This window comes from Phytohabitans kaempferiae (genome assembly GCF_042433955.1).
GTDB lineage: Bacteria > Actinomycetota > Actinomycetes > Mycobacteriales > Micromonosporaceae > Phytohabitans > Phytohabitans kaempferiae.
The window spans coordinates 57,516-114,334 of record NZ_JBHLUH010000068.1; the positions used below are offsets into that span (position 1 = coordinate 57,516).

The following is a 56,819-nucleotide window of genomic DNA, read 5'->3' on the forward strand; positions in this document are numbered from 1 at the left end:
GACGATCGGGCAGAATTCGTGCAAGGCTCCATGGCGGAGCGTCACGACGAACTCGCCTTTCCGTCTAGATGGCGTTCCCCGGCGGAGTCATCACAAGTGACTGCCGGACGGGACGATGGAGGCTCCCGGTGTCCGACGAGGCACGCGCCGCCGAACGGCAGGCCACCTTCCGTGAGGTGTTCAGCCAGCCCGAGTACCGAGCGGTCTTCGTGGCGAGCGCGCTGTCCTGGTTCGGTGACTACATCGCCAAGGCCGCCGTCACCGTGCTCGTCTACGAGCAGACACAGTCCGTGGCGATGTCGGCTGCCGCGTTCGCGGTCAGCTATCTGCCGTGGCTGCTGGGCGGGCCGGTCCTGGCCACGATCGCCGAGCGCTACCCCTACCGCACGGTCATGGTCAGCGCCGATCTGGTCCGGATGGTGCTGGTCGGCGCGATCGCACTGATCGAGATGCCGGCGCCGGTCGTGCTCGTCGTGATCTTCCTGTGCACGCTCGCCAACCCGCCGTCGCAGGCCTCCCGCTCGGCACTGCTGCCGCTGATCCTCGCCGGCGACCGACTCGTGGTGGGCCTCTCGGTCAACCTCACCACCGGCCAGGCCGCCCAGGTCGCCGGCTACCTCGCCGGTGCCGCCATCGCCGCGGTCAACCCGCGGCTCGCGCTCGCCATCGACGCCTGCACCTACGCCTTGTCCGCAGTGATCATCCGCCTCGGCGTGCGCCCCCGGCCGTCCGCGATGACTCCGGCCCACCGCAGCCACCTCTTCCGCGAGACCGCCGACGGCTTCCGGATCGTCTTCGGCACGCCGGTGCTGCGCGCGATCGCGGTGCTGGTCTTCGCCGCCATGCTCTTCGCGATCGTGCCAGAGGGCCTCGCCGCCGCCTGGGCCGCCACGCTCGGTGCCACCGAGGCGGAGCGCGGCGTCTCCCAGGGCCTGATCATGGCGGCCAGCCCCGCCGGCTTCATCATCGGCGGACTGGTCACCGCACGGCTGCTCCGCCCCGACCTACGGCGCGCGCTGATCCGGCCGTTCGCGGTGATGGCGCCGCTCTCGCTCGTACCCGCGCTGTTGGGTCCCGACGCGGTGGGCATCGCGGTGATGGCCGCGGTCTGCGGCTTCGCCGTCGCCGGCATGATGCCGGCGGTCAACGGCCTGTTCGTCCAGGCGCTGCCGCACGGTTTCCGGGCTCGCGCATTCGGCGTGATGCAGAGCGGCACGCAGGTCATGCAGGGCGCGGCGGTGCTGGTCACCGGCGTGCTCGCCGAGCACAACCCGATCTCCCACGTGGTCGGGCTCTGGAGCCTCGCCGGCGTGGTGCTCATCCTGATCGCGTCGACCCAGTGGCCCAGCGCCGACCGGTTCAACGCGATGGTGGCCGCCGCCGCGCGCACGCAGGCCGGCACCGCGCCCCCGCAGGAGACCATCGACGAGCCGGCCCGGCAAAACGGCGCCCACCAGGGTGACGCTCGTGACGTGGTCGAGCAGGTAAGGCTCCCTGGCAAGATAGAGCGGTGAACTTCTTCGACGCGGTCGGCGGCGAGCCGACCTTCCGAAAGCTGGTCGACGAGTTCTACGCGGGGGTGGCCACCGATCCACTGCTCCGCCCGATGTACCCGGAGGAGGATCTCGGGCCGGCGGCTGATCGGCTGACCCTCTTCCTGATCCAGTACTGGGGCGGCCCCAACACGTACTCGGCGCAGCGGGGCCACCCGCGGCTGCGGATGCGCCACGCGCCGTTCCGCGTGGGTCCGGCCGAGCGTGACGCCTGGCTGCACCACATGCGCCGGGCGGTGGACAGCCTCGACCTCTCCGCCGACCTGCACACGACGCTCTGGGACTACCTGGAGCGGGCGGCGTACTTCATGGTCAACACCATGGACGACGGGCCGGCGGGTCCAGCCGGTCCGACAAATGGGCTGAAGACCGCATAACAGCGCACCTGCCTCGGTCGTTGGTCAACTCGTACCCCAACGCCGACCGCCGAGGGAGATCATGCGCCGCCGCCTGTTCGCCGCCGTCACCATAGCCGTCGCGACCCTGGCCGGGGTCGTACCGGCCGTCGCCCAGGTCGCCCAGCCGACCGTCGTGTCCGCCGATCCGGTCGACTGGACGCCGCACGTGCTCGACGGCACCGTGCACGCGATCGCCGTGGTCGGAGACACCGTCGTCGTCGGCGGCACGTTCTCCGCCGTGGCCAGCGTGGACGGCCTCCGGTACCGGCGCGACTACCTCTTGGCGTTCAGCGCGGTCGACGGCAGGCTGCACCGCTTCGCGCCCCGGCTGGACGGCCCGGTGTACGCCCTCGCGGCCGGCCCGGACGGCACGGTCTACGTGGGCGGCGCCTTCCGTACGGTCAACGGCGTCGCCCAGCGCGGCCTCGCCCGCCTCTCCGTCGAGAGCGGCGCGCGTGTGACCGGCTTCACCGCGAGCATCAACTGGGGCGACGTACGGACGCTCGCCACGCACGGGCAGTGGCTCTACGCGGGCGGCACGTTCTCCGCGGTCAACCGCGTACCCCGGATCGCGCTCGCCCGCCTCAACGCCGGCTCGGGCGCGGTCGACAGCGGCTTCGACGCGGCGATCACCACGACCGGCGACCACCGGGTCAAGGTCGAGGACTTCGCGCTCGCGCCGGACGGGCGGCGGCTGGTGATCGCCGGCGCGTTCACGCACGTGGCCGGCGCGCCCCGGACCCAGCTCGCGCTGCTGGACACCGGCGGCCCGCGCGCGGTCGTGGCCAACTGGTACACCGACGCGTACCGGGGCAGCTGCGACGCCGCCTACGACACGTACCTGCGCGGGGTCGACTTCGCGCCGGACGGCTCGTACTTCGCGGTGGTGACCACCGGCAACGGCGCCGGCCCGACCCGCATGTGCGACACGGCGGCCCGCTTCGACGTGGCCGGGGCCGGCGCGCACAGGCCGGTGTGGGTCAACCACACCGGCGGCAACACGCTGCTGGCGGTGGCGGTGACGGGCAGCGCGGTCTACGTCGGCGGGCACCAGCAGTGGCTGGACAACCCGCACGGCAACAAGACCGCCGGCCCGGGAGCGGTGCCCCGCCCGGGCATCGGGGCGATCGACCCGCGCAGCGGCAAGGCACTCTCGTGGAACCCGACCCGCAGCCGGGGCGTGGGCGTGCGCGCCTTCCTGGCGACGGGGAGCGGCCTGTGGGTCGGCTCGGACACCGACCGGCTGGGCAACGAATACCACGGCCGGATCGGGATGTTCCCGCTGCCGTAGGGCCGTGCGCATTTGCCCGCGGCCACCTCGGACGCCACAGGCGTCACGACCTGCGGGCGTCACGACCTGCGGGCGTCACGACCTGCGGGCGTCATGAGCCGGCAGGCGGACCAGGACGCGGGATCGCGAGGCTGGGCCGCCTCAGAGCAGGGCGCCCTCGTCGTGCAGCCAGTCGACGAACGAGGTCGCCACCGCCGCGCCGCAGTCGAGCAACTCCACCACAAGCGCGTCGTGGGCGCCGGCGCTCAACGGCACCTGGAGCTCGGCGTAGATGGGAAGCTGGCCGCGCTCGGTGGGGTCGCCGACATACGCCTTGCAGAAGCGGCGCGTGTGATTCCACTCGTTGACCACGCGGTAGGCACGATCGGCCCAGTCGGGCGGCACTGTCGAGTGTGGACGGGCGCGCATCACGAGGATCTCGTCGTCGGGGCCCTCGAGCGTGAAGAGCACCGCGTGCCGCTCCCACATCGCCAGCAGGCTGCCGTCGCCGTCGGCGAGGTAGCGCACGTCGAGCAGGTCGAGGGCCTCACCGATGCGGCGGAGTGTGACGGGCGCTACCTTGACCGGCATCTCATCGTCCATGCTGGACAGATCGGAGGGCACCGTGATGTGCTGCCCCGCCTCGCGCTGAGCCGGGACGCCGACGCGGACCTTGCCCGGCAGGGTCGTGCGCTTGCCGCTGCCGCCGGACGGCCGCGGCGCACCGCCTTGCCGTGGAGCGCTCCCCGAACTCGCCGCCTCCGGCTCCTCCCCGATGGCTCCCTGGGTCACGCTCGGCCTCTCCAGCCTTCCGCCACCGGTGTGACCGGGGCGCCATTGCCACCACGGCATCGCTCGTGCACCTCACTCCCCAGCGGATCCAGCCGCCTACGTTGCGTTGGACCCGACGCACGACGGTACCCGGACAGCCGGCTTCAGGCATCCCCCCAACGACCGCCCCAGGCCAGAAAGATGATGCGGCATCAGCCGTTCGTATGAGCTGCGGCTGGTCGTACCGCGAATTGACTCACGGGAAGTAGCCAGGCCACACCGTATGGTGCCACCAACCCAACCCACCGGCCGACCGTCTGTACGCGCACTTCGCCTACCGGTACGGTGACCACTTCACCGGCAGCCGGGGCCGAACGGCCGAGAAAGCCCATCCGTACGACAGCCTGGATCAGCCTTTGCGGCACCTCGACCCGGGACTCCCCGTCGGTGACCAGGATCGCCACATGATCGAGCAAAGCATCCCGCAACGCCCGCTGTCCGACCGCGCGACCGCCGACCCCCTCGGTGCTGGCTGTACGGAGCGTGCCCGCCGCCGCGGCCGCGATGCGGTGCACCTCGGCCCCCGGCACGCTCTCCACGACGCGCGCGCCGGCGGGCGGGAGCGGCCACCGCCACTGCTGGTCGCGCCGCTGCGGGAGCGCGTCACCGCCCCGCCCGATCTCGGCCAACAGGTCGGCGGCGGAGACGGTGGCGTCCTCCGGCCCGGACCCCTCGACCGTGCGGCTGACGAGCACCGCCCACGGCAGCCTGGCCCAGAGCGTCACGCGGTCGCCGGTGCTCTTGAGGCGCACCACCGCCCCGGGGTCCAGCCGGGTCAGCCGGGCGAGGAAGGCGCCCGCGTCCTGCGCGCCGATCCTCATCGGTAGCCGCTCAGGAAGGCCCGCTCGGCCTCCGTGAGCCGGCGGGGGCGCTGTTTCTTCAGGTCGTACGGGGCGCACACGGTGCGGGCGCGACTGGCCAGGACCTCGCCGTCGAAGAGCTCGTACGCGACGGTGAAGCGCGCCGCCCGGATGTCCTCGATCCACGACTCGATGCGCACCGGGTCGCCGTAGTCGACCGGCCGCAGGTAGTCGATCTCGTGGCGGGCGATGATCACGCCCTCCTCCAGCGAGGTCACGCCGGCCTCCCGGGCGCCGACGAACATCATCGCCACCCGGGCCTCCTCGTACAGAGTGAGGAACCGCGCGTTGTTGACGTGCCCGTACGCGTCCATGTCGGACCACCGCACGGGACAGTGGTAGATGAACCGGTCAGTCACGAGTGAGCTTGCGGTAGGTCACTCGGTGCGGCCGCGCCGCCTCCGCGCCCAGCCGGTCGATCTTGTTCTTCTCGTACGCCTCGAAGTTGCCCTCGAACCAGAACCACTTCGCCGGGTCCTCGTCGTCGCCTTCCCAGGCCAGGATGTGCGTGGCCACACGGTCCAGGAACATCCGGTCGTGGGAGATGACCACGGCGCAGCCGGGAAACTCCAGCAGTGCGTTTTCCAGGCTGGAGAGCGTCTCGACGTCGAGGTCGTTGGTCGGCTCGTCGAGCAGGATCACGTTGCCGCCGATCTTCAGCGTCAGCGCGAGGTTGAGGCGGTTGCGCTCGCCACCGGAGAGCACCTTGGTCGGCTTCTGCTGGTCGGGACCCTTGAAGCCGAAGGCCGCCACGTACGCCCGGGAGGGCATCTCGACCTTGCCCACCATGAGGTGGTCGAGCCCGTCGGAGACGACCTCCCACACGGTCTTGTCGCCGGCCAGGCCCTGCCGGTTCTGGTCGACGTACGACAGCTGCACCGTCTCGCCGACCTTCACCGCGCCCTTGTCGGGCTGCTCCATGCCCACGATCGTCTTGAAGAGCGTGGTCTTGCCGACGCCGTTGGGGCCGATGATGCCGACGATGCCGTTACGCGGCAGCGAGAAGGAGAGGCCGTCGATCAGCACGCGGTCGCCGAAGCCCTTGACCAGCCCCTGCGCCTCGATCACCGTGTTGCCCAGGCGCGGGCCCGGTGGGATCTGGATCTCCTCGAAGTCGAGCTTGCGGGTCTTCTCCGCCTCGGTGGCCATCTCCTCGTAGCGATCGAGGCGGGCCCGCGACTTGGTCTGCCGGGCCTTGGCGTTGGAGCGGACCCACTCCAGCTCCTCGGAGAGGCGCTTCTTGAGCTTGGCGTCCCGGCGCCCCTCGACCGCCAGCCGGGCGGCCTTCTTCTCCAGGTAGGTGGAGTAGTTGCCCTCGTAGCCGATCGCGCGGCCACGGTCGAGCTCAAGGATCCAGCCGGCGACGTTGTCGAGGAAGTAACGGTCGTGCGTGATCGCCAGCACCGTGCCCGCGTACTTGGCCAGGTGCTGCTCCAGCCACTGCACGCTCTCCGCGTCGAGGTGGTTGGTGGGCTCGTCGAGCAGCAGGAGGTCGGGCGCCTCGAGCAGCAGCTTGCAGAGCGCCACGCGGCGCCGCTCACCACCGGAGAGGGTGGTCACGTCGGCATCCGGCGGGGGGCAGCGGAGGGCGTCCATCGCCAACTCCAGCTTGGAGTCGATGTCCCACGCGTCGGCGTGGTCGAGCTCCTCCTGGAGGCGCCCCATCTCCTCCATCAGCTCGTCGGAGTAGTCGGTGGCCATCTGCTCGGCGATCTTGTTGAACCGCTCCAGCCTGGCCTTCGTCTCCGCGACCGCCTCCTCGATGTTGCCGAGCACGGTCTTCGCGTCGTTGAGCGGCGGCTCCTGCGACAGCAGCCCCACGGTGAAGCCGGGCATCAGCCGGGCCTCGCCGTTGCTGGGCCGGTCGAGCCCCGCCATGATCTTGAGAAGGCTCGACTTACCTGCGCCATTCGGCCCGACCACACCGATTTTGGCGCCCGGCAGGAAGCTCAGCGTCACGTTGTCGAGCACGACCTTGTCGCCGTGCGCCTTGCGCGCCTTTTCCAGGACGTAGATGTACTGGGCCACGGTGCGGCCTACCTCCAATGGATCGTGCGGTCTGCTCGGGCGAACGCCACCGTCAATCCTGACAGGTGCGTGAGACTCCCCACGCATCACCCCGGCGTGGGCCCGACCACAGGTGAACATACGCACGCCCATCTCTATTCCGACGTCGCCGACCTCTCCGGACGGCTCGGTCGGGCTCCGATTGGTCCTCCCACGACGCGGGGACGAAATCCCAGACCAGTAGTCTCTGCTGGGGACCCGTCGACACCGGAGGTGTACGGAGCGTGACGGTTCGTAGCTCGTTCGTCGTAGTCGCCAACCGCCTGCCCGTCGATGAGGTGACGACACCGGAGGGGCGCGGCTGGCGACGCAGCCCCGGTGGCCTGGTCACGGCCCTGCATCCGGTGCTCGCGCAGCACAAGGGCACATGGGTCGGCTGGGCAGGCGGTGTGGGCAGCGCCCCCGAGCCGTTCGACCTGGAGGGCATCCGGTTGCACCCGGTGTCGTTGAGCGCCGAGGAGCTGGAGCGCTACTACGAGGGCCAGTCCAACGCGACGATCTGGCCGCTCTACCACGACGCGGTCGAGACACCGGTCTTCAAGCGCCGCTGGCGTGAGGCGTATCGCGTGGTCAACGCCCGTTTCGCCGAGGCGGCCGCGGAGGTGGCGGCCGAGGGCGCGACGGTGTGGGTGCAGGATTACCAGCTCCAGCTCGTGCCGGCGATGCTCCGCGAGCTTCGCCCCGACCTGCGGATCGGTTTCTTCCTGCACATCCCGTTTCCGCCGATCGAGCTGTTCATGCAGATGCCGCTTCGCGCCGAGGTGCTGCGCGGGCTGCTCGGCGCCGATCTGGTCGGGTTCCAGCAGCGGCTCGCCGCGCAAAACTTCGTCCGGCTCGCCCGTCACCTGCTCGGCCTCCGCTACGAGGGGCAGACGATCGAGGTCGACGGGCGTCGGGTCAAGGCCGGCGCGTTCCCGATCTCGATCGACGTGGCCGAGATGGAGCGGATGGCGGCCGACCCGATGGTGCAGGCCCGCGCCAAGCAGATCCGGGCCGAGCTGGGCGACCCCAAGACGGTCGTGCTCGGCGTCGACCGGCTCGACTACACCAAGGGCATCGAGCGGCGGCTCAAGGCGTTTCGCGAGCTGCTCGCCGACGGCAAGCTGAGCGTCCCCGACGCGGTGATGGTGCAGGTGGCCACGCCGAGCCGCGAGCGCGTCGAGCACTACCAGGCGCTGCGGGTGAAGGTAGAGCGTGAGGTGGGCCGGATCAACGGCGAGTTCGGGCGGGTCGGCGTGCCGGCGGTGCACTACCTCCACCAGTCGTACAGCCGGAGCGAGTTGGCCGCCCTCTACTGCGCCGCCGACGTGATGATGGTCACTCCGCTGCGCGACGGCATGAACCTGGTCGCCAAGGAGTACGTCGCCTGCCGCGCCGACACCGGCGGTGCGCTGGTGCTGAGCGAGTTCGCCGGGGCGGCGAGCGAGCTGCGGCAGGCGTTCCTGTGCAACCCGCACGACCCGGAAGGAGTCAAGGACGCCCTGCTCAGGGCCGTGCACGTCGACACCGTGGAGGCCCGGCGGCGGATGCGGATCATGCAACGCCACCTCCGCACGCACGATGTGGGGCAATGGGCACGGTCGTTCCTCAACGAACTGGGAGTGCCCGAGGCGGCCTGACGCGCTTCCCCGGGCACGAACGGGGCGAACGGGGCAGCATGGAGTCATGGTCCTCGACCTTGACCAGCGCACCGTCGGCGAGATCGACCCCGACCTGCGGGCCGCGGTCGGCCGGATCGCACGCGTGCCCAACCTCCTGGTCGCCTGCGACTACGACGGCACACTGGCGCCGATCGTGCTCGATCCGACCAAGGCGGCGCCGCTGCCCGAGTCGGTCGCGGCGATCCGCGCGTTGGCCGCGCTGCCGCAGACCACCGTCGCGGTGATCTCCAGCCGCGCCCTGCGCGACCTCGCCGCGCTCTCCCGGCTCCCCTCCGAGGTACACCTGGTCGGCAGCCACGGCTCGGAGTTCGACATCGGGTTCGTCGAGCGCCTGGCGCCCGAGCTGGTCGAGGTCCGCACGCGGCTCCAGACCGCAGTCCGCAAAATCACCCAAAACCAACAAGGGGTACGACTCGAGGCGAAACCCGCGAGCGTCGCCGTGCACGTCCGAGCGGCCGAGCCCGAGGTCGCCGCCGGGGTCATCGACGCGCTCCGCGCGGGTCCCGCCACCTGGCCGGAGGTGACGGTCACCGACGGCAAGCAGGTGATGGAACTCTCCGTACTCCCCACCAACAAGGGCGCCGCGGTCGACCAGTTGCGTACCCAGATGTCGGCGAGCGCGGCGCTGGTCATCGGCGACAGCGTGACCGACGAGGCAGCGTTCGAGCGGCTGCACGGCCCCGACGTGGGCATCAAGATCGGGCCGGGCGAGACCAGGGCGACGTACCGGGTCGGCGAGCCGATCGAGGCGGCCCGCGTACTCGGTCTGCTGCTCCAGATCCGCCGCACCTGGCTCTTCGGCGAGCGGGCCGTACCGATCGAACGCCACTCGATGCTCGCCAACGGCCGTACCGTCGCGCTGCTCACGCCCGAGGCGAGGCTCACCTGGCTCTGCCATCCCCGGGCCGACTCCGCCGCGCTCTTCGCCGACCTGCTCGGTGGACCGCCGGCCGGCCACTTCTCGATCGCGCCAGACCGGGGCGGCATGCCGCTGGGGCAGCGCTACCGCTCCGGCACGATGACCGTGGAAACCCGCTGGTCCGGGCTCACCGTCACGGACTGGCTCGCCTGGCCCTCGGACGGCGGCGACTCCTCGCTCGTACGCCTCTTGGAGGGGCGGGGGCAGGCCCGGCTGGAGTTCGCCCCGCGGCCGGAGTTCGGGCAGGTGGGCATGCGGCTCCAGCACCTCGGCGACGGGCTGCTGGTGCTCGGGTCGAGCGAGCCGGTCGCGCTCTACTCCCCCGGTGTCGAGTGGGACGTGACCACCGACGGCGGCTTCGACACCGCGCGGGCGGTGGTCGACCTCGCCGCGGCCGGCGGGCAGACGGCGCTGGAGCTGCGGTTCGGGTCGCACGGCCTGGACCACAGCGGCGTACCCCTCTCCGACCGCCAGGCGGCGGCCGAGCTGCCGTGGCGGGAGTGGGCGGCCACGCTGCGGCTGCCCGGCGTCGCCCGCGACCTGGTACTCCGCTCGGCGCTGACGCTGCGCGGCATGTGCAACGACGTGAGCGGCGGCATCCTCGCGGCGGCGACCACCTCGCTGCCGGAGGAGATCGGCGGCGTGCGCAACTGGGACTACCGCTACTGCTGGATCCGGGACGCCGCGATGACCGCCCGCGCGCTGGTCGACCTCGGTTCGCTGCCGGAGGCCGAGCGCTTCCTGCGCTGGGTCGACGGATGCGTCGAGCGCACCGGCGGCCATCCTGAGCGGCTGCACCCCCTCTACACCATCGAGGGCTTCGAGCTGGGCGCCGAGGCGGTCATCGACACGCTCCCCGGCTGGGCCGGCTCCCGCCCGGTACGCGTCGGCAACCTCGCCAACCACCAGCTCCAGCTCGACGTCTTCGGGCCGGTGGTGGACCTGATCGCGGCGGTGGCGGACAGCCGCGGCGGCGTACGCGAGGAGGAGTGGCGGGTCATCGAGGCGATGGTGCAGGGGGTCGAGCGGCGCTGGCACGAGCCGGACCACGGGCTGTGGGAGGCGCGGCTGCCGCCCCGGCACCACGTGTACTCGAAGGTCATGTGCTGGCTGACGGTGGACCGCGCGCTGCATGTGCTGCGCCAGCACGGCGGCGGCCGCGCGGAGCCGGCGGAGTGGCTCGACCTGCGCGAGCGGATCGGCCACAACGTGCTGGAGTACGGCTGGCACGAGGGCGCCGGCGCCTACACGGTGGCGTACGGCTACGAGGAGATGGACGCCTCCAGCCTCTGGATCGGCCTCTCCGGGCTGCTGCCCGACGACGACCCGCGCTTCCTGGCCACCGTGCTCAAGGTCGAGGCCGACCTGCGCAGCGGCCCGGTCGTCTACCGCTACCGGTGGGACGACGGCCTGCCCGGGCGGGAGGGCGGCTTCCACGTGTGCACCGCGTGGCTGATCGAGGCGTACCTGCGCACCGGCCGCCGCGGCGACGCCGAGGAGCTGTTCGCGCAGATGCTGGACACGGCCGGCCCGACCGGGCTGATGCCGGAGCAGTACGACCCGATCGCCGAGCGCGGGCTGGGCAACCATCCGCAGGCGTACAGCCACCTCGGCCTCATCCGCTGCGCGCTGCTCCTCGACGGCTGAGGCCCCGGCTCAGGAAACCGGCCCCAGCACGCCGACGACCTCGCCGACCACCACGATGGCCGGCGGGCGGAAGCCGGCTTCGGCCGTGTCCGCGGCGACCTCGGCGAGCGTGCTGCGCAGCGAGCGCTGGGAGCCGGTCGTCCCCTCCTGGACCACGGCCGCCGGCGTCTCGGCGGCGCGGCCGTGCGCGAGCAGCGTGGCGGCGATCTTCGGCAGGTTCTTCAGCCCCATCAGCACCACCAGCGTGCCCCGCATCCTGGCCAGCGCTGGCCAGTCCACGAGCGACGAGGGGTGATCTGGCGCGACGTGCCCGCTCACCACCGTGAACTCGTGCGCCACTCCGCGGTGCGTCACCGGGATCCCGGCCACCGCGGGCGCGGCCACCGAGCTGGTCACGCCCGGCACCACCGTCACCGGTACGCCCGCCTCGGCGCAGGCGATGGCCTCCTCGCCGCCGCGGCCGAAGACGTACGGGTCGCCGCCCTTGAGCCGCACCACCATCAGCCCGGCAACGGCCCGCTCGACGAGGATGCGGTTGATCTCCTCCTGCGCCTTCGCCGGCCCGTACGGGATCTTCGAGGCGTCGACCAGCTCGACCTCGGGGCGCAGCTCGTCGAGGAGCAGCCCGGGCACCAGCCGGTCGGCGACCACCACGTCGGCCTCGGCGAGCAGCCGCCGCCCCTTGACCGTGATCAGCTCGGGGTCGCCCGGCCCGGCGCCGACGAGCACGACCCGCCCGCCGCCGAGCACCTCCCGGGCCGGCGCCTCCAGCGAGGCCGCCGGCGCCGCGCAGCCGGGCAGCGTGCCGTCCAGCAGCCCTTCGCGGATCGCGTCCCGGATCACCACCGCGCGGGGCGGGTCGCCGCCGGCGGTCACCGCGACCGTGACCGGGCCGTGGCGAGTGGTCGCGGGGGTCCAGGCGGTGGCCGCGTGCCGGTCGTCGGCGCGTACGCAGAAGACCCGCCGCTCCAGCGCCGCCGCGCTCACCGCCGCCGCCGCGGCCGGGTCGTCCACCGCCACCTGCACCAGCCAGGCGCCGTCCACATCGGAGGCTTGGAAGCGCCGCTCGCTCCAGCGCACCTTGCCGGCGTCGACCAGCGCGCGCAGGGCCGGGGTCAGGTGCGGGCTGACCACCTCGACCAGGGCGCCCGCGTCGAGCAGCGCGGGCACGCGGCGGGTCGCCACCGCGCCGCCGCCCACGACGAGCACGCGGCGGCCGCGCAGCAGCAGGGCCAGGGGGTACGGGCTCGTCACTTCTCCGACACTCCCGCGGAGTCGAACGTCGCCACCTCGTGCAGGACCCGCACCGCGCTCGCCACGATCGGCACCGCGAGCACCGCGCCGGTGCCCTCGCCGAGCCGCAGCCCGAGGTCGATCAGCGGGGTCAGCCCGAGGTGGGCGAGGGCCAGCGTGGCGCCCGGCTCGGCCGAGCGGTGCCCAGCCACCATCGCGCCGACCGCGTCGGGGGCGAGCGCCGCCGCGGCGAGCGCGGCCGACACGGCGATCACGCCGTCCAGGATCACGGGTACGCGCCGGGAGGCACCGCCGAGGATGAAGCCGGCGAGCGCCGCGTGCTCCAGCCCGCCGACCGCCGCCAGCACGCCGACCGGGTCGGCCGGGTCGGGGGCGTGCGCCTCCAGTGCGGCGCGCACCACGGCGACCTTGCGCGCGTACCGGTCGTCGTCGATGCCCGTGCCGCGCCCGGTGGCCGCCTCCGCGCCCCCGCCGGTGAAGGCCGCGATCAGCGCCGCCGCTGGGGTCGTGTTGGCGATGCCCATGTCACCGGTGACCAGCGCCCGCGCGCCCTCGTCCACCAGCCGGAACGCCACTCGCGCACCCGCCTCCAGCGCCGCGGACACCTCGTCGCGGGTCAGCGCCGGCTCGACGGTCAGGTCTCGCGTGCCGGCGCGCACCTTGGCCGCCACCAGCCCGGGGCCCTCGCCCAGGTCGTCCAGCACGCCGACGTCGACCACGGTGACCGAGGCGCCGATCTGCCGGGCGAACGCGTTGACCACCGCGCCGCCGGCCAGGAAGTTGGCCACCATCTGCCCGGTGACCTCCTGCGGCCAGGGCGTGACCCCCTGGGCGTGTACGCCGTGGTCGCCCGCGAAGACGGCCACCGCGGCCGGCTCGGGCAGCGGGGGCGGGCACTGGCCGGCGAGCCCCGCGAGGCGTACGGACAGCTCTTCGAGCGCCCCGAGCGAGCCGGCCGGCTTGGTCAGCCGCGCGTGCAGGGCGCGAGCCGCCGCCATCGCCTCCTCGTCGAGCGGGGAGATGCCCTCGATCATCACGCCTCCAGTACTTTGCGCAGGGCCGAGACGAACCCATCCGTGGTCGCAGTGTCCCGTACCGCGATCCGCAGCCAGTCTCCGCCCAGTCCGGGGAAGGTGTCACCGCGGCGCACGGCGTACCCCAGGTCGCGCAACGCCAGCCGGACGCGGCCGCCGTCAGGCACAGTGCCCCACTCGCCGGAGATTCTGACGAGGACGAACGACGACGCCGGCCGCCCCTCGACCGTGACGCCGGGCAGCCCGCGGAGGGATGCCACCAGGTGGTCGCGGTCGGCGGCGAGCGCGGCGGCGATCTCCCGCTCCGCCGCGACGGCGGCCGGGCTCGCGCAGGCGGCCGCGGCGGCCAGCGCGGGCGTCGAGACGGCCCACAGCGGCTGGGCGGCGGCGAGGCGGGCGAGCAGGTCCGCCGCGCCGAGCAGGTAGCCGATCCGCAGCCCGGCCAGCCCCCAGGTCTTGGTGAGGCTGCGGACGACGACGAGCCCGGGCAGGTCTCGCCGGCTCGCCAGCGAGGCCGCCTCCCCGGTCGTGTCGGCGAACGCCTCGTCCACCACCAGTACGCGTCCCGGACGGGCGAGCGCGGCCACCGCCTCGGCGGGGTGGAGCGTCGAGGTGGGATTGGTGGGGTTGCCGACGAACACGAGGTCGGCGTCATCGGGTACGAGCGCCGGGTCGAGCGCGAAGCCGGACGCCGCGGGCAGGATCACGCGGGTCACCTCGTGGCCGGCGTTGCGCAGCGCCGCCTCCGGCTCGGTGAACTGTGGATGCACCACCACCGGCCGGCGCGCCCCACGCAGCGCCTGTGCCAGCAGGACGAAGCCCTGTGCGGCGCCGGCTGTGAGCAGCACCTCCTCCGCGGGGCGCGAGTGGCGGGCAGCCACGGCGGCGCGGGCCGGCTCCGGATCGGGGTACGCGGCGAGGTCGGCGAGCGTGGCGGCGATCGGCTCGGCCAGCCACGGCGGCATCGGCGCGCGGCGCACGTTGACCGCGAGGTCGACCAGGCCGGAGCCGACCTCCGCATCGCCGTGAAACGCGAGATCCATACCGTCCAGCATGAACGAATAACACGCCGTCCCAACGCTCGGCATGTTTTGCCTCTTTAGAGCATGTCTTAAGATGCTTTGTCCTACCTTTGAGTAGTGATGAAGCGCGTACTCTCCGCAACCAACCGGATGGCACCCCTCGTCCGCGCCGGACTGATCACAGGGGTGCTCGTTGCCGCCGTCGTCTACCCCGTCGCCGCGGTCGGGGGCATAGGCGCCAAGGCTGCCGCCGACTTCGTCGACAACATGCCCTCCGTGCTGGAAGCGACCCCGCCGGCGCAGACCACCTACGTGTACGCGGCCGACGGCAAGACGCTCATCACGATGTTCTACGAGGAGCATCGCAAGTACACGCCGATCAGTGAGATGTCGGTGAACATCCAGCGGGCGATCGTGGCCTCCGAGGACTCCCGCTTCTACCAGCACAACGGCGTGGACGCGAAGGGCATCGCGCGCGCCTTCGTCGCCAACCACCAGGGCGGCGAGGTGCAGCAGGGCGCGTCGACGCTCACGATGCAGTACGTGCGCATGGCCCTGCGGGACAGCGCGAAGACGCCGATGGAGGTGCGGCTGGCCACCGAGCAGACCAGCGCCCGCAAAATCCGGGAGATGAAGCTGGCGATCGAGCTGGAGAAGCAGATCACCAAGGAGCAGATCCTGGAGCGCTACCTCAACTCCGCCTACTTCGGGCACCGGGCGTACGGCATCTACGCCGCGTCCGAGGTCTTCTTCTCCAAACGCCCCAAGGACCTCACGCTGGTCGAGGCGGCCACGCTCGCCGGCCTGGTCAAGGCGCCCAGCGCGTACGACCCGGCCAGCAAGGACAAGCGGGCGGCCACCGAGCGGCGCAACTACGTCATCGACCGCATGCTCGCGCTTGGCTACGCGACCCCCGAGGATGGCGAGAAGGCCAAGGCGACCCCGATCAAGCTGCGCCTCACCACACCGGCCAACGACTGCATCTCGGTCGCCAGCAAGCACAACGACTGGGGCTTCTTCTGCGACTACCTGAAGGCGTGGTGGATCGGGCAGAAGGCGTTCGGCGACAGCCCGCAGGAGCGGGAGGACCGGCTGCGCCGCGGCGGGTACAAGATCGTCACCACGCTCGACCCGAAGATCCAGCGCGCCGCCCAGGCGAACGTGCTGGAGAAGGAGAGCAAGAACAGCCGCTTCGCGCTCGGGGTCGTCGCCGTCGAGCCCGGCAGCGGCGAGGTCAAGGCGATGGCGGTCAACCGCCAGTACTCGCTGGACCAGAAGAAGAACGGTGTGCACTCCGATCCGGCCAAGCGCGGCAAGATCGCGAGCAACTACCCCAACACCGTCAACCCGCTGCTCGGCGGCGGTGACATGCCCGGCTACCAGGCGGGGTCGACGTTCAAGATGTTCGTCATGCTGGCCGCGCTCGACGCCGGCATGCCACTGTCCACGTCGTTCTACGCGCCCCACCGGTACCGCTCGCAGTACCTGGCCGGCGACGGCGAGCCGAGCAGCTGTGGCGGCCGGTGGTGCCCGTCCAACGCCTCCGGCTCGATGACCGGCCGGCACGCCATGTGGTCCGGCTTCGGCAAGTCGGTGAACACGTACTTCGTCCAGCTCGAACAGAAGGTGGGCGCGGACAAGGCGGTGCGGATGGCCGAGCGGCTGGGGCTGCGGTGGCGTACCGACATCGACCGGCTCCAGGCCTCGCCGCAGAAGGCGCGCGGCTGGGGCGCATTCACGCTCGGCGTCTCCGACGCGACGCCGCTGGAGATGGCGAACGCGTACGCGACCGTGGCGGCGGACGGCAAGTACTGCGAGACGCTGCCGGTCAAGGCGATCACACTGCCGGACGGCTCGCCGGCGATGCACGACGGCGTCGAGGTGGCCAAGCCGCGCTGCATGCAGGCGGTCAGCCCGGCGGCCGCACGGGCGGCGGCGGACGCGGCCCGCTGCGTGACCGGCTACGGCGCGGCCCGCGGCTCGTGCGGCGGCTGGTCCACCGCCCCCGGCGTGTACGGCACCGTGGGCCGCCCGGTCGCCGGCAAGACCGGTACGACCGACAGCACGCGAGCCGCGTGGTTCGTCGGCATGACGCCGGACCTGGCGGCGGCCTCGTTCATCGCCGACCCGGACTACCCGTTCAACGCGGTGGGCGACGGCCAGTCGATGAAGCCGATCGACGCGGTGGCCGAGACGCTGCGCGACGGCCTACAGGGCAAGCCGAAGCGCAGCTTCGCCCCGCCGCCAGCGTCCATCCTGCGCTAGGGCGTGTTTCATAAGGGTCGGTCGAGCCGAGGCGGAGTCCAGGCGGCGTCCGGTGCCGCCGGTCGTCGTCTGGGCCCGCCGCAGGCCGGGCATGCTCTTATGAAACACGCCCTAGCTCAGATCGGCCTTGACCAGCGACCAGACCTCGAGATCGACCCGGCCGCTGTGTACGTGACCGGCGTTGCGGAGCAGGCCCTCGTACGTGAAACCGGCCTTCTCCGCGACCCGGCGCGAGGCGGTGTTGCCCGGCGCGACCCGCAGCTCGACCCGCTGGAACCCGTGCTCCAGCAGCAGGGCGATGGCGAGCGCGTCGACCGCCTCGGCGGCCACGCCGAAGCCACGCGCGTCCGCCGCGATCGCGTACGACACCTCGGTGACCCTGGCGACCCAGTCGGTGCGCTTGGTCCACAGGCAGCCGACCAGCCGGTCGTCCTCGCGGCGGACCACCGCGTAGTGGTCGCCGCTGCCGCTGTCCCGCCGCTCCTGGGCGCTCTCGGTGCACCAGGCACCGCCCTCGATCTGCCCGAACTCGCGCGGGAACGGCAGCCACCGCTGGGTCTGCTTGTCCATGAACACCTCGGCGACCGCCTTGGCGTCGGCGGGCTCGACCGGGCGTACGTGGACGCGCGGCGTCGACACGGTCAACGACGGAAACCGGCGGACCGCGACGTGACCACTCACGTTTGCACCTCACCAGTAGGGCTGACCGGCGGCTGAGCGTCGGGCACCAGCGGCGGGCCGGGTTGGGCGGGAACGGAGGCGGTCGTGGCGTCGCCGGCGAGGACCGGGACCGGTGTTACCGGGGTCGCCGCGTCGGCGGGAGCGGCCGAGGCCACGAGGCGGTGGGCGATCTCCGGGGAGCCGGCCCAGTGGACCATGAGCTGGGAGGCGTGGACCCGCCGCCACACGAAGCCCTCCGGCGTGCTGCCGCCCCAGGTCCACGCCGGTGTCTGGCCGGCGCGCGGGTTGAGCACACCGCGGTGCTGCTTGTAGCCCACCATCCGGGCGCCGAGCTGGGCCACGGGCGTGGAGGCACGCGCGGTGGCCTCGCGGTAGCCGACCACGATCTGGTCGGTGGTCATGCCGGTGGCCTCGACGACCCCGCACATCTGGCGGCCGTCGAACTCCCGGGCCAGCCACAGCACGCCCGCGCCCTCGGCGATCACCGGGCGGCCGGCCTGGGCGAGCGCGGCCACCTCGGTGCACAGCCTGCGGTTGGCGGACAGCTCCTCCGCGTACGACTCGGGCAGCCCGCCCCCGACCACCAGCGCGTCGGTCCCCTCCGGCAGGCGCTCGTCGCGCAGCGGGTCGACCGGTACGACGTGGGCGCGGGCGGCGGTGAGCAGCTCGGCCGTCTCCGCGTACGAGTAGGACATCGTCGGACCGCCGGCGAGCGCGACGACCGGGCGGCGGCCGACCGCGACGGCGGGGCTCTCCCCGCGCGCGGTCCACGGCTCGACGGCGAGCTGGGGCGCGGAGCGGGCGAGCCCGACCAGCCGTTCGAGGTCGACGGCGCCGGCGATGCCCTCGCCGAGCCGCCGCACGCCCCGCGCCGCCTCGACGCTGCGGTGCACCACCGGCACCACACCGTCGTGCCGCGAGGGCAGGGCGGCGGGCAGGTCGCGGCGGCGCAGCGCGCCGAAGACGGGCACGCCGATGTCGTCGAGCGCCTCGCGCAGCAACTGCTCGTGCCGGTCGGAGGCGACCCGGTTGAGGATCACGCCACCGAGCCACAGCACCTCGTCGTACGCCCGGAAGCCGTGCACCAGCGCCGCGACCGACTGGCCCATCGCGCCGACGTCGACGACCAGGATCACCGGGGCGCGGAGCGTGGCCGCCACACCGGCGGTGGAGTGCGAGTCGGCGCGGCCGGTGAGGCTGTCGAAGAGCCCCATCGTGCCCTCGACGACGGCGATCTCGGCACCGGCCGCCCCGTGGGCGAAGAGTGGCGCGACCCGCGCCGGGCCGACCAGCCGGGGGTCGAGGTTGCGTCCGGGCCGACCGGCGGCGAGGCCCAGGTAGGCGGCGTCGGTGTGGTCCGGCCCGATCTTGAATCCGGCGGCGCGCAGCCCCCGGGCGGAGAGCGCGGCGAGAAGGCCCACCGCCACGGCGGTCTTGCCATGGCCGGACGACGGCGCGCTCACCACGACGCGCGGTACGGCGGTCATCGACGGCTCCTCCCCACACTTGGCCGGCACCAGCGTAGTGCCTGAGATCACACGGGTAGCCTCGTGCTGTGTACCGGTTCCTGTTGACCCCCCGCTGGCTGGGCTTTGCCGCCCTCGTCGGCGTGGCGGCGATCGTCATGGTGCTGCTCGGCAACTGGCAGATGCACCGGTACCAGGAGCGTAGTTCGACCAACGAACGCATCGACGAGTCGTCGCGGATCGCGCCCGTCCCACTCCCGGAGCGCGTGCCCGAGCCGTGGACCCGGGTGACCGTCACCGGCCGCTTCGACCCGGCGAACGAGATCCTGGTCCGTGGCCGCACGGTCGAGGGCGCGGTCGGGTTCGAGGTGGTCACGCCCCTGGTCCGGCCGGACGGCTCGGCGGTGCTGGTCGACCGGGGCTGGATCCCGCCCGCGCCGGGCGGTGCCATCGCCGTACCGACCGTGCCGCCCGCGCCCACCGGCGAGGTGACCGTGGTCGGCCGGGTACACCTGAGCGAGAGCCGCCCCGACTCGGTGAGCCGGCGCGAGGGGCGGATCGAGGTGCGCCGCATCGGCATCCCGCGGCTCGCCGAGGAGCTTCCCTATCCGGTGTACGGCGCGTACGTGCTCGCCGAGGAGCCGGCCGACGGGTTCACCGAGGTCTCGGTCCAGCACGAAAACTCGTGGCAGAACGCCGGGTACGTGATCCAGTGGTGGCTCTTCGCCGGGCTGGCGGTGGTCGGCTTCGGCTGGATCGCGTACCGCGAGGCGAATCCGAAGGAGGCACCGGTCGACCGCGCGGAACTGGCCGACACACTACGGTGAGCGCATGACGGATCCGGCGCCGGTGGTAGCGGTCATCGGCGAGATCGCGGTGACGCCCACGACCGTGCGCACGCCCGCCGGCGAGATCCCGCTGGCGCAGTCCTCCTGGCAGGTCTCCGACTACTGGCAGACCGAGCAGAAGACGCCGAAGTGGGCCATCGTGACGGCGGTGCTGGGCTTCTGCGTGCTGACCGTGTTCAGCCTGCTCTTCCTGCTGGTCAAGCAGACCGTCTACCGGGGCACGGTGCAGGTGACGGTGACCAACGGCCCCCGGCAGTACGTGGCCCGCATCCCCGTGGCCACGCAGGAGCAGGTGCAGCAGATCCACAACCAGGTCAACTACGTGCGCTCACTGGCCGCCCTGTAGCGGCATCAGCTCGGGGCGGCACCGCGTGGCCGAAGTGCCAGCCCTGCGCGGTGTCGCAGCAGGACCGGCCGTCCGCACGCCCAGCTCCGGATGGCGCCACCGCACCAGGGCCTCGGTGCCGATCACCGCAGCGTCGTCGAGGCGCACCAACGGTTGGTACTCCACAAAACTCGCGCCGGGCCAGCGCCTCGGGCAGTTGGCCGGAGAGCCGGTAGCGGCTGACGTCGGAGGCGTGCCGGTCGGACACCCACCTTATGGACAGGCCGGCACATTAGGCATCAGCATAGGCGGGAACGGGACTCGCGTGGAACTTTCACGTTCCGTTATGGATAGCGCGCACCGTGTCGATGGTGTCGGCCTCCGCCGCTGTCTTGTCGTCGCGGTAGCGCAGCACCCTGGCGAAGCGGAGCGCCACGCCGCCGGGGTAGCGCGGGCTCGCCTGCACCCCGTCGAACGCGACCTCGACCACCTGCTCCGGCCGCACGGTCACCACCCAGTCGCCCTTTTCGACCGCCAGCTCCAGAAAGCGCTGTGTCTGCCACCGGAGCAGCTCGTCGGTGAGGCCCTTGAACGTCTTGCCCAGCATGACGAAGCCGCCGGTCTCCGAGTCGCGGGCGCCGAGGTGCAGGTTGGAGAGCCAGCCCCTGCGCCGCCCGTGTCCCCACTCGACGGCGAGCACCACCAGGTCGAGCGTGTACCGCGGCTTGACCTTGACCCACGCCGCACCCCGCCGCCCCACGTCGTACGCGGCATCCGGCGACTTCACGACCACGCCCTCCTGGCCGGCGGCGAGCGCGGTGGCGAAGGCGTCGGCCGCCTCCGCGGGCGTGGTGACCGCGGTGCGGCCGACCAGGAGCGGCGCCGGCACCGCCTCGGCGAGCGCGGCCCATCGCTCCCGCCCGGGCGCGTCGAGCAGGTCGGTGCCGTCGAGGTGGAGCAGATCGAAGAAGTACGGCGTGAGCGCGGTGACCGGCACGCCCCGGGTGGCCGCCCGGCTCGCCGTCTCCTGAAACGGGCGAGGCCGTCCCGTCGCGTCCAGCGCCATCGCCTCGCCGTCGAGCACGATCTCGCGGGCCGGCAGCGCGCGCACGGCCGCCACCACCTCGGGCAGCCGGGCGGTGATGTCGTCGAGGCTGCGCGTGAAGACCCCGACCTCGTCGCCCGAGCGGTGCACCTGGATGCGGATCCCGTCGAGCTTGACGTCGACCACGGCCGGTACGCCAGTGGCGGCGAGCGCTTCGTCGACCGACGGCGCGCTCTGCGCCAGCATCGGGGCGAGCGGCCGCCCGACCCGCAGCGCGAACTCGCCGAGCGCCGCCGCTCCCCCGCTCAGCGCCGCGGCGGCCACCTCCTTGAGGTCACCGGCGAGCAGCAGCGCCCGCCGCACCGCCGTCACCGGCACCTCGCCGGCTCGGGCGATCGCGTCGACCAGCAGCCCGGCCTGGGCGCCCTGGCGCAGCTCGCCGCTGAAGAGCCCGACCAGGTGGCGCTGCTCGTCGGCGGTGGCCGCACCGAAGAGCGCGCCGACAAGCTCCCGCCGGCGCGCCTGCGACCCCGCCCCTCCGACGCGGGAGATCTCCTCGATCGCCCGGTCGACGGCCGCCACGGTCAGGGTGGGCTCGACGGCCGGTGGTGCCGCGTCCCGCAGCGTCGCCCAGCCGACGCCGGTCTGCCGCTGGCGCAGCTCACCCGCGAGGTAGGCCGAGCCGGCGGCGATCTCCTCCGGCTCCAGCCGCCGCAGCGCGCCGGCGAGCAGCTCGACCTTCGCCTTCCGGCTGGATGTCGCCGAGACCCCCGCCGACGTCGCCACGAGATCCACGAACCGCACGTCTTCACGGTAGTGGCCCGACCGACAATTCCGCGGCGGTCGGCTCCGGTGCCCGCTTTTCGCCGCCCGCCGAGGCTTTCTCGCCCGACCGGTAAAGCAGGGTGACGAACGCCCCGGCGACCGTCACCACCGCGGCGACCCAGCCGGCCGTACGAAGCCCGGCCACCAGGTCCGCCGCCGGCACCGGGCCGGCGTGCACGTCGAGGCCGGCGTTGGCGACCGCCACCAGCGCCGCCAGCCCCACCGCGCCGCCGATCTGCTGCGCGGTGGAGACCAGCGCCGACGCCACGCCCTGCTCGCCGGGGGCGACGTCGGCGCCGCCGGCGAGGAAGAGCATCGGGTACACCATGCCGGCGAACAGCCCGAGGAACACGATGCCGGGCAGCAGCCGCCAGTACGACCCGTCAACCGACATGCCGGCCGCGACCACCGCCATCGACAGGCCGGCGCCCAGCACGCCGGTGAAGAGGGCGCCGCGCATGCCGAGGCGGCTCAGCAGGACCGGCAGCAGCTTGGCCGCGCCCACGATCGACATCACGCTCATCGGCAGGAAGGCCAGCCCGGCGCCGAGCGCGCTGTAGCCGAGCACCTCCTGCACGTCCAGGTAGAACAGGTAGTGCAGCGTGTTGATCGCGCCCATCAGTACGAAGATCAGCGCCACCGCGGTGACCAGGCTCCGTACGCCGAACAGCCGCGGCGGAGCGAGCGGGTCGCGGCTTCGCCGTTCGATCAGTACGAACGCGCCAAGCAGCACCGCTCCGGCCACGATCGCGCCCGCCCCCCGCGCCGATCCCCAGCCCGCGTCGGGTCCGCTGGCCAGCCCGAAGACGAGCAGCGTCGAGCCGGCCGTGGCGACCGTCGCGCCGGGCAGGTCGAAGCCGCGCCAGGTGCGGCTGACCGAGTCGGGGCTCAGTACGCGGAGCGCCGCGAACCCGGCCGCGAGCGTGAGCGGGACGTTGACGAAGAAGATCCACTCCCAGCCGAGGTAGTTGGTGACCACGCCGCCGGCCATCGGACCGACGACCGCGCCCGTACTCCCGGCGACGCCCCACAGGCTGAGCGCGCGGTTGCGGGCCGGGCCGGCGGGGAAGGTGTTGTTGATCAGGGCGAGCGTGGCGGGGAAGAGCAGCGCGCCGCCCATGCCCTGCACGACCCGGGCCGCGACAAGTACGCCGGGCGCGGCCGCCAGCCCGCCGGCGAGCGAGGCCAGCCCGAAGATCGCCAACCCGAGCACGAACATCCGCCGCGCGCCGAGCCGGTCCACCGCCCGGCCGCCGAGCAGCAGGAGCCCGCCCAGGCCGACCGCGTACGCGCTGACGACCCACTGCAACGACTGCGCGGTGAAGCCCAGCTCGCCACCGATGTCGGGCAACGCCACGTACACGATGTTGAAGTCGATCGAAATGATGAAGGAAGCGAAGATCAATAACGCCAGCCGGAGCCGGTTCACGGTAACCACCCATCATCTAAGTGCACGACTTGTAACAGCACCCATGATGTGTGACTCTGAAATCCAGCGTAAGGAGGCACTTTTATGTCCCAGGGAAACAGCGATGTGCCCGTGCCGGTCGAAGACCAGGCCTGCACCGTCCGCCAGGTGCTCGACCGGGTCGGCGGCAAGTGGAGCATCGGCATCCTGGTGGCGGCCTCGAAGGGGCCGGTCCGCTTCACCGAGCTGGAGCGCTCGGTCGAGGGCATCAGCCGCCGCATGCTGACGCTGACGCTGCGCCAGCTCGAGCGCGACGGGCTGCTGGTGCGCACGGTCTACCCGACCGTCCCGCCCAAGGTCGAGTACCGGGCGACCGAGATCGCGCTGGAGCTGTACGACTCGCTCGTCACGCTGACGACCTGGGCCGAGCGGCATCGCGCCACGATCGCCGCCGCCCGCGAGTCGTACGACCGGGAGCACGGGCTCACGCCAGTGAGTTGACGGCGGCGGCACGTTCGGCGTGGCGGTGGTGCGGCGGGAGCCGGCGCGCCCGGCCGGGCCGCGTCGAGCATGGCCCGGCCGCGGCCGCGTTACGCCAGCGCCACGTGATCAGTCTCCGGCGGGAGCCGGCGCGCCGGGCCGGGCCGCGTCGAGGATTGGCCCGGCCGCGGGCGCGTCACGCCAGCGTCGCGCGATCAGTCTCCGGAGCGCGCTGCGGCGGCGACGTTGGCGAACAACAGTGCCTCGGCCAGGCAGACCCGGGCAAACTCCCCGAGGTGGAGGCTCTCGTTGGGCCCATGCGCCTGGGCGTGCGGGTCTTCGACACCGGTGACCAGGATCGCGGCCCTCGGAAACATCTCCTGGAACGTTGCGATGAACGGGATCGACCCGCCCACCCCGATGTCCACCGGGTCGACGCCGTCCCACGCGGTGCGGAAGGCCGCCCGCGCCGCGTCGAACATCGGCCCGCTCGCGTCGATCACGCAGGGCTCGCCGTCGTGCTCGAACGTCACCTCGACCCGCGCGCCCCACGGCACGTACTTCTCCAGGTGCGCCTTCATCGCCGCGTACGCGCTCTTCGGCTCGTCACCGGGGGCGAGGCGGATGCTGATCTTCGCCTTGGCCGAGGGGACGAGCGCGTTGGGCGCCTCGCTCGTACGCGGCGCGTCGATGCCGAGCACCGCCACTGCCGGCTTGTGCCAGATCCGCTCGGTGAGCCGCCCGGTGCCCACAAAGGACACTCCGTCGAGCAGGCCGGCCTCGACGCGCAGCCGCTCCTCCGGGTAGTCGACCGGCGTGGGGCCGGCCGACGTGAGCCCGTCGACCGCCACGTCGCCCGCGTCGTCGTGGAGCGTGGCGAGCAGCTTGGCGAGTACGGTCAGCGAGTCCGGCACCGCCCCGCCGAACATTCCACTGTGGATGGCGTGGTCGGCGGTGCGCACCTCCACGAACATGTTGACGATGCCGCGCAGCGAGGTGGTCAGCGCCGGTACGCCGATGTCCCAGTTGGCCGAGTCGGCGATCACGATCACGTCGGCGGCGAGGTCGTCGCGGTGCTCGGCGAGCAGCCGCTCCAGCGACGCCGAGCCGAACTCCTCCTCGCCCTCCACGAAGATCACAACGCCCACTGGCAGGTCGTCGCCGTACGCCCGCAGCGCCGCCACGTGGGCCATCACGCCGGCCTTGTCGTCGGCGGCGCCCCGCCCGTACAGGCGGCCGTCGCGCTCCACCGGCTCGAACGGGTCGCTCTCCCAGAGCGACGGGTCGCCCACCGGCTGGACGTCGTGGTGCGCGTAGAGCAGCACGGTCGGCGCGCCCGCCGGGGCCGGCTTGCGCCCGATGACCGCGGGCAGCCCGCCGCCGGAGCGCACGATCCGCGTGTCGAGCTCGCAGCCGCGGAGAAGCTCCGCCACCGCCTCGGCCGAACGCTCCACGTGCGAGTGGTCGAAACCGTCGAACGCGATGCCGGGGATGCGGACAAGACGTTCGAGATCGGCACGGACTCCGGGCAGCTCGCGCGTGATCGCCGCGCGCAGCTCAGGCTCGCTCAAGGTCATGAGCGAATCCTACGTCCGGGAGCCGATGCCGCCCGGCGTGCCGCTACGAGCTGGAGCCGTTGGTGTCGGTGCCGTTGGCCGGCGGGGTGCGCGACTCGCCGCGGGCCGCCCGGGCCGCCGCCTCGCCCGCGGCGCCGAACCAGGCCCGCGCCCGCCCGGCCGCCCCGCCGGCCCACTCGCCCATGTCGCTCGCGCCGTCGCCGAGCCGCCGGAGCAGCCCGACCAGCGGGTCCTGCGTGCGGCTGAACTCCTCCCGGTATGCCTCCGCCGCCGCCTTGATCTCGGTCGTGACCGACGCGGTGGCGTCATCGTCCCGCCGCGGGTAGTCACCGTCGAGAATCCGCTGGTAATCCCCCGCGTCGATCCACTGCCGCAGCGCCGCCGCCCGGGCCACCGGCACTGGGTGGGTGCTCCACGCGGTCATGCGAATCTTGTGGAGGCTGTCACGGATGTCGCCGCCCCCGTCGTACTCCGCCGCCTGCTCCAGGAACGCCGCCGTGTCGACCTGCGACAGGTCGCCGCCGCCGGCCATCTTCATCAGCAGCCGCAGCGAGGCCGCCGGGTCCTGGCCGGCCAGCAGCCCCGCCCGGTCGGCGGAGAGCTCGGCCTTGCGCCACCACTCCAGCATCGCCGCGATGATGCCGCGCAGCGCGATGGCGCCGACTGGCAGCCAGCTCAGGTTGGCCGCCCAGCGCGTCAGGATCATCAGGATCGTCTTGTAGACCGCGTGGCCGCTGCGCACGTGGCCCAGCTCGTGCCCCAGCAGCGCGCGCAGCTCGTCTTGGTCGAGCTGCTGCAAGGCCGCCGTGTTGACCACCACGAACGGCTTGTCGAGCCCGATCGCCTCCGCGTTGAGGAAGGGCGACTGCCGCACGAACAGCTCGGGCAGCTCGGGGATGTCGAGCGACTGCGCCGCCTCTGTGTACCGCTGGTAGACGGACGGGTACTGCCGGTGATCGACCCGGATCGCCGAGGCGAGGTGGGCGAGGCGGAAGCCCCGCTCATTCCACATCCCGAAGAAGGCCTTGACCACGTCGTCGAAGCCCCGCAGCTCGCGCAACGCGGTGAGGGCTCCCCGGTCGGCGGGGTGCTCCCACGCCCGCGAGCTGATGCCGGTGAGCACCACTCTCCGCCGCGCCGGCGGCCCAGCCGGTGTCGCCGTCGCGCCCGCATCGTCTGACGTCATGGTCGCTCCCCCGGGTAGGTGTGATGCCACTTCTGCCGATGTTGCCCCAGCCTGTCCACCGCGTCCATGCCTGGCGTCCCCGAGATATCCCTTAGGTGGTCGTATCCAGGACAACGTCGGCGTGGTGGGCCGTGGCGTCCGCCGCGAAGTGCGCCTCCTCGCCACGCCGCCACTCTTCCAGGTACGAAGCGAGCCTCCCACCATCGCGCAGATCCGTGCGGCGGATCCGCAGATCGAGCGGGGCGGTCAGGAACACCGCCAGCGTCAGCTCCGGCCTGATCTCCGCCCGCGCGGCTGTCACCCCCTCCAGCAGCACCACCGGTGCCGGGGCGACCTCTCTCCACTCCGGAGCGAAGCGCCCAGCCTCCCAGTCGTACGGCCGGTAGCGCCCCGCGCGCCCCTCCCGCAGCGGGGCGAGCACCCACTCCTCCAGCCGCGGCCAGAACGTCACCTGGTCGCCCCAGCCGTCGAGCAGGTCGTCGGTGTGCACGGTGGGCGTGCCCGGCCCGATCGCCCCGGCCAGCCGCCCCGCGAAGGTGGTCTTGCCCGCACCGCTCGGCCCGTCTACCGCCACCAGCCGCGTCTCACCCAGTCGGGGTGGTCGCGCCCAGACCTCCCGAGCGATCTCCGCGATGGTCGTGCCCCACTCGCCGCCCTCGAACGGCTCGGTCGGCGCGGGCCGGTAGGAGCGCCCGGTCACTTGAGGGCCGCCGTGATCACGGGGAGCCGCGGCGGGCCGGACTCGATCAGGTGCCACAGCGCGTCGGTGTCGAGGTGCTCCTCCACCAGGTCGCCAAGCAGGTCGAGGCTCCGCTCCCGAGCCGCCGCGAACACCGTGTCGGGCGCCACCGCGAAGCCGCCCCGCCCGGCCAGCCGCGCCGCCTCGGTCAGAAACCGCCGCCGGAACTCGTCGGACTCGAACGCCCCGTGCCAGTGCGTCCCGAAAACGTTGCCCGCCACCGCCCCCTCGCCCCGCCCGTCGGCGCACCGGATCAGCGACGCGAGAGCGGGATCGGCGCGCGAGACGTAGCCATGGTGGATCTCGTAGCCGCGCACCGGCACCGACCCGAACGCCGTGCCCGACGACTGGGCCAGGACCTTGCGCCCGCCGAACGTCACCTCGACCGGCAGCAGCCCCAGCCCCGGCACCGTGCCCCGGCGGCTCTCCACCTCGTCGTGGATGAGCGTGCCGAGCATCTGGAAGCCGCCGCAGATGCCGAGCACCGGCCGCCCCGACGCGGCGTGCGCCGCCACCGCCTCCGCGAGCCCGGTCGCGCGGAGCCAGGCGAGATCGTCCACAGTCGACTTGGAGCCGGGCAGCACCACGAGGTCGGCGTCGGCCAGCTCGGCCGGCTCGATCGTGAGGCGCACGCGCACCCCCGGCTCGGTGGCGAGCGCCTCGGCGTCGGTGGCGTTGGAGACCCGGGGCAGCCGCACTACCGCCACGCGCAGCCACTCCGCCCCGCGCGGTGGCCCGGGGCGGCCGAGCACGCGGCCGTAGGCGAGCGAGTCTTCGGCGTCGAGCCAGAGATCGAGCTGCCAGGGCAGTACGCCGAGCACCGGCCGCCCGGTCGCCGCCCGGATCATGTCGAGCCCCGGCGCGAGCAGGCCGGGGTCGCCCCGAAACTTGTTGACCACGAACCCGGCCACCAGCGCCTGATCCGCCGGCTCCAGCAGCGCGACCGTGCCGAACAGCGCGGCGAACACCCCGCCCCGGTCGATGTCGCCCACCACGATCGCCGGCAGCCCGGCCCGCCGCGCCAGCCCCATGTTGACGAAGTCGCCCTCGCGCAGGTTGATCTCGGCGGGGCTGCCGGCGCCTTCGCAGACCACCACGTCGTACTCCGCGCGCAGCTCGGCCAACGTGTCGAACACGGCCTCGGCCAGCCGCGGCCGCAGCGCCCGGTAGTTGCCCGCCGTGACAGTGTCGATCGCCTCGCCCAGCAGGACCACCTGGCTCGACCGGTCACTGCCCGGCTTGAGCAGCACGGGGTTGAAGCGCACGTCGGCCGCCAGACCGCTCGCCGCCGCCTGCATCGCCTGCGCGCGCCCGATTTCGCCGCCCCGGCCGGCGCTGTCAACGACGACGGCGGAGTTGTTGGACATGTTCTGCGCCTTGAAGGGCGCCACCTTCACGCCCCGCCGGTGCAGCCAGCGACAAATGCCCGCGGTGAGGATGCTCTTCCCCGCGTCGGACGTGGTGCCCGCGACCAGCAGCCCGCCGCTCACCGCGCCCCTCCCGAAAGCCCTTGGCGGACGCGCAGGCCGCCGAGGCACCGCTGGCGGACGCCCAAGCCGCAGCGGCACCGCGCCCTCGGCCCGCCTCCCGCCGCCCGCTCAGCCACGCCGGCCCCCGCGACCGGGGCGAGCCACGAGACTTACACGGGCCGCGTGACCTGCACGGGCCGTGAGACTGGAGCGGGCCGCGAGGCCGGTGGCCGCGGCGACGCCGGCGGCGAGCAGCGCGGCGGCCGCGCCGACTGTGCCGGAGAGGCGGGCCGCACGGCGGATGTCGCGCGCCACCGGCCGCGGCCCGTCGCCCAGGAACGGGCGGACCTCCGATCGTCCGAAGTAGACATTGCGCCCGCCGAGGCGGACCCCGAGGGCGCCCGCCATCGCCGACTCGCAGTGGCCGGCGTTGGGGCTGGGGTGGTCGGCACCGTCGCGCCGCCAGACCCGCAACGTCTCCGCCCGGTCGCCGTCGACCACCGGCGCCACGGCCACGGTCAGCGCGGCGGTGAGTCGGGCCGGCAGCAGGTTGAGCGCGTCGTCCAGGCGGGCCGACGCGGTGCCGAACCGCGCGTACCGCGCCGAGCGGTGCCCCACCATCGCGTCGAGCGTGTTGGCCACGCGGTAGCCGACCAGACCGGGCAGCCCGGCGACCGCGCCCCAGAAGAGTGGTGCGACGACGGCGTCCGAGGTGTTTTCCGCCACCGACTCGACCGTCGCCCGTGCCAGCTCCGGCTCGTCGAGCGCCGACGGGTCGCGCCCGCAGAGGTGGCCGAGGCGCCCCCGGGCCGCGGACAGATCGGCCCGCTCCAGCGCGCCCGCCATGTGTGCGGCCTCACGTCGCAGCGTGCGCGCCCCCAGCGCCGCCCACGTGCCGGCCGCCACGAGCACGGCCCGCGTGACCGGCCGCCGCCGGGTCGCGACGGTCGCCGCCACGGCCGCCGCCACGGGCGCCCCGACTGCGATCGCCGCATACGCCGCGCCGGCCAGCCGGTCCGGCCGGTAGAGCCGGCGCTCCAGCGCGCTCGCCGCATGCCCGAACCCGGCCACCGGATGGAATCGCCGCGGATCGCCGACCAGCGCGTCTACGGCGAAGCCGGCGAGCATGCCAGCCGCGTTGGCCAGGCTCATCGGGCCTCCACTCCCGGGTCGCATGACCTCACCTCCTCAGGCAGCCTAGGGGTCTGTGCCGCCGATCCCGTCGGGCCGAGACGAGGGCCCGGCGCCGGTCGTCTGGACGGCCGATGATCGACAGGACCGACCCTAAGGTCTGCCCTCTTTATGCCAGCCAGGTGGCGGCGCCCGCGTGATCTGTGTGATGGGCCCCGCCGGGGCCGACAAGGGCTGGCCCCGGCGGGGAGCCCGTCTCGCTCGAGCGGGCCGGCTCCGGGCGAGACGGGCGGGAGCGGAGCGGTCGGCGAAGCGGACCGACCATCCCCGCGGGTCTGAGAGGTGCCGGCGGCGGCCCCACGGGAGGCAAAGGGCCGCCGCCGGCGGTGTCCGGAGCCCGGGGACGACCCCGGACACCACCGCCCTCCGGGCAACGAGTCGCCAGCCGAACCCGTCGGGCGGTCGTTTAGGCGGGCACCGGGGTGCGGCTCCTGCCGCGCCGGCCCCGTCCCGAACCTCCGGGCGCCCCCGTCTCGGGCAAGCCCACGTGCGGCTCCGCCCCGTCGCCCGGAAGCAGGTCGGCGGCCAGGTCGTCGGAGTCGCCGCTTTCCTCGGCCTCGTCGAGGTCGTCGGCGTCATCCGCCTCCGACTCGGTGGTGTCGCCGTCGTCCGGATCGGCGGGGACCGCGGCGGCGTCGAGGGCCGCGAACGGGTCGAACTCGTCGCCGAACTCGCGCCCACCGCGCATCGTCGCCAGCGGGTCGTACGCCGACGCGGGCGAGACCGGTGCCGCGGCGAAATCCGGGGCGGGCACGTCGTCGAAGGGGTGGTCGCCGTGCCGCACGGGCGCCTCGCCCTCCGGCACCGCCTCCGTCGCCTCGCCCCGCACACGGTTTTCCGCCTCGGCGTCCTCGACGGCGCTGGTGGCCATCGCCGGCCGGTTGCGCGCGAAGCGGGCCCGCCCGCGGGAGAGGTCGTGGCCGACGGCGAGCGCCTCCATCTCGTACGTGACGCGGGCGTTTCCCTCCGTGTCGGTCCAGTCGCGCGTGTAGAGGCGGCCGACCACGACCACCGGATCGCCGACCATCACGCTCGAGGCGACCCCCTCGGCGAGCTTGCGCCAGCAGCTGACCCGCACGCGCAGGCTGTTACCGTCGACCCACCGCCCACTCTCGCGGTCGAGGCGGCGGGCCGTCGAAGCGACCTTGAAGTGGGCCACCAGCGTGTTGCTCTGGCTCGTGCGGCGCCACTCTGGCGCCGTCATGACATTGCCGATAATGGTGATATTGGTGTCAAACATCGCGTCTCCCCAGTTGGGGTCCGAAGGGCCTGTGGTGCGAGTCGACTCGTACGAAAGCGTGGCCCGACGGGGAGGCGGGCGCCACCAGGTGACCGCCCGGTTGTGGAAGACCGACCGCCCTGTGGAAAACACCCTGATCAAGCGTGGATGTGCTATGCACCACCATGCCGTACCGTTCCCGAGATGGAAGACGGGGCAGCGGACGTTCTCGGCGTGCCGTACTGGAGCAGGGTCATCGAGCTCGGTCACGACGACGAGGGCCCCGTGGTCGCGACGCTGGTCTCCCGTCGCGCGCCCGCGCCCACCAGACGCGCGGTGCTCTACGTGCACGGCTTCGTGGACTACTTCTTCCAGACCCATCTGGCCGACTTCTACATTGAGCGCGGTTGGGACTTCTACGCGCTGGATCTGCGCAAGTACGGGCGGAGCCTCCGTCCCTACCAGACGCCCAACTTCTGCCGGAGCCTCACCGACTACTACCCCGAACTCGACGCGGCCGCCCGCATCATCCGCGCCGAGGACGGCCACGACACGATGCTGGTCAACGCCCACTCCACCGGCGGCCTCATCACCTCGCTGTGGGCCCACGACCGCCGCGCCGAAGGGCTGGTCGACGGGCTCTTCCTCAACAGCCCGTTCTTCGACTTCAACGCCAGCTGGGTCACGCGCCGCCCGATCGCGGCCGCCGTCGCACGCGTCGGCCGCGTCCGCCCGCACCGCATCGTCCCGCGCACGCTCTCCACGGTGTACGGGCAGACGCTCCACGCCGGGCAACGCGGCGAGTGGACGTACGACCTGGCCTGGAAACCGCTCCTCGGCTTCCCCGTCCGCGCCGGCTGGCTGGCCGCGATCCGCGAGGCGCAGCAACGCCTCCGCGCCGGCCTGGCGATCCCCGCGCCGGTGCTGCTCGCCTGCTCGGTACGGAGCTTCCGCGGCACGCAGTGGCACGAGGCGGCGACGCTCGCCGACGCCGTCCTCGACGTGGAGCACATGGTGCGCTGGGCGCCCGGCCTCGGCCCGCACGTCACGGTGGTACGCATCGACGGCGGCATGCACGACCTCACCCTCTCCGGGCCGGCCGTACGCGAACGGGTCTTCGACGAGGTGGGACGCTGGCTGGGCGCGTACGTCGAGCGCCCGGTGCGGATCGACGAGGTGAGCGGCACGGCGGAGGCCGTCTGAGCGTTACCTGAGGGTCCGACACCGCCATCGGCCGTAAAGCCGGTGCTCGTCAGCCGCGTACCTGGAAACCTAGTATGTGCTGGCCAGTGTTGCCGTCACGGCGCCGTGCGCTCGTAGCTCAGCGGATAGAGCAGCTGCCTTCTAAGCAGTTGGTCGCAGGTTCGAATCCTGCCGAGCGCGCCCCAAAATGTCCCCGAGTCAGGGCCCGGCCCTGGCCTGGGCACATGATCACGCTGCCCGTAGGTGAGCTTCGCTCGCGTCGAGTGACCGAACCCGGTCAGCCGGTCACGACCGCGACGATGCGGCTCGCCGATGGAAACGCGCCCCGGCCGATCAGCGTGTAGAGGCCGTACATCATCTTGCCGACGTAGACGCGGTCGAGGGCGACCCCGTGGCGCTCGCGGAAGTCGGCGATGAACGCGGACAGCTCCGCGCCACCCTTGGCAAAGCCTCCAAAGTGGAACTCGGTCTCGACGGACCAGTTGCGTGTCGCCCGCCGGTAGTCGGCTTGCAGCCGGCGCACCTCGTCGGCCAGGAAGCCGCCGCCCTTGAGGACGGCGAAGCCGAGCGCCCGCCGCTCGCCGGTCAGCCCGGCGGCGATGCCGGCCAGCGTGCCGCCCGTTCCGCAGGCACAGCAGATCAGGTCGTAGTCGATTTCGATCTCGGCCGGCAGCTCCGCGCAGCCGCGGAGCGCGAAGGCGTTGCTCCCGCCCTCGGGCAGAAGGTAGAAATCGCCGAACGCCGCCCGCAGCCCCTCCACCACCGCCGGCGAGCGCTTCTCGCGGTAGGTGGTGCGGTCGAGGTAGACAAGGCGCATGCCGCGCCCGGTCGCGTGGTCGAGAGTGGGATTGAGCGGAAGGTGCTCCTCCCCGCGGATCACGCCGATCGTCGAGAATCCGAAGTAGTGACCGGCCGCGGCGACGGCTCCGATGTGGTTGGAGTACGCCCCGCCGAAGGTCAGCAAGGTGTCGTGGCCGTGGGCCCGCGCGGTGGAGAGGTTGTATTTCAGCTTCCGCCACTTGTTTCCCGGCATCTCGGGGTGGATCAGGTCGTCGCGCTTGAGCCACACGCGTACGTCACGCGCGGCCAGCCGCTCGTCGGAGAGCTCCACAAGGGGCGACGGCACGGCGGCGGCGAAGTCGCGCACCGGGGCGGGCTCGGCCAGCACACGCACGACCGTATCCCGTCCGTGGCGGCGGCGCGGGCAAACGTTTTGGCGGATGGCGGCGACGTACGCGGTCGCTACGATCGGCAGACATGACGAGCGGGCCACAAGGCGCTTCCGCCAAGCTCGATCCCTCTATCGCGGCAAAGATCCGGCAATTGCTGGACCAGCAAGATGACCCCGACTTTGTACGCGAATGCGTGTGGCGTTTCGTCGACTACGCCAAGGAGATCTGTAGTCAGGCAAAGCGGGCCGCCCTCGGCGTGGTGCTCATCGTATTCGCCTTCGAGCTACTCAACCGAGGGCTCATCAGCGAGGCGTCGATAACCAACTTCAAGCTGTCGGAGCTTGGGTTTCTCCTGCCCATCCTCCCCGTCCTGGCAAGCTACCTGCTGCTGCGGATAGCCCTCTTGGAAAGGGAGTACGACATCTTCCAGGACATCTACCTGGAGCTTACGCGTCAGGCGTTGCCAGGATTCTGGAAGTCCGACCTGGACGTCCTGCTGTGGCCCAACATGAACCCGACCATAGGCCAGATACCAAAGTCGTTCATCGGGCGGGGCCGCTCCCTCATCATGCTGGGCTCCAACTTCGAGGGCGCGATCATCATGGCACTACCGGTGGTATTTCTCGTCCACGCCTACACGGAGCTTTTCGAGGACAACGGTTTCCACTCGGCGCCGGTCTGGGTCTCCTTCGCCCTTTCCGCCGGCCTTCAGGTCATGGCATTCCTGAATATGATCGTGAAGTCGCGATCATGAAGCCGCCGGCCGGTCGGATGGCCGCGCGATCTCCGCGACTCGGCCTTGACAGGACGTGTCCACAGCCCGACCCTTTGTGTTGACAGTCCTCTATATGGGAGGTCGCGAGTGGCCAAGGAGAAGTTCGAGCTCGTGTTCCTCGCCGGCGGCCTGCTGCTCGACGTGCTGGCAAACCGCCTGCGGCGCGACCCGGCGACCCCTCGCGAAGCGGTGGGCGCCGCGATGTTCACCCTCAACCAGACCTTCGAGGAGCGGCGCGGCCACCTCACCGACCCGCGGAGCGTGGCCGACCAGATCGACGTGATCAAGGCCGAACTCTGCTCCGAGGAGCCACACAAGCTGGTGCTGGAGGCATACCTCGACGAGTTGGCCAGCCGCGCCGCGTCCGACGACGACCTCAGCGCGGCGGTCGACCGGCTCCGGGAGGCTGTGCGCGGCTGGCAAGGGTAGCCCGCAGGCGGCGCAGCCCCTCCCCGATCCGCTCGGTGGGGATCGTAGACCACGCGCCCGCTGCGGTCGAGGCTCTGCAACGGCTCCAGCGGCCGGTCCTCGAAGCGAAACTCGCTGTCGTAGTCGTCTTCGATCACCACCGCACCGCGCCGCGCCGCTCGGCCCAGCCCACCAGGGCGGCCCGGCGGACGAGCGAGAGCGGGGTTCCCGTCGGAAACTGGTGCGACGGCGTCACGTACACCAGATGGGCCGCGGCCGGGATCGCGGCGACGTCGATGCCCTCCGCGTCCGGGACGCCGACCGCGAAGTCGTACTCCACGGTGGACTCTCCGGTCGCGAGCACCGCCAGCGAGCGCCACAGCGGCCAAGGGCGTACGGCCGAGCCGGTCGGGGCCGTGCGGGAGCGGAGCCGGCCGACCTGCTCGGTCGAGACGTACGTGCCAGCGCCGACCCTACTGACCAGGAACCCCTCGGCGGTCAGCCGCTCGTACGCCACGGCGACCGTGTTGCGCGAGACCTCGAGGCGCTGCGCGAGGTCACGGCTCGGCGGCAACCGCTCCCCCGAGCGCAGGCGCCCGTCCAGGATCGCGTCGAGCAGCTGCCGGTAGATGCCGGCGGCCAGGTCGCGGCGCCCGGTGAGGCTCACGTGGATGTCCATCGCCCGCAGCCTAACCCGCACGCCATCCGAGCGTGGGAGCGCTCTCACAGTTGGGCTGAGCGACGTTACGTAACATCTTGAGAGCGCTCTCTTGACAAGCCGGGACACCAACCACGAACCTCCTCCTGTGAGAGCGCTCTCAGGGAGCGCGGCACAGCGGCAGGAGAGGGGCACCCCTATGCGCGTCACTTCCCGCGGTCGCAGGTTCGCGGCCGTGGCAGTCGCCGTCTCGACGGCGACCTTGCTGGCCGCCTGCGGCGGCGATGACGGAGACAGCGGTAGCGGAGACGGACAGATCACACTGACGGTCGACGTCTTCGGGCAGTTCGGATACGAAGAGCTCTACAAGCAGTACGAGGCGAGCCACCCCAACATCAAGATCGTCGAGCGGGGCACCGGCAGCAACCTCGACGAGTACTCGCCGAAGCTGACCCAGTGGCTCGCCGCGGGCAAGGGCGCCGGCGACGTGGTGGCGATCGAGGAGGGCCTGCTCGTCGAGTACAAGGCCAACCCCGGCAACTTCGTCAACCTGCTCGACCACGGCGCGGGCGAGCTCAAGGGCAACTTCATGGAGTGGAAGTGGAACCAGGGGCTCACGGCTGACGGCAAGCACCTGGTCGGCCTCGGCACCGACGTCGGTGGCATGGCGATGTGCTACCGCAAGGACCTCTTCGAGAAGGCCGGCCTCCCCACCGAGCGGGACGAGGTCTCCAAGCTCTGGCCCACGTGGCAGGACTACGTGCGGGTCGGCGAGCAGTTCAAGGCCAAGAACACCGGCGCCGCCTTCCTCGACGCCGCCACCAACACGTTCAACACGATCGTGCTCCAGTACGCCGGCACCGGCAGCGGCTACCACTACTACGACACCAGCGACAACCTCGTGGTGGAGAGCAACCCCGTGGTCAAGCAGGCCTGGGACACCACGATGGACATCATCGACTCGGGCCTGTCCGGCAAGTACCAGGCATGGTCGGACGACTGGGTAGCCGCGTTCAAGCAGTCCAAGTTCGCCACGATCGCCTGCCCCGCGTGGATGACCGGCGTCATCGAGGGCAACGCTGGCGCGGACGCGGCCGGCAAGTGGGACATCGCCACCGTGCCCGGCAGCGGCGGCAACTGGGGCGGGTCGTTCCTCGCCGTACCGAAGCAGAGCGAGCACCAGGCCGAGGCGATCGAGCTGGCCAAGTTCCTGACCAGCCCGGAGGGCCAGATCGGCGCGTTCAAGGCGAAGGGCACACTGCCCTCCTCGCCGCAGGCGCTTGACGACCCGGCGATCACCGCGGCGACGAGCACCTACTTCAACAACGCGCCCACCGGACAGATCTTCGGAGCCGGCGCGAAGAGCCTCAAGCCGGTCTACATGGGACCGAAGAACCAGGCCGTGCGGACGGAGGTGGAGAACGCGGTGCGCACGGTGGAACTCGGTCAACGCAGTCCCACAGACGGGTGGACCGACGCCGTGAACAACGCGAAGAAGGCCGCTGGCAAATGAGCGCGAGGAGTGAGGGAGCGCCAGCGACCGAGCCCCGCAGTCGCGACGAAGGACAGGCTCAGTAGTGGCCACCAGCCTCGACATCCGCACCGAGCCCGGGACGCCGGTCACCCACCGGCGTCCCGGGACGCCCCGCCGGGTACGGCTGAGCCGCCTCGACGTGAAGTACTCGCCGTACCTGTACATCGCGCCGTTCTTCCTGCTCTTCGCGGTGTTCGGGGTGTATCCGCTGGCGTACACGCTCTGGGTCTCGCTGCACGAGTGGGACCTGCTCGCCCAGGACCACCCCTTCGTGGGGCTGGCCAACTACAGCGCGCTGATGAGCGACAGCGACTTCTGGAACTCGGTCTACAACACGCTCGGCATCTTTGTCCTCTCCACGGTGCCGCAGTTGCTGCTCGCGCTCTGGCTGGCCAACCTGCTCAACCGGCAGTTGCGCGCCCGCACGTTCTTCCGGATGGGCGTGCTGATCCCCAACATCACCTCGACGGCGGCGGTGGCGATCGTCTTCGGCCAGCTCTTCAGCCGCGACTTCGGGCTCATCAACTGGGGCCTGGGACTGGTCGGCATCGGCCCGATCGACTGGAACGCGAGCAAGCTCGGTTCGTGGATCGCCATCTCCACCATGGTCGACTGGCGCTGGACCGGTTACAACGCGCTCATCTTCCTGGCCGCGATGCAGGCGATCCCGCGTGACCTGTACGAGTCGGCAGCGATCGACGGGGCCAGGGCGGCGCGGCAGTTTTGGTCGATCACCGTGCCGCTGCTCCGGCCGACGATCATCTTCTGCGTCATCATCTCCACGATCGGCGGGCTCCAGCTCTTCACCGAGCCGCTGCTCTTCAACTCGGGCACCAACCCGATCCGCGGCGGGCCACTGCGCGAGTCACAGACCATGACGATGTACATGTTCGAGAACGCCTTCGCCCCCAACTACAACTTCGGGTACGGCGCGGCGGTCGCCTGGATGCTGTTCGCGCTCATCGTCGTCGTGGCCATCATCAACGTACTCATCATCCGAAGGGCGGCGCGGTCGTCGTGACCGGACTGTGGAAGGGCACGCGACTCACGTACGTGGCGCTCGCGCTCGCCGGGCTGATGTCGGTTTTCCCGATCTACTGGATGTTCGTGGTGGCGACGCGCTCCAGCGACGCGATGGGGCAGGTGCCACCGCCCGTCATCCCGGGCGGCAACCTGCCGGGCAACCTCGACCGGCTCTTCGCCAACGCCGACGCCCGCTTCGTCACCGGCATGGTCAACTCAGCCATCGTGGCCGGCTCGGTGACGATCTCGGTGGTCTTCTTCTCGTCGCTGGCCGGGTTCGCCTTCGCCAAGCTGCGCTTCCGCGGCTCCAACGCGCTGCTGCTCGTGATCATCGCGACGATGATGGTGCCCACGCAGCTCGGCGTGATCCCGCTGTACATGCTGATGACCGACCTCGGCTGGAACGATCGCCTGCAAGCGGTCATCGTGCCCGGCCTGGTCACCGGCTTCGGGGTCTTCATGATGCGGCAGTACGCCAGCCAGGCCGTCGCCACCGAACTGATCGAGGCGGCCCGCGTGGACGGCTGCGGCACGTTCCGCATCTTCCGGAGCGTGGTGGCGCCCGCGCTGCGCCCGGCGGCGGCGGTGCTCGGGCTGCTCACGTTCATGACCACGTGGAACGACTTCCTGTGGCCGTACGCGGTGCTCAACGACCCGGAGAACCCGACCGTGCAGCTCTCGCTGCGCGCGCTCTCCACCGGCTACTACCAGGACATGTCGCAGGTCTTCACCGGTACGGCCATCGCCACGCTGCCGCTGCTCATCGTCTTCGTCATCTTCGGTCGCCAGATCATCGGGGGGATCATGGAAGGCGCGGTCAAGGCGTGACATCCGCACGGGACCGTCCGACGCTGGAGGAGGTGGCGCGCCGGGCGGGGGTTTCGCGCGCCACCGTCTCCCGCGTGGTCAACGGCTCCACCACCGTCGCCCCACCGATCCAGGAGGCCGTCCGCCGGGCCGTCCGGGAGCTGGGGTACGTGCCCAACCTCGCCGCCCGCACGCTGGTCACTCAGCGGACCGACTCGATCGCGCTGGTCCTGCCGGAGACCGCCACGCGCGTCTTCTCCGACGACCCGCTCTTCCCTGGGATAGTGCGCGGCGTGAGCCAGGAACTGGAGGCGGCCGACCGCCAACTGGTCCTGATGATGGCCGGCTCGGCGGCCAGCCACGACCGGATCGAGCGGTACGCGATGGGCCGGCACGTCGACGGGGTCATGTTCGCCTCCATGCACGGCATGGACCCGCTCCCCGGCACGCTCGCCCGGATCGGCATGCCGGCGGTGTGCAGCGGCCGACCGCTCGCGGCCGGCGCGGCCGCCGCGGTGCCCTATGTGGACATAGACCACGTGACCGGCGTGGCCAGCGCCATCCAGCACCTGCTCGACGCCGGGCGGCAGCGGATCGCCACTATCGCCGGGCCGCAGGACATGGTCGCCGGCATCGAGCGGCTGGCCGGATACCGGCAGGCGCTGCGGGGCTCACGGCACCGCTCGATCGTGGCCGTCGGCGACTTCACCCGCGAGTCCGGCGCGATCGCGATGCGCCAGCTCCTCGACGACGACCCGGCGCTGGACGCGGTCTTCGTCGCCTCCGACCTGATGGCCGACGGCGCGCTGCGCACCCTCCGCGAGGCGGGCCGCCGTGTACCGGACGACGTGGCGGTGATCGGCTTCGACGACGCGGAGTTCGCCCGCTACACCGACCCGCCGCTCACCACGATCCGCCAGCCGATCATCGACATCGGCCGCGAGATGGTCCGCCTGCTCCTCAAGCTGGCCGAGGGCAAGCCGGTCGAGGAGGCCCTCATCCTCCCGACCCATTTGGTGGTGCGGGACAGCGCCTGAGCCGCGGTCGCCCAGACCTGCGAAAGAGATCTGAGCTACCGCGACGTCCGTCGAGGTCGAGACCGGTGCTCCCGCAGCCTCACCCGCCGCGGTTCACAATCGAACGCGATCCCACAGCGTCGTCTCCGCGCCCCCTCACCCGCACCGACGGCACGCCCGATACGGACGAGGCAGCAAAATCCCCGACACACGCGCCCTGGTCGCCCCTAGATGGGGTATGTCGGGGACATAGCCTCTTGCGGCCGGTTTGAATGGGCTATGTCCCCGACATCGCCCACGCACAACCCGGGTCCGGCGCGGCAACCCCTCCGGACCCGGCATCCGCGCGAACCGTGCATCCGGCGCCTGCCCTGGGCTGGGCTGGGCGCACTGGCGACCCCAGCCCGACCGCTTCGCCACCACGCGACACCAGGTCGGTCACGGGGCGCGGGAACGCGGGCTTGCGGACGCGGACGGTGAGGCCGCGGGAGCAGCGGCCTGGAGCGCGGCGGACATCGCGGTAGCCCGAATATCCTGGTTGTTCAGCCCTTCTACGGCTGTTCGTCGATGGGAAGCAGCACGGCAAACTCGGTCTTCCCCGGCTCGGACGTCACGCGGATGTCGCCGTGGTGCTTGTCGACCACGATCCGGTACGAGATGTCGAGCCCCAGCCCCGTGCCCTCGCCCACCGGCTTCGTCGTGAAGAACGGCTCGAAGATGCGCGGTCGGATCTCCGGGGCGATGCCCGTGCCGGTGTCGCCGATGGTCACCGTGACGTTTTCGCCGTCGAGCGCGGTGCGGACCGTGAGTGTGCCCCGCTCGCCCATCGCACCGAGCGCGTTGTCGATGAGGTTGGTCCACACCTGGTTGAGCTCGGCCGGGTAGCAGGGGATCTCGGGCAGCGTCGGGTCGTACTCCTTCACGACCGTCACGTCCGGCGAGATCTTCGCCGTCATCATGACCAGCGTGGAGTCGAGCAGCTTGTGCAGGTCGGCCACCTGGTGCGGCGCGCGGTCCAGCTGGGAGTACTGCTTGGCGGCACCGACCAGCGAGGAGATCCGGCCGACCGACTCGTCGATCTCGCCCATGAGCAGCTCGGTCTCGATCGTGTACACCAGCCAGCTCACCGCCGACTGAAGGTCGCTCTCGTCGACCGCCTCGGCGACCAGCTCCAGCCAGGCCACGTTGGCGTCGCCGGCGACCAGGGTAGCGGCGTGGTCGTACTCGAAGCCGGGCGAGAGCCCGCGGTCTTCCAGCCACTCGACGACCGCGTCCTCGGCCTCGGTGGTCTCCAGCGGGGTCAGCATCGGCGGGTTGGCGGCCCGCTTCACCGCGATCTCCTGAAGCTCGACGAGGCGGTGGAGCTGCTTGACGTTGATCTTGCCCTCGGCGATCATCGCGAGCTTGTGCCGCATGCCGGCGACCTTGTCGCGCAGGGTCGCGGTGGCCCGCACGGCTGCGGAGGCGGGGTTGTTGAGCTCGTGCGTCAGGCCCGCCGACAGCGAGCCGAGCGCGATCAGCCGCTCCCGCTCGCTGACCGCCGACTGCATCCGCTTCTGGCCCCAGAACATCCCCTCCATGAGGTGCATGGCCATCGGGAACCAGCGGCGCAGGATCGGGCCGAACTTCTCGGCCGGCAGCTCCATGACCTTCACCGGCGTGATGGCGAGCATGGAGTTGGGGTACTTCTGGTCGACCTGGTCGCCCAGAAACGCCTGGCTCGCGCCGCCGTACACGCCGAGCTTGTCGGTGCGCGTGACCTCGATCTCCTGCCCGTGCACCGTCCGGGTCAGCGCGACGACACCTTCCAGCAGCACGACGAAGCAGGTGGCGGGCTCGCCCTCGGAGTAAATGCGGCTGGTCGCCTCGTACTCGACCACCGAGCTGTGGTCGACGACCCACTGCAGCTTTTCGTCGTCGAGCGACTCGAAGAGAAAGAGCCGCCGCAACTGGTCCTTCGAGATCTCGCTCACTGTGTCTCCTGGTTCGCTCGCTCGTGCGGCGCCAAAGGCGACGTCTTCCCTCGCAGCCCCGAAACCCCGACTCCGTCGGCGGGACCACTCAGTCCAGACGCCGCCGCGCCAACTCGCTCGCTCACTGTGCCTCCAGGTACCTGTGGACGAGCGTGACCGCCATCGCGCCCTCGCCCACCGCGGACGCGACCCGCTTAACCGAGCTGGCCCGCACGTCACCGGCGGCGAAGACGCCGGCGACGCTCGTCTCCAGGTGGTACGGGTCGCGGTCGAGCCGCCAGCCCTTGGGCCGCCGCCCGCCGGCCACCAGGTCGGGGCCGGTCACCACGAAGCCCTGCGCGTCCCGCTCCACCAGCCCGTCCAACCATCCCGTGTGCGGCTCGGCTCCGATGAAGACGAAGAGCCAGGAAGCGTCGACGTCGCGCGTCTGCCCCGTGTTCCGGTCGCGCAGCGTCAGCCCCTCCAGGTGGTCGGTGCCGTGCCCGGCGACCACCTCGGTGCCGGTGTGCACCTGGATCCGCGGGATCTCCTCGATCTGATCGATCAGGTACGCCGACATCGACTGCGCCAGGCTCTCGCCGCGCACGACCAGGTGCACGCGGGACGCGAACCGGGAGAAGTAGACCGCCGCCTGGCCGGCCGAGTTTGCCCCGCCGACGATGTACACGTCGGATCCCGAGCACGCCGGTGCCTCGGTGGCCGCGCTGCCGTAGAAGACGCCGCGCCCGGTCAGCTCGGCCAGGCCCGGTACGTCGAGCGTGCGGTAGGAGACGCCGGTCGCGAGGATCACCGTGTGGGCCATGATCTGCGGCCCGTTGGCGCAGGTGAGCAACCGCGCCGAGCCCTTCACGTCGAGGCAGGTGACATCCTGCGCGGTGAGCAGCTCGGCGCCGAAGCGCTGTGCCTGGCGGCGGGCCCGGTCGGTCAGCTGCGCACCGGAGACGCCGTCCGGGAAGCCCAGGTAGTTTTCGATCCGACTGCTCTGCCCCGCCTGCCCGCCGGTCGCCCGCCGCTCGATGAGGATCGTGCGCAGCCCCTCCGACGCGCCGTACACGGCGGCGCCGAGCCCGCCCGGACCGGCGCCGACCACGGCCAGGTCGTAGAAGTCGGCCGTGGGGGTGGTGGTCAGGCCGACGTGCGCGGCCACCTCGGCCTCCGACGGCCGCACCAGCGTTTTGCCATCCGGCGTGACGACCAGCGGTACGTCGGACTCGGCCGCCCCCGAGGCGGTCAGCAGCCGCTGCCCCTCCGGATCGTCGGTCATGTACCACCGGTAGGGCACCATGTTGCGGGCGAGGAAGTCACGGATCTCGAACGACTCGGCCGACCACCGGTGCCCCACCACGCGCGTTTCGGCCTCCGGCGAGGCGGGCGTGGCCTGCCACGCCTCCAGCAGCGAGTCGAGCACCGGGTAGAGCTTCTCCTCCGGCGGATGCCAGGGCTTGAGCAGGTAGTGGTCGACGTCGACGAGGTTGATCGCGTCGATCGCCGCCTCCGTGTCGGCGTACGCCGTCAGCAGCACGCGCCGGGCGAGCGGGAAGATGTCCATGGCGGCTTCGAGGAACTGGATGCCGTTCATGTGCGGCATCCGGTAGTCGGCGAGCAGCACCGCCACCTGCTCGCCGCGCAGCTTTATCTCCTTGAGCGCGTCGAGCGCCTCGGCCCCGGAACTGGCCCGCACCACGCGGTAGTCCTGACCGTAGCGGCGCCGCACATCGCGCGCGACGGCCCGGGACACGGCCGGGTCGTCGTCGACCGTCACGATCGCTGGGTTGGCCATTGCCCAATCAAAGCATGGCTAGGCCGGGCCCCGCTCCTGCCGAGCCTCGTCCCATTTGGCCAGCAGCTCACCTACCGCATCCTGCATGAACAGGAAGAAGTCCCGCATCTCGACGAGGCGCTGCCCGGACGGCGAGGCGTCGTCGCCGACCGCGTCGACCCCCTCCTGCACCACCTCCGCGATCCGCTTGTAGGTGCCGCCCTTCTGCTGGCTCGCCAGGTACCACGCCTGGTTGGGGAGGCGGTAGCGGTCACTGCGGGAGCCCGGCACCGGCTCGCGGGCCACCAGCCCGACCTGCACCAGGTAGCGCACCGCGCCGGAGATCGCGGCGGGGCTGACACCGAGCCGCTCGCCGATCTCCCCGGCGGTGAGCCCGGGCTCGTCGGCAACCGTGAGCGCGCCGAGGACCCGTGCCGGCATCCGGGGGAAGCCCAGATCGTTCATGGTCATCGCGAAGTGCTCCACGAACCGGCTGACCACCTGCTCGTCTCGCTCCTGTGCCAAGGCTCACCACCTTCGTATCGCCGTGGCGGCGCCCAGGGGCGCCGCCACGGTTGTTCAGATTGCTAGATCCCGCCGCCGGAAGAGTGCCAGGCCAGCGGCCCCGAGTGCCAACGCGACCGCGGTGAGGGCGATCAGCGGGACCGCCGTCGCGCTCGCCGCCGGCAGTGCCGGAGTGTGCGTGAAGGGCGAGATGTCCCGTACCGCCTGCGGCAGGCCCAGCAGCTCGCCGAGCTGGCCGACGATCAGGCTGACCGCGAACGCCGTCCACGCCAGCCCGACTGCCAGGCGGGGCAGCAGCCCGAACGCGGCCACCGCGAACCCGGCCAGGATCATCGCCGCCGGCAGCTGGACGAGCGACGCGCCGGTCATCTCCGCCACCTGGCCGCCCAGGTCGCCATCGGTGAGCCCGGCCACCAGGCCGGTCGCGACGCCAGCGGCCACCAGCAGCAGGGCCGCACCGCCCACCGCCACCGCCACGTGACTGGCCAGCCAGCGCAGCCGGCCGGTGCCGGTGGCGAGCACCGCCTCGGCGGGGCCGCCCGCCTCCTCGGCGCGCGGGCGCATCAGGGCCTGCACCACGTACGCGGCCGCCATCGCCCCGAAGATCGCCATCATCGCGGCGAAGAACGCGGCCAGCAGGTCGCCGTCGCCGCCTCCGGCCAGCTTGGTGACCGTGTCGGCCGTGCCCTGGTTCTCGCCGAGCGCCTCGCGCACCGTCTGGCTCAGCGACCCCACCGCGGCGCCGAGCGCGACGACGGCGACGCACCAGCCCAGAAGCGTGCCGCGCTGGAGCCGCCAGGCCAGTCCCAGCGGGCTGAGCAGAGCCGGCGCCGCCTTGGCCGCACCGCGCCGGTCGGGGATCAGGCCCATGCCGACGTCCCGGCGTACGGTCAGAGCGAACGCCGCCGCCACGGTCACCGCGAAGAACGCCAGCGGCAGCACCAGGACCCACCAGCGGTCGCCGGCGTACTGGCGCATCTCGGTGACCCAGCCGATCGGTGAGAGCCAGGTCGGCCAGGCACTGACCACTGTGTACCCGTCTGGCCGCACCTCGCCGAGCGCGTCGCCGAGGCCCCGTACCAGATAGGCGACGCCGACCACGGCGGCGGCGATGCCGTTGGCGGCGCGGGACGACTGGGCGATCTGGGCCGCGATCGCCGCGACACCGGCGAAGACCAGGCCCGCGGCGGCGATGCCGGCACCGGTGCCGATCGACCCCGCGACCGGCAGACCGTAGCCGAGCAGCGCGAGGGCGATCAGGGCACCGAGCACGGCGTTGGCGCCGGCGACGACGACGAGCGCCGCGGTCAGCCCGGCGTGCCGGCCGACGACCGTCGCGCCGACCATCTCGGCGCGGCCGGTCTCCTCGTTCTGCCGCGTGTGCCGCACCACCGCGAGCGTGCTCATGAGGCCGGCGAGCACCGCGACGTAGGTGAGGATCGAGAACATGATCATCGAGCCCTCGCTCGGGCCGGTCGGCGCCGTGCGGAGCAGGAGCAGGGCGGGGCTGGCGGCCGCGCTCCGCAGGATCTCGATCCGGTCCGCCTCGGTCGGGAACCGGTCCCGCACCGACGCCACGACGATCGGCACGAACAGCGCCGCGCCGACGATCCAGAGCGGAAGCTGGATCCGGTCGCGCCGGACCGCCAGCCGCACCAGTCGAGCGGTCCCGGTGAAGGCACTCATCACACCGTCGCCTCCGCCTTCACGCCGTTCTCTCGGAGCTCGTCGCCGTAGTGACGCATGAACAGCTCCTCCAGCGACGGCGGGGCGCTGGTGAGCATCCGCACCTCGAAGCGGGTCAGGTAGCGCAGCACGTGGTCCAGCTCGTGACTGTCCACATCGAACTTCGCGCGGGCCCCCTCGACCTCGGCGTCGTGCACACCGGACTGCTCCTCGAGGCCGGTGATCGGATGAGTGGTCTCGACCGAGATCGACGTGCGGGTCAGGTGGCGCAGCTCGGCCAGCGTGCCGGACTCCACCGTCTTCCCCTGCCGGATGATGCTGACCCGGTCGCAGAGCGCCTCCACCTCGGAGAAGATGTGGCTGGAGAGGAGGACGGTGCGCCCCTCCCGCTTGACCTCCCGTACGCAGTCCTGGAAGGCCGCCTCCATCAGCGGGTCGAGGCCCGAGGTCGGCTCGTCCAGGATGTACAGCTCAACGTCCGAGGCGAACGCGGCAACCACCGCCACCTTCTGCCTGTTGCCCTTGGAGTACGTGCGGGCCTTCTTGCTCGGGTCGAGCTGAAACCGCTCGATCAGGTCGGCGCGGCGGTGCTTGTCCAGCCCGCCCCGCAGCGCGCCGAAGAGGTCGATCGCCTCCCCACCGGTCAGGTTCGGCCAGAGGTTCACGTCGCCCGGCACGTACGCGAGGCGCCGGTGCAACTCCACCGCGTCCCGCCAGGGATGGCCGCCGAGGAGGCTCACGTCGCCAGCGTCGGCGCGGAGCAGGCCGAGCAGCACTCGGATGGTCGTGGACTTTCCGGCGCCGTTCGGACCCAGAAAGCCGTGCACCTCACCGGTGTCGACGGACAGGTCGAGCCCGTCCAGCGCGCGGGTCTGGCCGAAGGTCTTCACCAAGCCAGAGACCGAGATCGCAGTTGTCATACCGCTGAAGCTACGCCCGTTTCACAAATTTGTGAAACGCCAGAAGCGTATGAAAAGCGTCAAGAAATGCGCGGTCTCAGAGCTGGGCGTCGACCACCTCGCCCAGCCCTGAGGCGACCAGCTCGTCGCGGATCACGGCGGCGTCGCCCTCGACCACGAGCGTCAGGCCCGCCGGATGCAGGTGCCTGGCGGTGGCCTCGGACACCTGGGCCACGTCGGCCGCCAGCAGCTCGCCGCGGAGCTTGGCGTGGTAGTCGTCGGGGAGGCCGTGCACGACCAGCGTGGCCAGGGCACCGGCGATCGCGCCCGGCGTCTGGAGCTCGACCGAGAGCTGCCCGGCGCGCCAGGAGCGGGCGACCGCCAGCTCCGGCTCGGTGACGCCCTCGGCGGCCATACGCGAGATCTCCCCCACGGTGTCGACCAGGGCCGGCACGGTCACGGCGGTCTGTACGCCCGCGCTGACCAGCAGCCGCCCGAAGCGCCTGGACTGGCCGAACTCGCCACGGATGCCGTACGTGTAGCCGCGCACCTCGCGGATCAGGTGGTTGAGCCGGGAGGTGAACGCGCCGCCCAGCACCGTCGCCGCGAGCGTCATCGACACGTAGTCGGGGTGGGCACGGTGGGGCGCGACGTGTCCCAGCCGCAGCGTCGACTGCACCGAGCCGGGCCGGTCGACGAGCACGACCCGCCGGCCGGTACGCGGCTCGAACGGCAGCGGGCCCCCGGGTCCGGGAACAGGTGCGCCGGCGCCGGCGAAAGCCACCGCGCCGAGCGCGTCGAGATCGACGCTCGTCAGGTCGCCGGCGACCAGCAGCGTGCCCGGCTGGCCAAACCAGGTGCGGTGGTAGTCGACCACGTCGTCCGCCGTCACCGCGGCGACCGAGTCCGGGTCGCCGTGCAGGGGGCGCCCGTGCCGCAGGTCGCGGCCGAAGAGGTCGGCGCGGAGGGCCGCCTCGGCGCGGGGGCCGGGGTCGGCCCAGTCCATCCGGAGGGCGGTCGCCTCGTCGTCGCGGACCCGGGCCACGTCGGCCGGGTCGAGGCGCGGCGTCCGGGCCGCCTCGGCGAGCAGCGCCACGGCGTCGGGGAGCCGGTCGACCGGCGCCTGCACGCCGACCCGGAACGCGTCCCAGTCGACCGAGGTGAACAGCTCCGCGCCCAGGCTCTCCAGCGCGAGCGCGTACGCGGCCGAGTCCCGCTTGGTCGTACCCTCCTCGAGCGCCTTGGCGACGACGGTGGCGAGCCCTTCGCGGCCGGACGACTCGCGTCCGGCCCCGGCGTCGAGCAGCAGGATCGCCACGGCGAGCGCCTGGCCGGGCAGGTGGGCCGCGACCACGCCGTCGTGGCGGACGACCGCCGGAAAGCGGTACGGGCGGGCCGCGCCCGGTCCCGGACGGTCGGCGACCAGACTCAGCTCGCTCACTGTGCCACCTGCTTCGCTCGCTCGCTCATGAAGGCTCCTCGGTCAGGTAGGTAAGGGTGACCCGGTTGTCCGGACGCAGCTCGGCGGCGACCTCGGCCACCTCGTCGAGCGTGACCGACTGCCACGAGGGGAGCCGCTCCCCGGCGCGCGCCGGATCGCCGAACTGCGTGGTGTAGCGGCTCAGCACGTCCGCCCGACCAGCCACAGTGGACACCTGGCGCCACCACGCGGTGGAGAGCAACGCCTTGGCGCGGTCGAGCTCCTCCTGGCCGACCCCGCCGGCCGTCTCGTCGACCACCTCCACCAGCCCGGTCTCCAGATCGCCGACCGCCACGCCGTCGCGGGCGGTCGCGGTGACGATCAGCGGGGCGGGCGCGTGCGCGAGGTCGACGCCGTACGCCGACACGTAGTCCGGCTGGGCCAGCCGCCGCCCGTCGGCGAGGCGCTGGTACAGGCGGCTGCCCCGGCCGTTGCCGAGGATCGTGGCGAGCACGGTCACCGCGTCGTACCCCCGCGACCCGAACGGATGCGTGCGGTGCGCCACGTAGATCCGCGGCGCGGGCACCTCGCCGACCACGTCCTCCCGCACCGGCCCGGCGGGCGCCTCGGGCTTGGATCCGTCCGGCGCGGGCGGGATGTCCATGCGGGGCACGAGGCCGCCGAAGTACTTCTCGGCGAGCGCGAACGCGTCGGCCGGCACCACGTCGCCGACGATCGAGAGCACCGCGTTGTTGGGCGCGTAGTACGTCGAGTGGAATGCCGCGAACGTGGCCAGGTCGGCCGCGTTGAGGTCGTCCATCGAGCCGATCGTGGCGTGGTGGTACGGATGCCCCGGCGGGTAGAGCAGCGGCAGCAGGCGCAGCCAGGCGTCGCCGTACGGCACGTTGTCGTACCGCTGGCGCCGCTCGTTCTTCACCACCTCGCGCTGGTTGTCGAGCGTCTCCTGGGTCAGCGCCGGCACCAGCCCGCCCATCCGGTCCGCCTCCAGCCACAGCGCGAGCTCCAGGTGCTCGGCCGGAACGGTCTCGAAGTAGTTGGTGCGGTCGGGGTTGGTGGTCGCGTTGAGCGAGCCGCCGGAGCCCTGGATCAGTCGCATGTGCTCGGTCTTCGCCACGTGCGCCGAGCCCTCGAACATCAGGTGCTCGAAGAGGTGGGCGAACCCGGTCTGCCCGTCCGGCTCGTGCCGCGACCCCACGTCGTACCAGATATTGACGGCGACGACGGGCGCGGTGCGATCTTCGCTGACCACGACGCGCAGGCCGTTGTCGAGGCGGGCGGTTTCGATGGGCCACGGGTAGCCGGTCGGCGACATGCGCTCGACGGTAGCGGATCTGTTGCGCAACGCACGCGCGGATCCCGACTCCGCACGCCACGGCAGCCGGGAAGCATACTACGGGACATGCTGTGTGAGCCGTACCTGCTCGATCCCACCGCCGGCAGCGTGCACGTCGTCTGGCACACCGAGGCGCCCGGCTCCCAGCACGCGGTGCTCGTCGGCCCGGCGGTGGCGGCGCTGACCGAGGCCGAGGCGCGCGCCGCCGCCACCGGCCCGGCCGGCGAGGGCGACGGCTGGCGCCGCTTCACCGCCGACACCGTCGCGCTCTCCCGCACTCGGGAGGACCAGGAGTCGGCGGTACCGGGCCGGGCGTATCCGATCGTCACGCGCCGCCCGGTGCACCGGCACCTCGCCACCGTCACCGGGCTGGCCGCCGGGCGCACGCCGTACCGGGTCGTGTCGGACGGCACCGTGACCGCCGCGTACACGCTGGCCCCCGCGCCGCCGCCGCACCGGCCGGTACGCCTGCTGCTCACCAGCGACCACCAGCTCAAGCCGATGGTGCCGGCCAACCTGGCGAAGGTGGCCGAGACGGCGGGCGTGACCTTCGACGGGGTACTCATGGCCGGCGACATGGTCAACGCGCCGGACCGGGCCAGCGAGTGGTTCGACAGCGTCGCCGAGCCGCCGTTCTTCCGCACGTTCGCCCGGATCCTGCCGCACTCGCCGATCTACCCCTCGATCGGCAACCACGAGGTGATGGGGCGCTGGTCCGACACCGCCACGCTGGACGCGCAGTTCAACGACCCGCAGCCGGACGCCTGGGACATCACCACGTACGAGGAGATGTTCCCGTACCCGCGCAGCGAGTCGGGCGGCCAGAAGTGGTGGTCCCGGACGATTGGCGACGTGCACGTGATCTGCCTCTTCGCCACGCAGGTGTGGCGCTCGCCGCATCCGGAGGGGCGGGGCAAGTTCCAGGAGGCGCTGGAAGACGTCGACAACCCCGACCGCTGGGGGTACGGCCAGTTCATCTTCGAGCCGATCAAGCGGGGCTCGGCGCAGTTCGCGTTCCTGGAGGCCGAGCTCGCGTCGGCGGCCGCGCGGGCGGCCCGGTACCGCGTGGTGATGTTCCACCACCCCAGCCACGGGCTGGGCAGCCACTCGGTGCCGCCGTACACCGACCCGATCCAGGTGGTCGGCCCCAAGTCGATCCGGTACGAGTACCCGCTCGCCGACGACCACATCCTGCGCGACGTGGAGCCGCTGGTCTCCGCGGCCGGCGTCCACCTCGTCCTCAATGGACACTCGCATGTCTGGAACCGCTTCCGGAACGCCGCTGGCGTGCACTGGCTGGAGACGTCCAACGTGGGCAACACCTACGGCGCGTACGACGTAACGTCGGGCATGTCCCGCTGGTATCCGCCGGGGTATGTGCTCCAGGGCGACCCGGGCGGCCTCCAGCCGATCGTGCCCACCATCGCCCCGCTGGTCCGCGCCGACGGCGTGCCGCTGCCGTTCGTGGCGAGCAACGAGATCACCGTCTTCTCGCTGCTCGACTCGGCTGCGGGCGTCGTGCGCTCGTACCGCCACGACACGCGCCAGCCGGAGTCGCCCGCCGTGCTCTTCGACGAGTTCCCGCTCGCGTGACCTCGCCTTGTGGCGTCGCCGCGGCGACGCCACAAGGCCGCGACGGGTCAGTGGAACGGGCCGCGCACCTCGTGGGTCGGGCACGACGCTGCGTTGAGGATCCGGCTATGGGATATGATGCTGAGCGTGACCCGATGGTATGCGTGCTTTAGTTGGCCGGCCCTGGCGCCGGCGACTGAGGCATGAGCACATGACCTAGGTCACCACCGCCAGAGCCGGCAAAGGGCAGGAGAGCACTCCTGCCCTTTCGCGTGTAACAACGACGCAGAGCCGGCTTCGGCCCCGGGACGCCGGCCCCGGGGTGGCTGGCGGAAGGAAACCTCACGTGACTCTCCCGAGTGTGCAGCGGGTCAGCGACCAGCGGATCGACAAGGTCGTGCCGCTGGTCTCCCCCGCGCTGCTCCACCATGAGCTGCCCCTGGACGACGATCTCTCGGCCGCGGTGGTCGAGGGGCGGCGCGCCGTCGCCCGCGTGCTGGACCGGGAGGACGACCGCCTGATGGTCGTCGTCGGCCCGTGTTCGGTGCACGACCCCGTGGCCGCGCTCGAGTACGCCGACCGCCTCGCCAAGACGGCCGCCCGCCTCGCCGACGACCTGCTCATCGTGATGCGGGTCTACTTCGAGAAGCCGCGCTCGACGGTCGGCTGGAAAGGGCTCATCAACGACCCCGGCCTGGACGGCTCGGGCGACGTCAACACCGGCCTGCGGACCGCCCGCTCGCTGCTGCTCCAGGTGCTGCGCAAAGGGCTTCCGGTGGGCTGCGAGTTCCTCGACCCGATCACCCCGCAGTACATCGCCGACACGGTCGCCTGGGGCGCGATCGGCGCGCGCACGGTGGAGAGCCAGGTGCACCGCCAGCTCGCCTCCGGCCTCTCGATGCCGATCGGCATGAAGAACCGCCCGGACGGGGCGATCTCCACCGCCGTCGACGCGATCCGGGCCGCGGGCGTTCCGCACGTGTTCCCCGGTATCGACATGTCCGGCACGCCGGCGATCCTGCACACGCGCGGCAACACCGACTGCCACCTGGTGCTGCGCGGCGGCCGGGGCGGGCCCAACTACGGCGCCGAGGACGTGGCCGGCGCGCTCGCCCTGCTGCGCGCGGCCGGCCTGCCCGAGCGGCTGATCGTCGACGCGAGCCACGACAACAGCGGCAAGGACCACAACCGCCAGCCGGTGGTGGCCGAAGACGTGGCCGCCCAGCTCGCCGCCGGCCAGCGCGGCATCGCCGGGGTCATGCTCGAGTCGTTCCTCGTACCGGGGCGGCAGGACCTCGACCCCACTCGCCCGCTCGCGTACGGCCAGTCGATCACCGACGCCTGCATGGGCTGGGACACCACGGTCCAGGTCCTGGAAGGGCTCGCCCAGCGCCCGGCGCTGAGCCGGATGCCCCAGCGCACCCCGCGCGCGGCGAGCCACGCGCGGGGTGCCGGATCAGGCCGGGTTACGCCGCTCACTCGACCCCATGAAGCGGGCCGCGATCCAGACGAAGAGGACGGCGAGCGCGATCTGGATCGCGTGCCGGATCCAGTCGATGCCCCTGGTGTCGCCGACGCCGAGCCAGTCGGCGATCACGCCACCGAGCAGCGCCGCCGCAATGCCGACGCCGATCGTGACCCACACGGAGATGTTCTGCTTGCCGGGCAGCAGCAGGCGGCCCAGCGTGCCGACGATGGCGCCACCGATGATGGCCCAGAGAATCGTTCCGATCATGAGAGGAGCGTATGACCGGAGCTCACCCGAAAAAGGTGAATTGCCACGATTGCCGGGACGGCTCGTGAAAGTGCTGTGAAGATTCGTCCCGCCTGCAACCTCCACCCCATGTTTGTACGTCTTGCAGAGGTGACCGAACCCCTGCTGCGCTTCACCGTGGGCCGTGGCGCCGGCCGGCGCCGCCACTCGCCGCTCCTCAATCTCGCCACGCTCGTGCTGTGCGGCCTCCTCGCCGGTCTGGTCGTGGCGGCGGCGATGTTTCCGGCGCTGGCCGCCTCCGGGCTGGCCGCGAAGGCCGGCGCCGAGTCGTTCGAGGCGCTGCCGGCCGAGCTCACCACCACACGCGCGCCGCAGGCCACCGAGGTGTTCGCCGCCGACGGCAAGACGCTCATCTCGCGCTTCTTCGACGAAAACCGTCAGGACGTCGCGTTCGAGGACATCTCCCTGCCGATGCGCCAGGCGATGGTCGCCGCCGAGGACCACAACTTCTACACGCACAAGGGCGTCGACGTGAAGGGCAGCGTCCGCGCACTGCTCAACAACACCGCGGGCGGGGCGCAGCAGGGCGCCTCGACGCTGACCATGCAGTTCGTCCGGATGTCCACCGTCTACACCGCGCCAACGTACGAGGCCGCGGTCCGGGCCGGCGAGGACACCACGGCCCGCAAGGTCCGGGAGATGCGCCTCGCCCAGCAGGCGGAGAAGCAGTTCACCAAGGACGAGATCCTGACCCGCTACCTCAACCTCGCGCCGTTCGGTCACAACACCTACGGGGTGTACGCGGCGAGCCAGTTCTACTTCGGCAAGAAGCCGAAGGACCTGACCATCGCCGAGGCGGCGCTGATCGCCGGGATGGTGAAGTCGCCCACCTACACCGACCCCCTCGACGCCAAGGGCAAGGAACGCGCGCTCGACCGCCGCAACTGGGTGATCGGCCAGATGGTGGAGATCAAGGCGATCACGCCGGCCGAGGCGGAAGCGGCCAAGAAGGAGAAGCTGACCGTACGGGGCACGCGCCCGGCCAACGGCTGCACGGTCACCAAGCCCAACGACTGGGGCTTCTTCTGCGACTACTTCCGCCGCTGGTGGCTGGAGCAGGAGGCGTTCGGCGCGACCCAGTACGACCGCGAGCGGCGGCTGCACAGCGGTGGCTACCGGGTCGTGACCACGCTCGACCCGAAGGCGCAGAAGGCCGCCCGGGACAACGTCGAGGCACGGCTGGAGACCGGGCACAAGCACGCGCTCATGGTCGCCGCGGTCGAGCCGGGCACGGGGCGGGTACGCGCGCTCGCCACCAACCGCACCTTCAAGCTCGACAACCCTGCCAACCCGCAGAACAAGCCCTCGTCCAACCCCGACCGCCAGGGCCAGCGGGGCACGTACCCCAACACCACCAACCCGCTGCTGACCGGCGGTAGCGGCTACCAGGCGGGCTCGACCTTCAAGATCTTCACGCTGGTGGCCGCGCTGGAGATGGGGTACCCGCTCGACTACCACATCAATTCGCCGCAGCGGTACCCGTCCAAGTACCGGGGCGCCTCCGGCAAGTCCGCCTGCCCCGGCAGCGACCAGTGGTGCCCCAGCAACAGCAGCCCCAGCCTCGCCGGTATGCACAACGCGTGGACCGCCTTCGGCAAGTCGGTCAACACCTACTTCGTCCCGCTGGAGGAGTTGGCCGGCGCGGCGAACACCGTGGCGGCGGCGAAGAAGCTCGGCATCCGCTTCCCCAACGCGGCCGACGCCCGGAGGGCGAACGACAAGGAAACGGCCGACAGGTGGGGCGCGTTCACGCTCGGCGTCTCCGGCACGACCCCGCTCGACCTCGCCAACTCGTACGCCACGCTGGCCGCGGACGGCAAGCACTGCGAGCCGATCCCGGTACAGGAGATCAAGGACATCGACGGCAAGGCGCTGGAGGTCGCCAACCCCCGGTGCGACCAGGCGATCGACCCCGAGGTGGCGCGGGCCGCGATCGACGCCGCCCGGTGCCCGGTGGGCGACCAGTCCGCCTTCGGTGAGTGCCACGGTTCGACCGCGGGGGCGGCGCGCTCGGCGGTCGGTCACCCCATCGCCGGCAAGACCGGTACGACCGACAGCCGGCGCACCGCGTCGCTGGCGATCACCACTCGCACGATGTCGGTCGCTGGCATCATGGCCGACCCGGACTGGCCGGAGACCAGCGCGAGCATGAGCCACAGCATCGTCACGCCCGCGGTGTACGACACGCTCGGCGACATCATGCGGGGGCAGCCGCAGCAGGACTTCCCGCGGCCGAGTGAGAAGTACGCGTACGGCCAGCAGCGCTCCATCCCCGACGTCACCTGCCAGTCGGTCGAGGCGGCGAGGGCCACCTTGGAGGGTCAGGGATTCCGCGTGGAGGTCAGCTCCGAGCCGGTCGGGTCGACCTGCCCGGCGGGCTCGGTCGCCGGCACCGAGCCGGCCGGCCGCACGATCGAGGGCGGCCTGGTCGTGCTGCGGACCAGCAACGGGGTCGCCAGCTCCCCGCCTGCGTCGCCTCCCGCCGGGTAGCGGGGGGCCCGGCACGAAAAAGCGCCGCCCGGTGGGGTGAACCACCGGGCGGCGCTAGGCGTCGGTGTGCAGGTCGCCTCTCGGCGAGTGGCACGACGCGGCTCCAGCCGGACGGTATTCCGCGAAGGCAATTTAGGTGAGGCCCGGGGACACTGGACACACCGACAGTCATCTCAACGGCACACCCCCGGTCGGTGTTCCGGGCCCGGAAGTGGCCCGCGCCACACTCAGTCCCGCAGGCGGCTGGGATCCACCTCACGCCCGGGGTAGCGGGTGAGGTACTCGGTCTCCAGCTCGGCCGTGCGCCGCAGGTGGTTGGCCAGCGCGGCGTCCGAGCCGTGCCGCAGCGTGTCCAGCCGGGTCCGGTGCAGGCTGGCCATCTCCCGGATGAGATCGTCGTCGGTGAGGTCGGCAGCGTCGACCCCGGTGTAGAGATCGGCTTCCGCGTACTGCGCTGGTCCGCTCATGTACCCACCGTTGCCCAGACCGGACCCCGCCAAACCTCCGCCGGTACTCTCGGGCGTATGAGACGGCTGTGGACGCCCGCGTGGATCGCGCGTCACGCGCTCGCGGTCGTTCTCGTGGGCGGATTCCTCGGGCTCGGCTGGTGGCAGATCAGCCGGGCCGCCGGGGGCAACACGCTCAGTTGGGCATACGCGTTCGAGTGGCCGGTGTTCGCGGCGTTCGTGGTGTTCATCTGGTTGCGCGAGGTGCGCCTGACCCTCCGGGGCGAGCCCGAGGTGCCGGTCGCGGAGGTGCCGGTCTCGCCCGCCCCGGCCGGGGAGCAGACCACGCCCACCACGGCCTTCCGCCGTCCCGTCCGCACCGCGCGGCAGCCCGTCGGGTACGACGACAGTGGCGACCCCGAGCTCGCGGCGTACAACCACTACCTGGCCTGGCTCAACGAGCACCCGGGCGCCCGGCCCGCCGACTACCCGGGTTGAGTGGAGGAGTAAACCGTGGGGGGAGCCCTGCTGCGCTACCGTGCGATCGCGTACGTCGTCGGCGTGATCCTGATCCTGCTCGTGGTGATCGGCATGCCGCTCAAGTACGCCTGGGACGAGCCGATAGTCGTGGAGACCGTGGGACCCGCGCACGGCTTCCTCTACATGGTCTACCTGATCGCCGTCTTCGACCTGGCCCGCCGCACCCGGTGGGGGCTGCGCCGCATGCTGCTGGTGATGCTCGCGGGCACGATCCCCTTCGTGTCCTTCTACGCCGAGCGGATCGTGACCCGCTGGGTGCGGGAGCCGGCCACGGTCAGCGGCTGACCTCGCCGAATTCGCCTGCCCGCAGGCCCGCGCAGAACGCCTTCCACGCTGTCGCGGAGACTTCGAGGAACGGGCCGTCCGGTGCGGTGGAGTCGCGGATCGAGACGCCTTTCGCGCCGACCGCCACCTCGACGCAGTTGTGCGATTCGCACTGCCCGCTCTTACGCCAGTTTTTCGGATCCGCCACGGCAACCTGCCCCCTCCGCGGACTGGTGCGCGCCGGCCATGACGGCACCGCCCCGCACTCGCGCTGGTATCAA

Annotated in this window: 49 protein-coding genes, 1 tRNA gene and 1 pseudogene; 22 read left to right on the forward strand and 29 right to left on the reverse strand. The window is 71.8% G+C overall.

Going from position 1 to position 56,819, the window contains the following annotated elements; all coding sequences use genetic code 11:
* The first annotated feature begins 68 nt into the window (after positions 1–68).
* From ACFFIA_RS31610 to ACFFIA_RS31620, 3 genes are all read left to right on the forward strand, one after another.
* Positions 69–1,514, forward strand: a complete 1,446-nt coding sequence (locus ACFFIA_RS31610; RefSeq protein ID WP_377257841.1) for an MFS transporter — start codon at positions 69–71, stop codon at positions 1,512–1,514.
* Positions 1,511–1,930 (forward strand): globin, encoded by a 420-nt coding sequence (locus tag ACFFIA_RS31615; RefSeq protein WP_377257843.1) that lies wholly within the window; start codon positions 1,511–1,513, stop codon positions 1,928–1,930. Before ACFFIA_RS31610 ends, ACFFIA_RS31615 begins: the two co-directional genes overlap by 4 nt.
* A gap of 61 nt (positions 1,931–1,991) precedes the next feature.
* Positions 1,992–3,242 (forward strand): NHL repeat-containing protein, encoded by a 1,251-nt coding sequence (locus ACFFIA_RS31620; RefSeq protein ID WP_377257845.1) that lies wholly within the window; start codon positions 1,992–1,994, stop codon positions 3,240–3,242.
* 141 nt (positions 3,243–3,383) lie between these two features.
* Here ACFFIA_RS31620 and ACFFIA_RS31625 read toward each other — a convergent pair whose 3' ends face one another.
* From ACFFIA_RS31625 to ettA, 4 genes are all read right to left on the reverse strand, one after another.
* On the reverse strand, positions 3,384–4,073 hold the full coding sequence (locus ACFFIA_RS31625; RefSeq protein ID WP_377257847.1) for a type III secretion system chaperone family protein: 690 nt from the start codon (positions 4,071–4,073) through the stop codon (positions 3,384–3,386).
* A 131-nt stretch (positions 4,074–4,204) separates the two neighbouring features.
* Positions 4,205–4,873, reverse strand: coding sequence for a DUF8185 domain-containing protein (locus ACFFIA_RS31630; protein ID WP_377257849.1), 669 nt, complete (start codon positions 4,871–4,873; stop codon positions 4,205–4,207).
* Positions 4,870–5,271: an acyl-CoA thioesterase gene (locus tag ACFFIA_RS31635; protein ID WP_377257851.1), complete on the reverse strand. Its 402-nt coding sequence runs from the start codon at positions 5,269–5,271 to the stop codon at positions 4,870–4,872. The genes ACFFIA_RS31630 and ACFFIA_RS31635 overlap by 4 nt, the downstream gene beginning before the upstream one ends.
* Positions 5,264–6,940 carry an energy-dependent translational throttle protein EttA gene (ettA, locus tag ACFFIA_RS31640; protein ID WP_377257853.1) on the reverse strand — a complete coding sequence of 559 codons (1,677 nt, stop codon included), beginning with the start codon at positions 6,938–6,940 and terminating at the stop codon, positions 5,264–5,266. The genes ACFFIA_RS31635 and ettA overlap by 8 nt, the downstream gene beginning before the upstream one ends.
* Before the next feature lie 263 nt (positions 6,941–7,203).
* On the opposite strand from ettA, the gene ACFFIA_RS31645 reads away from it, so the two are divergent.
* Complete coding sequence (locus ACFFIA_RS31645; protein ID WP_377257855.1) at positions 7,204–8,598, forward strand: alpha,alpha-trehalose-phosphate synthase (UDP-forming); 1,395 nt, start codon at positions 7,204–7,206, stop codon at positions 8,596–8,598.
* Between the two features lie 46 nt (positions 8,599–8,644).
* The gene (otsB, locus tag ACFFIA_RS31650) at positions 8,645–11,206 is read left to right on the forward strand and encodes a trehalose-phosphatase (RefSeq protein WP_377257858.1); all 2,562 of its coding nucleotides are present in this window, start codon (positions 8,645–8,647) and stop codon (positions 11,204–11,206) included.
* Between the two features lie 9 nt (positions 11,207–11,215).
* On the opposite strand, the gene cobA is transcribed toward otsB, so the two are convergent.
* The 3 genes from cobA to cobC are packed head-to-tail and all read right to left on the reverse strand — an operon-like array spanning position 11,216 to position 14,582.
* Positions 11,216–12,460 (reverse strand): uroporphyrinogen-III C-methyltransferase, encoded by a 1,245-nt coding sequence (gene cobA / locus ACFFIA_RS31655; RefSeq protein ID WP_377257861.1) that lies wholly within the window; start codon positions 12,458–12,460, stop codon positions 11,216–11,218.
* Positions 12,457–13,494 carry a nicotinate-nucleotide--dimethylbenzimidazole phosphoribosyltransferase gene (cobT, locus tag ACFFIA_RS31660; protein ID WP_377257864.1) on the reverse strand — a complete coding sequence of 346 codons (1,038 nt, stop codon included), beginning with the start codon at positions 13,492–13,494 and terminating at the stop codon, positions 12,457–12,459. Before cobT ends, cobA begins: the two co-directional genes overlap by 4 nt.
* Positions 13,494–14,582 carry an Rv2231c family histidinol phosphate aminotransferase CobC gene (cobC, locus tag ACFFIA_RS31665; protein ID WP_377257867.1) on the reverse strand — a complete coding sequence of 363 codons (1,089 nt, stop codon included), beginning with the start codon at positions 14,580–14,582 and terminating at the stop codon, positions 13,494–13,496. The genes cobT and cobC overlap by 1 nt, the downstream gene beginning before the upstream one ends.
* Positions 14,583–14,633: 51 nt before the next feature.
* On the opposite strand from cobC, the gene ACFFIA_RS31670 reads away from it, so the two are divergent.
* Positions 14,634–16,781, forward strand: coding sequence for a transglycosylase domain-containing protein (locus ACFFIA_RS31670; protein WP_377257870.1), 2,148 nt, complete (start codon positions 14,634–14,636; stop codon positions 16,779–16,781).
* 111 nt (positions 16,782–16,892) lie between these two features.
* Here ACFFIA_RS31670 and ACFFIA_RS31675 read toward each other — a convergent pair whose 3' ends face one another.
* Positions 16,893–17,462 carry a GNAT family N-acetyltransferase gene (locus tag ACFFIA_RS31675; protein WP_377257873.1) on the reverse strand — a complete coding sequence of 190 codons (570 nt, stop codon included), beginning with the start codon at positions 17,460–17,462 and terminating at the stop codon, positions 16,893–16,895.
* Positions 17,459–18,949, reverse strand: a complete 1,491-nt coding sequence (locus ACFFIA_RS31680; protein ID WP_377257876.1) for a cobyrinic acid a,c-diamide synthase CobB — start codon at positions 18,947–18,949, stop codon at positions 17,459–17,461. The genes ACFFIA_RS31675 and ACFFIA_RS31680 overlap by 4 nt, the downstream gene beginning before the upstream one ends.
* Positions 18,950–19,017: 68 nt before the next feature.
* Here ACFFIA_RS31680 and ACFFIA_RS31685 point away from each other — a divergent pair, with 68 nt between their 5' ends.
* Both ACFFIA_RS31685 and ACFFIA_RS31690 read left to right on the forward strand, forming a co-directional pair.
* Positions 19,018–19,755 (forward strand): SURF1 family cytochrome oxidase biogenesis protein, encoded by a 738-nt coding sequence (locus ACFFIA_RS31685; RefSeq protein WP_377257879.1) that lies wholly within the window; start codon positions 19,018–19,020, stop codon positions 19,753–19,755.
* 4 nt (positions 19,756–19,759) lie between these two features.
* Entirely contained in the window at positions 19,760–20,122 is a 363-nt protein-coding gene (locus ACFFIA_RS31690; RefSeq protein ID WP_377257882.1) for a hypothetical protein, read from the forward strand.
* Here the strand turns inward: ACFFIA_RS31690 and ACFFIA_RS31695 are convergent.
* The 3 genes from ACFFIA_RS31695 to ACFFIA_RS31705 form a co-directional block, all read right to left on the reverse strand.
* Positions 20,105–20,269, reverse strand: a complete 165-nt coding sequence (locus ACFFIA_RS31695) for a hypothetical protein (protein ID WP_377257885.1) — start codon at positions 20,267–20,269, stop codon at positions 20,105–20,107. The genes ACFFIA_RS31690 and ACFFIA_RS31695 overlap by 18 nt on opposite strands.
* Before the next feature lie 166 nt (positions 20,270–20,435).
* Positions 20,436–21,950, reverse strand: a complete 1,515-nt coding sequence (locus ACFFIA_RS31700; protein ID WP_377257888.1) for an ATP-dependent DNA ligase — start codon at positions 21,948–21,950, stop codon at positions 20,436–20,438.
* A 4-nt stretch (positions 21,951–21,954) separates the two neighbouring features.
* On the reverse strand, positions 21,955–23,400 hold the full coding sequence (locus ACFFIA_RS31705; protein ID WP_377257891.1) for an MFS transporter: 1,446 nt from the start codon (positions 23,398–23,400) through the stop codon (positions 21,955–21,957).
* 84 nt (positions 23,401–23,484) lie between these two features.
* On the opposite strand from ACFFIA_RS31705, the gene ACFFIA_RS31710 reads away from it, so the two are divergent.
* Positions 23,485–23,880 carry a winged helix-turn-helix transcriptional regulator gene (locus tag ACFFIA_RS31710; RefSeq protein WP_377257894.1) on the forward strand — a complete coding sequence of 132 codons (396 nt, stop codon included), beginning with the start codon at positions 23,485–23,487 and terminating at the stop codon, positions 23,878–23,880.
* A 194-nt stretch (positions 23,881–24,074) separates the two neighbouring features.
* Here the strand turns inward: ACFFIA_RS31710 and ACFFIA_RS31715 are convergent, their stop codons facing one another.
* The 6 genes from ACFFIA_RS31715 to ACFFIA_RS31740 form a co-directional block, all read right to left on the reverse strand.
* Positions 24,075–25,430 carry a dipeptidase gene (locus ACFFIA_RS31715; protein WP_377258164.1) on the reverse strand — a complete coding sequence of 452 codons (1,356 nt, stop codon included), beginning with the start codon at positions 25,428–25,430 and terminating at the stop codon, positions 24,075–24,077.
* Between the two features lie 49 nt (positions 25,431–25,479).
* Entirely contained in the window at positions 25,480–26,622 is a 1,143-nt protein-coding gene (locus ACFFIA_RS31720; protein WP_377257897.1) for a M48 family metallopeptidase, read from the reverse strand.
* Between the two features lie 91 nt (positions 26,623–26,713).
* A complete protein-coding gene (locus ACFFIA_RS31725; protein ID WP_377257900.1) occupies positions 26,714–27,322 on the reverse strand; it encodes a uridine kinase family protein in 609 nt (202 codons plus the stop codon).
* A complete protein-coding gene (locus ACFFIA_RS31730) occupies positions 27,319–28,851 on the reverse strand; it encodes a cobyric acid synthase (protein ID WP_377257903.1) in 1,533 nt (510 codons plus the stop codon). Before ACFFIA_RS31730 ends, ACFFIA_RS31725 begins: the two co-directional genes overlap by 4 nt.
* A gap of 108 nt (positions 28,852–28,959) precedes the next feature.
* Entirely contained in the window at positions 28,960–29,982 is a 1,023-nt protein-coding gene (locus tag ACFFIA_RS31735; RefSeq protein ID WP_377257906.1) for a cobalamin biosynthesis protein, read from the reverse strand.
* A gap of 445 nt (positions 29,983–30,427) precedes the next feature.
* Positions 30,428–31,261, reverse strand: coding sequence for a single-stranded DNA-binding protein (locus tag ACFFIA_RS31740; protein ID WP_377257909.1), 834 nt, complete (start codon positions 31,259–31,261; stop codon positions 30,428–30,430).
* A 183-nt stretch (positions 31,262–31,444) separates the two neighbouring features.
* Here ACFFIA_RS31740 and ACFFIA_RS31745 point away from each other — a divergent pair, with 183 nt between their 5' ends.
* Both ACFFIA_RS31745 and ACFFIA_RS31750 read left to right on the forward strand, forming a co-directional pair.
* Positions 31,445–32,443 carry an alpha/beta hydrolase gene (locus tag ACFFIA_RS31745; protein WP_377257912.1) on the forward strand — a complete coding sequence of 333 codons (999 nt, stop codon included), beginning with the start codon at positions 31,445–31,447 and terminating at the stop codon, positions 32,441–32,443.
* A gap of 107 nt (positions 32,444–32,550) precedes the next feature.
* Positions 32,551–32,623 (forward strand) — tRNA-Arg (locus ACFFIA_RS31750).
* Positions 32,624–32,720: 97 nt separating this feature from the next.
* Here the strand turns inward: ACFFIA_RS31750 and ACFFIA_RS31755 are convergent.
* Positions 32,721–33,611 carry a 1-aminocyclopropane-1-carboxylate deaminase/D-cysteine desulfhydrase gene (locus ACFFIA_RS31755; RefSeq protein ID WP_377257915.1) on the reverse strand — a complete coding sequence of 297 codons (891 nt, stop codon included), beginning with the start codon at positions 33,609–33,611 and terminating at the stop codon, positions 32,721–32,723.
* Positions 33,612–33,700: 89 nt separating this feature from the next.
* Between ACFFIA_RS31755 and ACFFIA_RS31760 the strand changes: the two genes are divergently transcribed.
* Together ACFFIA_RS31760 and ACFFIA_RS31765 are read left to right on the forward strand one after the other, a co-directional pair.
* Positions 33,701–34,369: a hypothetical protein gene (locus tag ACFFIA_RS31760; RefSeq protein ID WP_377257918.1), complete on the forward strand. Its 669-nt coding sequence runs from the start codon at positions 33,701–33,703 to the stop codon at positions 34,367–34,369.
* 108 nt (positions 34,370–34,477) lie between these two features.
* A complete protein-coding gene (locus tag ACFFIA_RS31765) occupies positions 34,478–34,819 on the forward strand; it encodes a hypothetical protein (RefSeq protein WP_377257921.1) in 342 nt (113 codons plus the stop codon).
* A 133-nt stretch (positions 34,820–34,952) separates the two neighbouring features.
* Here the strand turns inward: ACFFIA_RS31765 and ACFFIA_RS31770 are convergent, their stop codons facing one another.
* Positions 34,953–35,477 (reverse strand): GntR family transcriptional regulator, encoded by a 525-nt coding sequence (locus ACFFIA_RS31770; RefSeq protein ID WP_377257924.1) that lies wholly within the window; start codon positions 35,475–35,477, stop codon positions 34,953–34,955.
* Between the two features lie 178 nt (positions 35,478–35,655).
* On the opposite strand from ACFFIA_RS31770, the gene ACFFIA_RS31775 reads away from it, so the two are divergent.
* From ACFFIA_RS31775 to ACFFIA_RS31790, 4 genes are all read left to right on the forward strand, one after another.
* On the forward strand, positions 35,656–36,969 hold the full coding sequence (locus ACFFIA_RS31775; protein WP_377257927.1) for an ABC transporter substrate-binding protein: 1,314 nt from the start codon (positions 35,656–35,658) through the stop codon (positions 36,967–36,969).
* A 64-nt stretch (positions 36,970–37,033) separates the two neighbouring features.
* Positions 37,034–38,011, forward strand: coding sequence for a carbohydrate ABC transporter permease (locus ACFFIA_RS31780; RefSeq protein WP_377257930.1), 978 nt, complete (start codon positions 37,034–37,036; stop codon positions 38,009–38,011).
* Between the two features lie 56 nt (positions 38,012–38,067).
* Positions 38,068–38,841 carry a carbohydrate ABC transporter permease gene (locus ACFFIA_RS31785; RefSeq protein WP_377258167.1) on the forward strand — a complete coding sequence of 258 codons (774 nt, stop codon included), beginning with the start codon at positions 38,068–38,070 and terminating at the stop codon, positions 38,839–38,841.
* Complete coding sequence (locus tag ACFFIA_RS31790) at positions 38,838–39,857, forward strand: LacI family DNA-binding transcriptional regulator (RefSeq protein ID WP_377257933.1); 1,020 nt, start codon at positions 38,838–38,840, stop codon at positions 39,855–39,857. Before ACFFIA_RS31785 ends, ACFFIA_RS31790 begins: the two co-directional genes overlap by 4 nt.
* Before the next feature lie 530 nt (positions 39,858–40,387).
* Here ACFFIA_RS31790 and ACFFIA_RS31795 read toward each other — a convergent pair.
* The 7 genes from ACFFIA_RS31795 to ACFFIA_RS31825 all read right to left on the reverse strand — a co-directional run bounded on the left by ACFFIA_RS31795 (position 40,388) and on the right by ACFFIA_RS31825 (position 49,431).
* The gene (locus ACFFIA_RS31795; protein WP_377257936.1) at positions 40,388–41,809 is read right to left on the reverse strand and encodes an ATP-binding protein; all 1,422 of its coding nucleotides are present in this window, start codon (positions 41,807–41,809) and stop codon (positions 40,388–40,390) included.
* 121 nt (positions 41,810–41,930) lie between these two features.
* Complete coding sequence (locus tag ACFFIA_RS31800; protein ID WP_377257939.1) at positions 41,931–43,589, reverse strand: NAD(P)/FAD-dependent oxidoreductase; 1,659 nt, start codon at positions 43,587–43,589, stop codon at positions 41,931–41,933.
* Positions 43,590–43,607: 18 nt separating this feature from the next.
* A complete protein-coding gene (locus ACFFIA_RS31805; RefSeq protein ID WP_377257942.1) occupies positions 43,608–44,093 on the reverse strand; it encodes a GbsR/MarR family transcriptional regulator in 486 nt (161 codons plus the stop codon).
* A 54-nt stretch (positions 44,094–44,147) separates the two neighbouring features.
* Positions 44,148–45,779 (reverse strand): ABC transporter permease, encoded by a 1,632-nt coding sequence (locus tag ACFFIA_RS31810; RefSeq protein ID WP_377257945.1) that lies wholly within the window; start codon positions 45,777–45,779, stop codon positions 44,148–44,150.
* On the reverse strand, positions 45,779–46,699 hold the full coding sequence (locus ACFFIA_RS31815) for an ABC transporter ATP-binding protein (RefSeq protein ID WP_377257948.1): 921 nt from the start codon (positions 46,697–46,699) through the stop codon (positions 45,779–45,781). The genes ACFFIA_RS31810 and ACFFIA_RS31815 overlap by 1 nt, the downstream gene beginning before the upstream one ends.
* A gap of 76 nt (positions 46,700–46,775) precedes the next feature.
* Positions 46,776–48,110, reverse strand: a complete 1,335-nt coding sequence (locus ACFFIA_RS31820) for a M16 family metallopeptidase (protein ID WP_377258171.1) — start codon at positions 48,108–48,110, stop codon at positions 46,776–46,778.
* Positions 48,111–48,144: 34 nt separating this feature from the next.
* Positions 48,145–49,431, reverse strand: a complete 1,287-nt coding sequence (locus tag ACFFIA_RS31825; RefSeq protein WP_377257951.1) for a M16 family metallopeptidase — start codon at positions 49,429–49,431, stop codon at positions 48,145–48,147.
* A gap of 87 nt (positions 49,432–49,518) precedes the next feature.
* Between ACFFIA_RS31825 and ACFFIA_RS31830 the strand changes: the two genes are divergently transcribed.
* The 3 genes and pseudogenes from ACFFIA_RS31830 (at position 49,519) to ACFFIA_RS31840 (ending at position 55,288) form a co-directional block, all read left to right on the forward strand.
* Positions 49,519–51,045 (forward strand): metallophosphoesterase family protein, encoded by a 1,527-nt coding sequence (locus ACFFIA_RS31830; protein ID WP_377257954.1) that lies wholly within the window; start codon positions 49,519–49,521, stop codon positions 51,043–51,045.
* Positions 51,046–51,346: 301 nt separating this feature from the next.
* A pseudogene (locus ACFFIA_RS31835) lies at positions 51,347–52,450 on the forward strand (3-deoxy-7-phosphoheptulonate synthase); the annotation flags it as partial.
* Positions 52,451–52,867: 417 nt separating this feature from the next.
* The gene (locus ACFFIA_RS31840) at positions 52,868–55,288 is read left to right on the forward strand and encodes a penicillin-binding protein (protein WP_377257957.1); all 2,421 of its coding nucleotides are present in this window, start codon (positions 52,868–52,870) and stop codon (positions 55,286–55,288) included.
* A gap of 227 nt (positions 55,289–55,515) precedes the next feature.
* On the opposite strand, the gene ACFFIA_RS31845 is transcribed toward ACFFIA_RS31840, so the two are convergent.
* On the reverse strand, positions 55,516–55,755 hold the full coding sequence (locus ACFFIA_RS31845) for a DUF6158 family protein (protein ID WP_377257960.1): 240 nt from the start codon (positions 55,753–55,755) through the stop codon (positions 55,516–55,518).
* A 57-nt stretch (positions 55,756–55,812) separates the two neighbouring features.
* Here ACFFIA_RS31845 and ACFFIA_RS31850 point away from each other — a divergent pair, with 57 nt between their 5' ends.
* Positions 55,813–56,232 carry a hypothetical protein gene (locus ACFFIA_RS31850; RefSeq protein ID WP_377257963.1) on the forward strand — a complete coding sequence of 140 codons (420 nt, stop codon included), beginning with the start codon at positions 55,813–55,815 and terminating at the stop codon, positions 56,230–56,232.
* A 15-nt stretch (positions 56,233–56,247) separates the two neighbouring features.
* Positions 56,248–56,559 (forward strand): DUF3817 domain-containing protein, encoded by a 312-nt coding sequence (locus ACFFIA_RS31855; protein WP_377257966.1) that lies wholly within the window; start codon positions 56,248–56,250, stop codon positions 56,557–56,559.
* Here ACFFIA_RS31855 and ACFFIA_RS31860 read toward each other — a convergent pair.
* On the reverse strand, positions 56,549–56,746 hold the full coding sequence (locus ACFFIA_RS31860; RefSeq protein WP_377257969.1) for a DUF397 domain-containing protein: 198 nt from the start codon (positions 56,744–56,746) through the stop codon (positions 56,549–56,551). The two genes, ACFFIA_RS31855 and ACFFIA_RS31860, sit on opposite strands and share 11 nt — an antisense overlap.
* Between the last annotated feature and the right edge of the window lie 73 nt (positions 56,747–56,819).

What these genes read in the sequence shown, in the direction of transcription:
- ACFFIA_RS31680 (WP_377257876.1), bottom strand. Translation starts at nt 18,949, where the DNA reads ATGACCGCCGTACCGCGCGTCGTGGTGAGCGCGCCGTCGTCCGGCCAT.
- ACFFIA_RS31840 (WP_377257957.1), top strand. Translation starts at nt 52,868, where the DNA reads ATGTTTGTACGTCTTGCAGAGGTGACCGAACCCCTGCTGCGCTTCACC.
- ACFFIA_RS31710 (WP_377257894.1), top strand. Translation starts at nt 23,485, where the DNA reads ATGTCCCAGGGAAACAGCGATGTGCCCGTGCCGGTCGAAGACCAGGCC.
- ACFFIA_RS31770 (WP_377257924.1), bottom strand. Translation starts at nt 35,477, where the DNA reads ATGGACATCCACGTGAGCCTCACCGGGCGCCGCGACCTGGCCGCCGGC.
- ACFFIA_RS31850 (WP_377257963.1), top strand. Translation starts at nt 55,813, where the DNA reads ATGAGACGGCTGTGGACGCCCGCGTGGATCGCGCGTCACGCGCTCGCG.
- ACFFIA_RS31625 (WP_377257847.1), bottom strand. Translation starts at nt 4,073, where the DNA reads ATGCCGTGGTGGCAATGGCGCCCCGGTCACACCGGTGGCGGAAGGCTG.
- ACFFIA_RS31690 (WP_377257882.1), top strand. Translation starts at nt 19,760, where the DNA reads ATGACGGATCCGGCGCCGGTGGTAGCGGTCATCGGCGAGATCGCGGTG.
- ACFFIA_RS31830 (WP_377257954.1), top strand. Translation starts at nt 49,519, where the DNA reads ATGCTGTGTGAGCCGTACCTGCTCGATCCCACCGCCGGCAGCGTGCAC.
- ACFFIA_RS31785 (WP_377258167.1), top strand. Translation starts at nt 38,068, where the DNA reads ATGTCGGTTTTCCCGATCTACTGGATGTTCGTGGTGGCGACGCGCTCC.
- ACFFIA_RS31810 (WP_377257945.1), bottom strand. Translation starts at nt 45,779, where the DNA reads ATGAGTGCCTTCACCGGGACCGCTCGACTGGTGCGGCTGGCGGTCCGG.
- otsB (WP_377257858.1), top strand. Translation starts at nt 8,645, where the DNA reads ATGGTCCTCGACCTTGACCAGCGCACCGTCGGCGAGATCGACCCCGAC.
- cobT (WP_377257864.1), bottom strand. Translation starts at nt 13,494, where the DNA reads ATGATCGAGGGCATCTCCCCGCTCGACGAGGAGGCGATGGCGGCGGCT.
- ACFFIA_RS31745 (WP_377257912.1), top strand. Translation starts at nt 31,445, where the DNA reads ATGGAAGACGGGGCAGCGGACGTTCTCGGCGTGCCGTACTGGAGCAGG.
- ACFFIA_RS31630 (WP_377257849.1), bottom strand. Translation starts at nt 4,873, where the DNA reads ATGAGGATCGGCGCGCAGGACGCGGGCGCCTTCCTCGCCCGGCTGACC.
- ACFFIA_RS31825 (WP_377257951.1), bottom strand. Translation starts at nt 49,431, where the DNA reads ATGTCGCCGACCGGCTACCCGTGGCCCATCGAAACCGCCCGCCTCGAC.
- ACFFIA_RS31775 (WP_377257927.1), top strand. Translation starts at nt 35,656, where the DNA reads ATGCGCGTCACTTCCCGCGGTCGCAGGTTCGCGGCCGTGGCAGTCGCC.
- ACFFIA_RS31760 (WP_377257918.1), top strand. Translation starts at nt 33,701, where the DNA reads ATGACGAGCGGGCCACAAGGCGCTTCCGCCAAGCTCGATCCCTCTATC.
- cobC (WP_377257867.1), bottom strand. Translation starts at nt 14,582, where the DNA reads ATGCCGAGCGTTGGGACGGCGTGTTATTCGTTCATGCTGGACGGTATG.
- ACFFIA_RS31845 (WP_377257960.1), bottom strand. Translation starts at nt 55,755, where the DNA reads ATGAGCGGACCAGCGCAGTACGCGGAAGCCGATCTCTACACCGGGGTC.
- ACFFIA_RS31815 (WP_377257948.1), bottom strand. Translation starts at nt 46,699, where the DNA reads ATGACAACTGCGATCTCGGTCTCTGGCTTGGTGAAGACCTTCGGCCAG.
- ACFFIA_RS31735 (WP_377257906.1), bottom strand. Translation starts at nt 29,982, where the DNA reads ATGAGCCTGGCCAACGCGGCTGGCATGCTCGCCGGCTTCGCCGTAGAC.
- ACFFIA_RS31720 (WP_377257897.1), bottom strand. Translation starts at nt 26,622, where the DNA reads ATGACGTCAGACGATGCGGGCGCGACGGCGACACCGGCTGGGCCGCCG.
- ACFFIA_RS31800 (WP_377257939.1), bottom strand. Translation starts at nt 43,589, where the DNA reads ATGGCCAACCCAGCGATCGTGACGGTCGACGACGACCCGGCCGTGTCC.
- ACFFIA_RS31610 (WP_377257841.1), top strand. Translation starts at nt 69, where the DNA reads ATGGCGTTCCCCGGCGGAGTCATCACAAGTGACTGCCGGACGGGACGA.
- ACFFIA_RS31620 (WP_377257845.1), top strand. Translation starts at nt 1,992, where the DNA reads ATGCGCCGCCGCCTGTTCGCCGCCGTCACCATAGCCGTCGCGACCCTG.
- ACFFIA_RS31740 (WP_377257909.1), bottom strand. Translation starts at nt 31,261, where the DNA reads ATGTTTGACACCAATATCACCATTATCGGCAATGTCATGACGGCGCCA.